Origin of the sequence: Streptomyces fumanus (assembly GCF_014655295.1) — a bacterium.
In the GTDB taxonomy this organism is placed as follows: domain Bacteria; phylum Actinomycetota; class Actinomycetes; order Streptomycetales; family Streptomycetaceae; genus Streptomyces; species Streptomyces fumanus.
On record NZ_BNBI01000021.1, the window covers coordinates 54,849 to 107,992 of the forward strand.

General features: G+C 74.3%; 44 protein-coding genes and 1 pseudogene (1 of these 45 only partly in view). 28 read left to right on the forward strand and 17 right to left on the reverse strand.

Features of this window, described 5'->3' with window-relative positions; translation table 11 throughout:
* The 4 genes in view from IE316_RS33130 to IE316_RS33145 are tightly spaced (at most 11 nt apart) and all read right to left on the reverse strand, a layout consistent with a single transcriptional unit that may run on beyond the window.
* Positions 1-192: the beginning of an ATP-binding protein gene (locus IE316_RS33130; protein WP_190208261.1), read on the reverse strand. The gene continues 345 nt to the left of window position 1, outside the view; the window shows 192 of its 537 coding nt (coding positions 1-192); the start codon lies at positions 190-192; the stop codon falls past the left edge of the window.
* Between the two features lie 5 nt (positions 193-197).
* Positions 198-689, reverse strand: coding sequence for a DUF1360 domain-containing protein (locus IE316_RS33135; protein ID WP_190208262.1), 492 nt, complete (start codon positions 687-689; stop codon positions 198-200).
* On the reverse strand, positions 676-1,095 hold the full coding sequence (locus tag IE316_RS33140) for a DUF2267 domain-containing protein (protein WP_190208263.1): 420 nt from the start codon (positions 1,093-1,095) through the stop codon (positions 676-678). The genes IE316_RS33135 and IE316_RS33140 overlap by 14 nt, the downstream gene beginning before the upstream one ends.
* Positions 1,096-1,106: 11 nt before the next feature.
* Complete coding sequence (locus IE316_RS33145) at positions 1,107-2,315, reverse strand: MGDG synthase family glycosyltransferase (protein ID WP_434094268.1); 1,209 nt, start codon at positions 2,313-2,315, stop codon at positions 1,107-1,109.
* 240 nt (positions 2,316-2,555) lie between these two features.
* Here IE316_RS33145 and IE316_RS33150 point away from each other — a divergent pair, with 240 nt between their 5' ends.
* The 3 genes from IE316_RS33150 (at position 2,556) to IE316_RS33160 (ending at position 5,308) form a co-directional block, all read left to right on the forward strand.
* Positions 2,556-3,410, forward strand: coding sequence for an SDR family NAD(P)-dependent oxidoreductase (locus IE316_RS33150; protein ID WP_190208264.1), 855 nt, complete (start codon positions 2,556-2,558; stop codon positions 3,408-3,410).
* Between the two features lie 15 nt (positions 3,411-3,425).
* Positions 3,426-4,382, forward strand: coding sequence for a DMT family transporter (locus tag IE316_RS33155; RefSeq protein ID WP_190208302.1), 957 nt, complete (start codon positions 3,426-3,428; stop codon positions 4,380-4,382).
* Positions 4,383-4,450: 68 nt separating this feature from the next.
* A complete protein-coding gene (locus IE316_RS33160; RefSeq protein WP_190208265.1) occupies positions 4,451-5,308 on the forward strand; it encodes a polysaccharide deacetylase family protein in 858 nt (285 codons plus the stop codon).
* On the opposite strand, the gene IE316_RS33165 is transcribed toward IE316_RS33160, so the two are convergent.
* The 4 genes from IE316_RS33165 to IE316_RS33180 are packed head-to-tail and all read right to left on the reverse strand — an operon-like array spanning position 5,256 to position 10,066.
* The gene (locus IE316_RS33165; protein ID WP_190208266.1) at positions 5,256-6,386 is read right to left on the reverse strand and encodes an XdhC family protein; all 1,131 of its coding nucleotides are present in this window, start codon (positions 6,384-6,386) and stop codon (positions 5,256-5,258) included. The genes IE316_RS33160 and IE316_RS33165 overlap by 53 nt on opposite strands.
* Positions 6,379-8,502 carry a xanthine dehydrogenase family protein molybdopterin-binding subunit gene (locus tag IE316_RS33170; RefSeq protein WP_190208267.1) on the reverse strand — a complete coding sequence of 708 codons (2,124 nt, stop codon included), beginning with the start codon at positions 8,500-8,502 and terminating at the stop codon, positions 6,379-6,381. Before IE316_RS33170 ends, IE316_RS33165 begins: the two co-directional genes overlap by 8 nt.
* Positions 8,499-9,491 (reverse strand): FAD binding domain-containing protein, encoded by a 993-nt coding sequence (locus IE316_RS33175; RefSeq protein ID WP_190208268.1) that lies wholly within the window; start codon positions 9,489-9,491, stop codon positions 8,499-8,501. Before IE316_RS33175 ends, IE316_RS33170 begins: the two co-directional genes overlap by 4 nt.
* Positions 9,488-10,066: a (2Fe-2S)-binding protein gene (locus IE316_RS33180; protein WP_190208269.1), complete on the reverse strand. Its 579-nt coding sequence runs from the start codon at positions 10,064-10,066 to the stop codon at positions 9,488-9,490. The genes IE316_RS33175 and IE316_RS33180 overlap by 4 nt, the downstream gene beginning before the upstream one ends.
* Before the next feature lie 226 nt (positions 10,067-10,292).
* Here IE316_RS33180 and IE316_RS33185 point away from each other — a divergent pair, with 226 nt between their 5' ends.
* The 4 genes from IE316_RS33185 (at position 10,293) to IE316_RS33200 (ending at position 17,047) form a co-directional block, all read left to right on the forward strand.
* Complete coding sequence (locus tag IE316_RS33185) at positions 10,293-10,874, forward strand: TetR/AcrR family transcriptional regulator (protein WP_190208270.1); 582 nt, start codon at positions 10,293-10,295, stop codon at positions 10,872-10,874.
* Positions 10,875-11,150: 276 nt separating this feature from the next.
* Positions 11,151-12,554, forward strand: a complete 1,404-nt coding sequence (locus tag IE316_RS33190) for a cytochrome P450 (protein ID WP_190208271.1) — start codon at positions 11,151-11,153, stop codon at positions 12,552-12,554.
* 47 nt (positions 12,555-12,601) lie between these two features.
* On the forward strand, positions 12,602-13,630 hold the full coding sequence (locus IE316_RS33195) for a (-)-alpha-amorphene synthase (protein WP_229910656.1): 1,029 nt from the start codon (positions 12,602-12,604) through the stop codon (positions 13,628-13,630).
* 510 nt (positions 13,631-14,140) lie between these two features.
* Positions 14,141-17,047 carry a helix-turn-helix transcriptional regulator gene (locus IE316_RS33200; protein WP_190208272.1) on the forward strand — a complete coding sequence of 969 codons (2,907 nt, stop codon included), beginning with the start codon at positions 14,141-14,143 and terminating at the stop codon, positions 17,045-17,047.
* Between the two features lie 85 nt (positions 17,048-17,132).
* Here IE316_RS33200 and IE316_RS33205 read toward each other — a convergent pair whose 3' ends face one another.
* Entirely contained in the window at positions 17,133-17,909 is a 777-nt protein-coding gene (locus IE316_RS33205) for a response regulator (protein ID WP_190208273.1), read from the reverse strand.
* A gap of 189 nt (positions 17,910-18,098) precedes the next feature.
* On the opposite strand from IE316_RS33205, the gene IE316_RS33210 reads away from it, so the two are divergent.
* From IE316_RS33210 to IE316_RS33235, 7 genes and pseudogenes are all read left to right on the forward strand, one after another.
* Positions 18,099-19,082 carry a Bug family tripartite tricarboxylate transporter substrate binding protein gene (locus IE316_RS33210; RefSeq protein ID WP_190208274.1) on the forward strand — a complete coding sequence of 328 codons (984 nt, stop codon included), beginning with the start codon at positions 18,099-18,101 and terminating at the stop codon, positions 19,080-19,082.
* On the forward strand, positions 19,079-19,606 hold the full coding sequence (locus tag IE316_RS33215) for a tripartite tricarboxylate transporter TctB family protein (protein WP_190208275.1): 528 nt from the start codon (positions 19,079-19,081) through the stop codon (positions 19,604-19,606). The genes IE316_RS33210 and IE316_RS33215 overlap by 4 nt, the downstream gene beginning before the upstream one ends.
* Position 19,607: 1 nt before the next feature.
* The gene (locus IE316_RS33220) at positions 19,608-21,092 is read left to right on the forward strand and encodes a tripartite tricarboxylate transporter permease (protein ID WP_190208276.1); all 1,485 of its coding nucleotides are present in this window, start codon (positions 19,608-19,610) and stop codon (positions 21,090-21,092) included.
* Between the two features lie 226 nt (positions 21,093-21,318).
* A complete protein-coding gene (locus tag IE316_RS33225; RefSeq protein WP_190208277.1) occupies positions 21,319-23,007 on the forward strand; it encodes a phosphorylase family protein in 1,689 nt (562 codons plus the stop codon).
* An 894-nt stretch (positions 23,008-23,901) separates the two neighbouring features.
* Positions 23,902-25,188, forward strand: a pseudogene (locus tag IE316_RS36335) (AAA domain-containing protein); the annotation flags it as partial.
* 250 nt (positions 25,189-25,438) lie between these two features.
* Entirely contained in the window at positions 25,439-26,026 is a 588-nt protein-coding gene (locus tag IE316_RS36340) for a C-terminal helicase domain-containing protein (RefSeq protein ID WP_351057197.1), read from the forward strand.
* Positions 26,023-27,237, forward strand: a complete 1,215-nt coding sequence (locus tag IE316_RS33235) for a hypothetical protein (protein WP_190208279.1) — start codon at positions 26,023-26,025, stop codon at positions 27,235-27,237. The genes IE316_RS36340 and IE316_RS33235 overlap by 4 nt, the downstream gene beginning before the upstream one ends.
* A 60-nt stretch (positions 27,238-27,297) precedes the next feature.
* Here the strand turns inward: IE316_RS33235 and IE316_RS33240 are convergent, their stop codons facing one another.
* Positions 27,298-27,720, reverse strand: coding sequence for a secondary thiamine-phosphate synthase enzyme YjbQ (locus IE316_RS33240; RefSeq protein WP_190208280.1), 423 nt, complete (start codon positions 27,718-27,720; stop codon positions 27,298-27,300).
* A gap of 64 nt (positions 27,721-27,784) precedes the next feature.
* Between IE316_RS33240 and IE316_RS33245 the strand changes: the two genes are divergently transcribed.
* Positions 27,785-28,864: an FAD-dependent oxidoreductase gene (locus IE316_RS33245; protein ID WP_190208281.1), complete on the forward strand. Its 1,080-nt coding sequence runs from the start codon at positions 27,785-27,787 to the stop codon at positions 28,862-28,864.
* A gap of 12 nt (positions 28,865-28,876) precedes the next feature.
* On the opposite strand, the gene mltG is transcribed toward IE316_RS33245, so the two are convergent.
* A complete protein-coding gene (gene mltG, locus IE316_RS33250) occupies positions 28,877-29,653 on the reverse strand; it encodes an endolytic transglycosylase MltG (RefSeq protein ID WP_373311385.1) in 777 nt (258 codons plus the stop codon).
* Between the two features lie 467 nt (positions 29,654-30,120).
* Positions 30,121-31,923 (reverse strand): ABC transporter ATP-binding protein, encoded by a 1,803-nt coding sequence (locus IE316_RS33255; RefSeq protein ID WP_190208282.1) that lies wholly within the window; start codon positions 31,921-31,923, stop codon positions 30,121-30,123.
* 124 nt (positions 31,924-32,047) lie between these two features.
* Here IE316_RS33255 and IE316_RS33260 point away from each other — a divergent pair, with 124 nt between their 5' ends.
* The 4 genes from IE316_RS33260 (at position 32,048) to IE316_RS33275 (ending at position 37,095) form a co-directional block, all read left to right on the forward strand.
* A complete protein-coding gene (locus IE316_RS33260; RefSeq protein WP_190208283.1) occupies positions 32,048-32,554 on the forward strand; it encodes a MarR family winged helix-turn-helix transcriptional regulator in 507 nt (168 codons plus the stop codon).
* Between the two features lie 189 nt (positions 32,555-32,743).
* Positions 32,744-34,615: an ABC transporter ATP-binding protein gene (locus IE316_RS33265; RefSeq protein WP_190208284.1), complete on the forward strand. Its 1,872-nt coding sequence runs from the start codon at positions 32,744-32,746 to the stop codon at positions 34,613-34,615.
* Positions 34,612-36,393, forward strand: coding sequence for an ABC transporter ATP-binding protein (locus IE316_RS33270; RefSeq protein ID WP_190208285.1), 1,782 nt, complete (start codon positions 34,612-34,614; stop codon positions 36,391-36,393). Before IE316_RS33265 ends, IE316_RS33270 begins: the two co-directional genes overlap by 4 nt.
* Positions 36,394-36,819: 426 nt before the next feature.
* Positions 36,820-37,095 carry a type B 50S ribosomal protein L31 gene (locus tag IE316_RS33275; protein WP_190208286.1) on the forward strand — a complete coding sequence of 92 codons (276 nt, stop codon included), beginning with the start codon at positions 36,820-36,822 and terminating at the stop codon, positions 37,093-37,095.
* Between the two features lie 35 nt (positions 37,096-37,130).
* Here IE316_RS33275 and IE316_RS33280 read toward each other — a convergent pair whose 3' ends face one another.
* The gene (locus IE316_RS33280) at positions 37,131-37,925 is read right to left on the reverse strand and encodes a metal-dependent hydrolase (RefSeq protein WP_190208287.1); all 795 of its coding nucleotides are present in this window, start codon (positions 37,923-37,925) and stop codon (positions 37,131-37,133) included.
* A gap of 145 nt (positions 37,926-38,070) precedes the next feature.
* On the opposite strand from IE316_RS33280, the gene IE316_RS33285 reads away from it, so the two are divergent.
* On the forward strand, positions 38,071-40,584 hold the full coding sequence (locus IE316_RS33285; protein WP_190208288.1) for a DEAD/DEAH box helicase: 2,514 nt from the start codon (positions 38,071-38,073) through the stop codon (positions 40,582-40,584).
* Positions 40,585-40,603: 19 nt separating this feature from the next.
* Positions 40,604-41,470: an acyl-CoA thioesterase gene (locus tag IE316_RS33290; protein ID WP_190208289.1), complete on the forward strand. Its 867-nt coding sequence runs from the start codon at positions 40,604-40,606 to the stop codon at positions 41,468-41,470.
* 35 nt (positions 41,471-41,505) lie between these two features.
* On the opposite strand, the gene IE316_RS33295 is transcribed toward IE316_RS33290, so the two are convergent.
* Positions 41,506-42,558, reverse strand: coding sequence for a DUF6397 family protein (locus IE316_RS33295; RefSeq protein WP_229910657.1), 1,053 nt, complete (start codon positions 42,556-42,558; stop codon positions 41,506-41,508).
* Positions 42,559-42,705: 147 nt separating this feature from the next.
* Positions 42,706-43,110, reverse strand: coding sequence for a roadblock/LC7 domain-containing protein (locus IE316_RS33300; protein ID WP_190208290.1), 405 nt, complete (start codon positions 43,108-43,110; stop codon positions 42,706-42,708).
* Positions 43,111-43,212: 102 nt separating this feature from the next.
* On the opposite strand from IE316_RS33300, the gene IE316_RS33305 reads away from it, so the two are divergent.
* The 5 genes from IE316_RS33305 to IE316_RS33325 all read left to right on the forward strand — a co-directional run bounded on the left by IE316_RS33305 (position 43,213) and on the right by IE316_RS33325 (position 47,620).
* Positions 43,213-43,641, forward strand: coding sequence for a PPOX class F420-dependent oxidoreductase (locus IE316_RS33305; RefSeq protein WP_190208291.1), 429 nt, complete (start codon positions 43,213-43,215; stop codon positions 43,639-43,641).
* A 129-nt stretch (positions 43,642-43,770) separates the two neighbouring features.
* A complete protein-coding gene (locus IE316_RS33310; protein ID WP_190208292.1) occupies positions 43,771-44,370 on the forward strand; it encodes a class I SAM-dependent methyltransferase in 600 nt (199 codons plus the stop codon).
* A gap of 301 nt (positions 44,371-44,671) precedes the next feature.
* Positions 44,672-44,938 (forward strand): hypothetical protein, encoded by a 267-nt coding sequence (locus IE316_RS33315; protein ID WP_229910662.1) that lies wholly within the window; start codon positions 44,672-44,674, stop codon positions 44,936-44,938.
* 134 nt (positions 44,939-45,072) lie between these two features.
* Entirely contained in the window at positions 45,073-46,011 is a 939-nt protein-coding gene (locus IE316_RS33320; protein ID WP_190208294.1) for a hypothetical protein, read from the forward strand.
* Positions 46,012-46,231: 220 nt separating this feature from the next.
* The gene (locus IE316_RS33325; RefSeq protein WP_190208295.1) at positions 46,232-47,620 is read left to right on the forward strand and encodes a tannase/feruloyl esterase family alpha/beta hydrolase; all 1,389 of its coding nucleotides are present in this window, start codon (positions 46,232-46,234) and stop codon (positions 47,618-47,620) included.
* Between the two features lie 16 nt (positions 47,621-47,636).
* Here IE316_RS33325 and IE316_RS33330 read toward each other — a convergent pair whose 3' ends face one another.
* A complete protein-coding gene (locus tag IE316_RS33330) occupies positions 47,637-47,819 on the reverse strand; it encodes a tail-anchor membrane protein (RefSeq protein WP_190208296.1) in 183 nt (60 codons plus the stop codon).
* A 269-nt stretch (positions 47,820-48,088) separates the two neighbouring features.
* Here IE316_RS33330 and IE316_RS33335 point away from each other — a divergent pair, with 269 nt between their 5' ends.
* Both IE316_RS33335 and IE316_RS33340 read left to right on the forward strand, forming a co-directional pair.
* A complete protein-coding gene (locus IE316_RS33335; RefSeq protein WP_229910663.1) occupies positions 48,089-50,953 on the forward strand; it encodes an SCO1167/SCO6262 family helicase in 2,865 nt (954 codons plus the stop codon).
* On the forward strand, positions 50,950-52,224 hold the full coding sequence (locus IE316_RS33340; protein WP_190208297.1) for an SWF or SNF family helicase: 1,275 nt from the start codon (positions 50,950-50,952) through the stop codon (positions 52,222-52,224). Before IE316_RS33335 ends, IE316_RS33340 begins: the two co-directional genes overlap by 4 nt.
* A 16-nt stretch (positions 52,225-52,240) precedes the next feature.
* Here the strand turns inward: IE316_RS33340 and IE316_RS33345 are convergent, their stop codons facing one another.
* Positions 52,241-52,534, reverse strand: a complete 294-nt coding sequence (locus IE316_RS33345) for a hypothetical protein (protein ID WP_229910658.1) — start codon at positions 52,532-52,534, stop codon at positions 52,241-52,243.
* Positions 52,535-53,144 lie beyond the last annotated feature (610 nt).

The following is a 53,144-nucleotide window of genomic DNA, read 5'->3' on the forward strand; positions in this document are numbered from 1 at the left end:
GTTGTCGACCACCACCGGGCGGCCCTCGGCGAGCGCCCGGCCGACCTCCCGCATCTGCCGGGCCTGCTTGTGCCGGGCGCTCCTCGGATAGCGGTCCTTGCTCACCCGTACCCAGCGGCCGCTGAACCGCTGCCCGGCGAAGGTGGACTTCCCGGCGGCCTGGAGTCCGACCAGGACCGCCAGTTCGGGCATGTCCGTCAGACCCCGGACTTCTTCTCGGTCAGGCTCCACGCGTACTGCAGCCAGTCCGACAGGGCGACCGCGCTCAGGCCGGCGGTCACCAGCCGGGTGGCCCGGGGCGCGCAGGCGTACGAGGCGACGAGCCCGCCGGCCACCCACGCGGAGGTGCAGAACGGGCAGGTCATCAGGTCGCCGACGGCCCGTTGCAGACCGGTGCCGCGCGAGGTGTCGTTGACCTCGGGGCCACCGGCCGCGCTCTCCCGGCGGGTGAACGGTGCCCGCAGGAAACTGGTCACCTTGGCCTTGGACAGCAGCCGGGACGCCTTGAAGGTGGCCGTGGCCAGCAGCGCCAGGTCCCACGGCGGCACCCCGTCGGGCAGCCGCACCCCGCGCCGACGCGCGACCGCGGTGAACACCCCGGCCCCCGCCGCGAAGGTCGTCGCCAGGGCGGCGTACCCGCCGAGCGGCGTGTCCTCCTCCGCCCCGTAAGGCCGTTCACCGTCGGTCATGCGTGCCTCCTTCGCGGACCGTGCGGTCCTCCGTACGGCCGAACAGGTCCGCCCAGTCGGGCGGCAGTTGATCCAGAAGATGGCCGACCTGGCCCGCGGACACCGTCTCGGCGACCGTGGACAGGACGGCACCGGTGTCCCACTCCGCGGTGCGCGGGCGGGCCCCGGTCTGCTCCGCCACCCGCCGCAGGAACTCCTCGCGGTCGAACGGCTCGGGGCGTCCCCGCTCCAGGCGGAGCGCGTCGTCCAGCGGGGCGGGCAACTGCTCCGCCAGATCGGTGGCCTCCTCGGGCACGATCCGGGACGCGAGGACCCACAGCACCGCCTCGGTGACCTGTTCGGCCTCCTCCTGGCTGTGGTACTCGCCGCGGTCGCGGACCCGGGCCAGGAATTCGTCCGCTCTCATCACGTGCCTCCTCATGTCGATCCCTGCCCGGGTGCCCTCGGGTCGCGGACGGTAACCGGCTCCCGCCGATGCCCGGCGAGGGCCAGCGCGAGGGTCACCGGGTCGTCCCGGAAGAGGGCCTGACCGGCGGCGATCCGTTCCCGGCGGAGGGGACCGCCGGCGGTGAGGCGGCGCAGCGCGGCGAGCAGGGCCGGGCCGTCGGGCGCCGCCTCCGTCAGGCCCAGCGCGGCCATGCGCCGCACGCCGTCGGCGCCGTGCCCCGGGATCGGGCGGTGCCCGACGACCGGGAGACCGGCGGCGAGGGCCTGTACGGCGGTCTGGCCGGCGGCGTTGTCGACCAGGGCGCGGGCGGCGTGCAGCAGGCCGGGCATGTCGGTCACCCAGCCCAGGGCGAGCACCCCCGGCACGCCGGACAGCTCGCGGCGCAGCCGCTCGTTCGTCCCGCACAGCACCACGGGCAGGAAACCGTGCCCGGCCAGCATCCGGACGGTGGTGTCCAGGCGCGAGGCGACGCCCCAGGCACCGGAGGACAGCAGCACCGGCGGGCGGCCGGGCGCGTGCCGCGCGAACAGCCGCCGCCAGCCCTCCGCCCCGGTGCCCTCCGTGAAGCCCGGCGCCACCACCGGACCGCACACCGCGGCGGACGCCCCGATGCCCTCCCGCACCTGGCGGGCGGCGTCCTCGGTGAGGCAGAGGTACTGGTCGTTGCCGGGGTGCAGCCACTGCCGGTGGACCAGGAAGTCGATCACCAGGACGACGCTGGGCACGGGCAGCTCGCCCCGGGCCCGGAGATGGCCGGTGATCTGCGCGCCGACATGGAAGACGGGCACCACCACATCGGCGCCGGTCCGGTCGACGAGGTCCCGCAGCCGACGGCCGGCCAGCCGGGCGAGGGCGGTGTCGCCGGGGCGGCGGCCGGGGCCAGGGCGCAGGAAGAGGCGGTACAGGGCCGCGTAAGCCCAGGGGAGGTGGCGTACCGACGTCCGGTAGAAGTGCCGCAGCCCGGCGCCGAGCCGGTACGGCAGCAGGTCCAGGACATCGGCGGTCACCGCGTCGGCGCCGCGCTCCCGGGCACGGCGGACCAGCTCGGCGGCGACCGTGTCGTGCCCGGCACCCATGCGGGCGCTGAGCACCAGCAGCGTTCCGGCGGACGGTGCGGGCGGTGCGGGCGGGGGCGCGGGGCCGGCGGGGGACGGGGACGCGGAGACCGCAGGGGTCATGGGCGGGGACGGGGGCGGGGGTGAGGAGGCAGGCGGGGGCGGGGACTGCGGGCGGGGCGGGTCGGTGGGGCGCACGGGGGTCGGGGTTGCCCGCCCACCGCGGAGCAAACCGTACAAACAGGGACGTTTCACCTGCCGCTCGCCGGGAACTCCAAGACCGCCCGTCCCGCCGGACGCCGGAGCGACGACCGCCGGTCGACCGCTCGGCCGGTGACCGGCCCGCAGCCGAGGTGGTCCGTCATGGTCCCTGCGTTCTCCCGCGCCCGGTCTCTGTCCGCGCCGCCGGCCACCGCGCCCGGCGCGGACTCCGCGAAGGCCGTCCGGCACCCGGACCCGGCGGCCACCCGGACCCGTACCGCCCTGGTGACCGGGGCGTCGTCCGGGATCGGCGCGGCCGTGGCCAGGCTGCTGGGCGACGAGGGCACCTGGGACCTGGTGCTCAGCGGACGCGACCCGGCGCGGCTGCGGGCCGTCGCCGAGGAGGCGTCGGCCACCGCCTTCGCCGCCGACCTCACCGAGCCGGGCGCCGACCGGCGGCTCGCCGACTTCACCCTGGCCGCCGTGGGCGGCCCGGTGGACCTGCTGGTGGCGGGCGCCGGGATCGGCTGGGCCGGGCAGTTCCGCGAGATGCCCCCGCACGCCATCGACGAGGTGTTCGGCACCGACGTGATCGCCACCCTGCGGCTGGTACGGCTGCTGCTGCCGGGCATGGTGGCCGCCGGCACCGGCCGGGTGGTGCTGGTCGGGTCGCTGGCGGGCGCGGTCGGGGTGCGGGACGAGGCCGTGTACTCCGCCGCCAAGGCCGCGCTGGGCACCTTCGCCGACGCCCTGCGCTACGAGCTGCGCGGCACCGGTGTCGGGGTCAGCCATGTGGTGCCCGGGGTCGTCGACACCCCGTTCTTCGAACGCCGTGGCAAGCCCTACCGGCGGTCCCGGCCGCGCCCGGTCCCGGCGGAGCGGGTCGCCGAGGCGGTCCGCGCCGCGGCCGAGCGCGGTCTCGCCGAGGTGTACGTGCCGGGCTGGCTCCGGCTGCCCTGCCGGGTCCGGGGGGCGGCGCCGGGGCTCTACCGGTTGCTGGCCGGCCGGTTCGGATGAGCGGCGGTGAGCGCGGTGAGCGCCCTCACCGTCCTCCTCGCCCTGCTCGCGGCGCTGTCCAACGCCGCCGCCTCGGTACTGCAGCGCCGGGCCGCCGCCCAGGACGCCGCGGGCGCCGAACCCGGCCGTCCGGTGCGCTGGCTGCTGCGGCTGCTGCGCGACCCGTACTGGGTGGGGGGTGCCGCCCTGCTCGCGGTGACGACGGTGCTCCAGGCGGCGGCGCTGGCGGTGGGCAGTCTGGCCGTGGTCCAGCCGCTGATGGCGACCGAACTGCTGTTCACCCTGGTGGTCGGCAGCGCGGTCTTCCACCGGCGTCCCGACCGGCGGACCTGGCTGGCGTTCGGGGCTCTTGCGGTGGGGCTGGCGCTGTTCCTGGGCGCCGCCGCGCCCTCCGCGGGCCGGGACACGGCGTCCTCCGGCCGGTGGGCGGTGGCCGGGGCGGTGCTGCTCGGTGCGGTGGCCGCGCTCGCCGCGGCCGGACGGCTGACCCGGGGTGCCCCGCGTGCGGCGCTGTTCGGCTCGGCGTCGGCGGTGGCGTTCGGCGCGACGGCGGCGCTGCTCAAGGAGTTCACCGGGCGGCTTCCCCAGGGGGTGGGCACCGCGCTGACCCAGTGGCCGCCGTACGTCACCGCGGCCGTGGGCGCGATCAGCTTCCTGCTGCTGCAGAGCGCGCTGCGCGCCGGGACGCTGGCCGCCTCCCAGCCCGCGCTCACCCTCGGCGACGCCCTGACCAGCGTGGCGCTGGGCTGGGCGCTGTTCGGCGAGCAGATCGCGCTCGGGCTGCGGATCGTGCCCGAGGTGCTCGGCGTGGCCCTCATCGGCGTCGGCAGCGTGGGCCTGGCCCGCGCACCCTCGGTGCACGGCACGTGGGACACGGCGTCGCCGGCGGCGAACGGATCGGGCTTCGCCCCACGGCACCCCGAGGAACCACCCGCCACCGGTCCCGGGCGCCGGAAGGAGGGTGACGGATGAGCGGACGGGTGTCCGACGGGCGGGCGGTGCGGATGAATGGACGGGGGTCCGGCGGACGGGCGGTGCGAATGAGCAGACAGGCACCCGGCGGGCGCCCGCTCCGCGTACTGGCGCCGTGCGCCGTGGTGCTGGCCCCGTGCGCCGTGGCGCTCGCGCACATCGGGCCGGCCGCGACCTGGCTGCCGGGGGTGCGCCGCCGCTGGTGGCCCGGCCTGGCCGGACAGGGCCACCCCGGCCATGTCGCCCTCACCTTCGACGACGGCCCCGACCCGGTGTCGACGCCGCGCTTCCTCGACGTCCTGGACGACCTCGGCGTACGGGCGACCTTCTTCGTGCTGGGCGAGAACGTGTCGCGGTACCCGGCGGTGGCCCGCGAGACGGTCTCGCGGGGCCATGAACTCGCCGTGCACGGCTGGCGGCACGACCGGCCCTGGCTGCCGGCGCCGGGCCGGGACGCCCGCGAGCTGTACCGGGCCGCCCGCGTGGTGTACGACGTGACCGGTCACCGGCCGCGCTGGTACCGCCCGCCCTACGGCATCCTCACCTCCGGTCGCTGGGCCGCCGCACGCCGCTGCGGACTGCGGCCGGTGCTGTGGACGGCGTGGGGCAGGGACTGGACGGCGGACGCCACCCCCGCGTCCGTACGGGCCACCGTCGCCGCCGATCTGCGCGGGGGCGGCACGGTGCTGCTGCACGACACCGACCACGCCTCCGCCCCCGGCAGTTGGCGGTCCGCCCTGGGCGCCCTCCCGCACATCGTCGACGCCTGCCGCACCGCGGCCCTGACGGTGGGCCCGCTCACCGGACACGGCATACGCGGCGAACCGGCCGCCCACCGGGAGGGGCCGGAACCCCCGTACCCGATGAGGCCGGTCACGCCGCCGTCTCCGACAGGTCCCGGTGGATCGGGGTGGTCGCTCCCGTGAGCGGGACCCCCGTGCCCCCGCGGCGGAGGGCGATGATCTCCGCGGCGACGGACACCGCCGTCTCCTCCGGGGTACGGGCGCCCAGGTCGAGGCCGATCGGGGAGCGCAGCCGGGCCAGCTCGCGGTCGGTGAGGCCGGCCTCGCGGAGCTTGCGGAGACGGTCGGCGTGGGTGCGGCGCGAGCCCATCGCGCCGACGAACGCGACCGGCATCCGCAGGGCCTCGGTCAGCAGCGGTATGTCGAACTTGGCGTCGTGGGTGAGCACGCACAGCACGGTCCGCGGGTCGGTGGCGGTGCCCCGCAGATAGCGGTGCGGCCAGTCGACGACGACCTCGTCGGCCTCCGGGAACCGGGCCGGCGTGGCGAAGACGGGCCGCGCGTCGCACACGGTCACGTGGTAGCCGAGGAACTTGCCGGCCCGTACCAGCGCCGAGGCGAAGTCCACCGCGCCGAAGACGATCATCCGGGGCGGCGGCACGCTGGACTCGACGAGCAGGGTGAGGCCGCCGGGGCAGTGCGAACCGTCCTCGGACAGCTCGACCGTGCCGGTGCGGCCGGTGTCGAGCAGGGCCCTGGCCTGGTCCGCCGCCGTCCGGTCCAGCCCGGGGTGGCCGCCGAGGGTGCCCTCGGCCGGACCGTCGGACCGGACGAGCAGTGCCCGCCCGAGCAGGTCGGCGGGGCCCCGGACCACCCGGGCGAGGGCGGCGGCCCCGCCCCGGGCCGCGGCCGCCAGCGCCTGCCGGAACAGCTCCCGCTCGGCCGTGTCCGCGCGGACCGGCGTGACCAGCACGTCGATGACCCCGCCGCAGGTCAGGCCGACCGCGAAGGCGTCGTCGTCGCTGTACCCGAACCGCTCGCGGACCGCCTCGCCGTCCCGCAGGGCCTGGGCGCACAGCTCGTACACCGCGCCCTCCACGCAGCCGCCGGAGACCGAGCCGATCGCGGTGCCCCCGGCGTCGACGGCGAGGGCGGCGCCGGGGCCGCGCGGGGCGCTGCCGCCGACGGAGGTGACGGTGGCGACGGCGAAGTCCCGGCCCTCCTCGATCCAGCGGTGCAGCTCACCGGCGAGATCAAGCATGGCCGCCCGCCTCCAGGACGCGGTCGGGCCGGATCGGCAGGGTCCGGTGCCGTACGCCCGTGGCGTGCCAGACGGCGTTGGTGATCGCCGCCGCCGCGCCGACGATGCCGATCTCGCCGACGCCCTTGATGCCGACCGGGTCGTCCGGGTCGGGGTCGTCGACCCAGTCGGCCTCCACGCGGAGCACGTCGGCGTTGGTGGCGACGTGGTAGCCGGCGAGGTCGGCGCCGTAGAGGCCGCCGGTGTGGTCGCGGACCGCCTCCTCGTGCAGGGCCATGGAGATGCCCCAGATCATGCCGCCGACCAACTGGTTGCGCGCGGTGAGGGGGTTGACGATCCGGCCGGCGGCGAAGATGCCGAGCATCCGGCGCACCCGTATCTCGCCGGTGGTGGTGTCCACGGCGACCTCGGCGAACTGCGCCCCGAAGGAGTGCCGTTCCTTCTGCGCGAGGGAGGCCAGCGCCTCGGTGGTGTCGGACCGTACGGTGATGCCCTCGGGCGGGATGCCGGTGCCGAGGGCGAGCCGCTCGCGCAGTTCGGCGGCGGCGGCGCCCACCGCCCAGGCCCAGGAGCGGGTGCCCATGGAGCCGCCGGCGATCCCGGCCGGCCCGAAGTCGCTGTCGCCGATGTGCACCCGGACCCGGTCCGGCGTGGTCGCCAGGGCGTCGGCGGCGACCAGGGTGATGGCGGTACGGGCGCCGGTGCCGATGTCGGCGGCGGCGATCCGCACGGTGAAGGTGCCGTCCGGCTCGGCGGTCACCAGGGCCGTGGAGGGCAGGGCGCCGGCGCCGAAGGAGGCGGCGGCGGTGCCGGTGCCGAGCAGCCAGCGGCCCTCGCGGCGCACGCCGGGGCGGGGGTCGCGGTCGGCCCAGCCGAACCGGCGGGCGCCCTCGCGGAAGCAGGCGGCCAGGTTGCGGCTGCTGAAGGGCAGTCCGGAGACGGGCCCGGTCTCCGGCTCGTTGCGCAGGCGCAGGTCGATCGGGTCCAGGCCGCACTTCTCGGCGAGTTCGTCGAGGGCGGCCTCCAGGGCGAACGACCCGGGGGCCTCGCCCGGCGCGCGCATCCAGGTCGGGGAGGGCACGTCGAGGGGGACGACGTGGTTGGCGGTGCGGTGGGCGGCGGCGTCGTACATCACGCGGGCCACCCCGGCGCTCGGCTCGACGAACTGGTAGACGGTGGACGTCTGGTTGAGCGAGCGGTGCTCCAGGGCGCGCAGCCGGCCGTCGGCGTCGGCGCCGAGCCGCACCCGCTGCACGGTGGGGCTGCGGTAGCCGGCCAGCGAGAACATCTGACGGCGGGCCAGCACCACGCGCACCGGGCGTTGCAGCATGGTGGCGGCCATGACGGCGGAGACCTGGTGGACGCGGAGGCCCTTGCTGCCGAAGCCGCCGCCGATGTGCTCGGAGCGGACCCGGACCGCGGACTCGTCCAGCGAGAACATCTTGGCCAGTTCGCCCTGGACCCAGGTGGTGCCCTGGTTGGAGTCGACGAGTTCCAGCCGGCCGCCGTCCCAGTAGGCGGTGGCCGCGTGCGGCTCCATCATGCTGTGGTGCTCTTCGGGGGTGCGGTACTCGACGTCCACCACGTGCGCGGACGCGGCGAGTTCGGCCGCCAGGTCGCCCTTCTCGGTCACCGCGGGCATATGGCCGTCGGCGGGGCGGGCGTCGGGACGGTCGCCGTCCAGGGCGGTGTCGTGCGGCTCGGTGTCGTAGTGCACGACGAGCGCCTCGGCGGCCTCCCGGGCCTGTTCGGGCGTCTCGGCGACGACCAGGGCGACCGGCCAGCCGGCGTGCGGCACCCGGTCGTGCTGGAAGACGGCGGCGGTCGGGTCGGGGGCGCCGAGCATGCCGACGTAATCGGTCTCCACGCGCGGGGCGTTGCCGTGGTGCAGCACGGTGAGCACGCCGGGCATGTCCAGGACGGGCCCGGTCTCGATGGCGCGGATCCGGCCGCGGGTGACGCTGGAGAGCACCAGCCAGCCGTGGGCGAGGTCGGCGAAGGGGATGTCGCCGGCGTAGCGGGCGGCGCCGGTGACCTTGTCGCGGCCCTCGACGCGGGTGTGCGCGGTGCCGACGGCGCCTTTCCGGGTCGTACGGCCGGTGGTGGCGGTGGTCATCGGGCGGTCTCCTCGGCGAGTTCGGTCAGGACGGCCACGGCGAGGTTGCGCATGAGGGGCACCTTGTATCCGTTGTGGGGCAGGGGCCGGGCCGCGGCCAGCTCGGCGTCGGCGGCGGCGGCGAACGCCGCGGCGTCGGCCGGTGCCCCGGTCAGCGCCCGCTCCGCCGCGCGGGCCCGCCACGGCCGGGAGGCGACCGCGCCGAAGGCGAGGCGGGCCTCGTGGACGACGCCGTCGCGGACGTCGAGGGCGGCGGCGACCGAGCCGATCGCGAAGGCGTAGGAGGCGCGCTCGCGGACCTTGCGGTAGCGGGAGCGGGCGGCGACCGGGGCGGGCGGCAGGGTGACGCCGGTGATCAGCGCGCCCGGCGGCAGGGCGGTCTCCCGGTGCGGGGTGTCGCCCACCGGCAGGTAGAAGTCGCTCAGCGGCAACTCGCCCGGCCCGTCGGCGCTTTCGTAGGTGACGACGGCGTCGAAGGCGGTGAGGGCGACGCCCATGTCGGAGGGGTGCACGGCGACGCAGTGGTCGGAGGCGCCGAGGACGGCGTGGTTGTGGTGCTCGCCCTCGATCGCGGAGCAGCCGCTGCCGGGCTCGCGCTTGTTGCAGGGCCGGGTCACGTCGGTGAAGTAGCCGCAGCGGGTGCGCTGCAGCAGGTTGCCGCCGACGGTGGCCATGTTGCGCAACTGGCCGGAGGCGCCCGCGAGGACGGCCTGGGTGAGCGCCGGGTAGCGGCGCCGGACCTCGGGGTGGGCGGCGAGGTCGCTGTTGGTGACGGTGGCGCCGATGCGCAGCCCGCCGTCCGGGGTGGTCTCGACGCGGTCCAGGGGCAGTTCCCGGACGTCGACGAGGAGGGCGGGCCGCTCGACGCCGGTCTTCATCAGGTCGACGAGGTTGGTGCCGCCGCCGAGGTACCGGGCCTCGGGTTCGGCGGCGAGCAGCGCGACCGCGCCGGAGACGTCGTCGGCGCGGCGGTAGCCGAACTCCTTCATGCGGCGGCCTCCTCGGCGCCGTCGGCGGCACCGCCGGTGCGTTCGCCGGCGGCGCGGGCGACGGCCTCGACGATGGAGACGTAGGCGGCGCAGCGGCACAGGTTGCCGCTCATCCGCTCCCGGATCTCCTCGGGGGTCAGCTCGGGCGGTCCGGCCTCGGGCCGTACGTCGTCGGTGGCGGCGCTCGGCCAGCCCGCCGCGTGTTCTTCTATGACGGCGACGGCGGAGCAGATCTGGCCGGGGGTGCAGTAGCCGCACTGGTAGCCGTCGAGGTCGAGGAACGCCTGCTGCACCGGGTGGAGCCGGTCGCCGTCGGCCAGGCCCTCCACGGTGGTGATCTCCCGCCCGTCGGCCGCCACCGCGAGCTGCAGGCAGGACACCGCGCGGCGCCCGTCGATCAGGACCGTGCAGGCGCCGCACTGCCCCTGGTCGCAGCCCTTCTTGGTACCGGTCAGGTCGAGCCGCTCGCGCAGGGCGTCGAGCAGGGTGGTGCGGTGGTCGACGGTCAGCGGGTGCTTCTCGCCGTTGACCGTGAGGGTGATGGCACTGTGCGTCGACGGGGGCGCTGAAGCCATGGGCAGCCTTCTCTGTAGCCGTAGGGAGCTGGTCGTCAGCCGAGTCAGGAGGCGGAGGCGCTGTGCGTGGGGGGATCGGGTCGGGAGCGGGCGCGGGGTGCCGGGGGCGCGGTGTCCGCGGCTATGCTGGCCGCAACCGGACAATTGTCCGCTCACTGGAAAACGTAACGGACAGTTGTCCGCTTATCAAGGACGGGATTCGGCCACGAACCCGCGAGGAGGACGAGTGGGGCAGCCGGGGAAGGACGCGCCTCTGCGCTCGGACGCGCAGCGCAACCGCGAGCGGATCCTGGAAGTGGCGTTGGCCGAATTGACGCGCTGCGCCGACGCCCCGCTGAGCGCGATCGCCAAGAAGGCGGGCGTCGGGCAGGCGACCTTCTACCGCAACTTCCCCAGCCGTGAGGCCCTCGTCCTGGAGATCTACCGGCACGAGGTGCGGCAGGTCGCCGACAGCGCGCGGGAGTTGCTGGCCGAGTTGGAGCCGGAGCGGGCGCTGCGGGTGTGGATGGACCACGTGGCCCGGTTCGCCCTGACGAAGACGGGGCTGGCGGAGGCCATCCGGCAGGCCACCACCGGGCCGGGCCGGCCGGCCAAGCCGGGGCACACCCCGGTGACGGAGGCGATCGAGCTGCTGCTGCGGGCCAATGAGGAGGCCGGCACCATCCGTCCCGGTGTCAGCGCGGACGACTTCTACCTGGCCATCGCGGGCCTGTGGCAGATCGACCCGGACACCGACTGGCAGTCGCGTGTGACCCGGCTGCTGGACCTGGTGATGGACGGCCTGCGGGCGGGCGCACCCGGCAAGTGAGTCCGGGGCGGGTGAGTCCGGGGCGCTCGGCCCTCTCTCACCTGGCGCGTACCCGGGGTCGTCCGGGGCGCTCGGGCTCGCTGCCCGGCGCGCTCCCCCGTCGCCGCACGGCATCGATGTGACGCGTGCGCCGCTGCGTGCCCCCGTACGCCCCCGTGCGGCGGGAGAACCCGCAGGGCCCGGCGAGTTGGAGTGGACAGGAGGAGAACTCAGCAGCGGACCGGAGAGCGCTCACCGGCTCCGTCCGCGCGCCGCCACGACAGATGAGGTCCCACCATGCATGAAGCCTTACCCGCACCGGACCGCGTCCGGACGCCCGGCTCCGCTCCAGGCGGGGTCCCCTTCTTCGGGCACGCTATCGCACTGCTGTCGCGCCCGCTGGACTTTCTCCCATCCCTGCCCGCGCACGGGGATGTGGTGCGGATACGACTGGGTCCGCGCCGCGCCTGGGTGGTCTGCGACCCGGGGCTGGTCCACCGGATGCTCGTGGACACCCGCACCTTCGACAAGGGCGGCCCGCTCTACGACCGGCTGCGGGAGCTGATGGGCGACGGCCTGGTGACCTGCGGCCACGCGGACCACCGGCGCCGCCGCGAGCTGGTCCGCCCGGCGTTCACCCCCGCGCGGGTGGCGGGCTGCACCGCGCTGATGGGCGAGGAGGCCCTGTCGGTGTGCCGGGACTGGCGGCCGGGCGAGCGCGTCGACGTCACCGCGGCCGCGCTGTCCCTGACCACGGGGGTCATCGCCAGACTGCTGTTCTCCGGTTCGCTGGACGCCGCGCGGGCCGCGACCCTCCGGTCCTGCCTGGCCGTGGTGGTCCGGGGCCTGCTGGTCCGTACGGTCGTGCCGGTCGACGCGCTGTTCCGCCTGCCCACGCCCGGCAACCGCCGCTATCTGCGGGCGGTGCGCCGGCTGCGTGCCCTCGTGGACGAGTTGGTCGCCGAGCGCCGGCGCGGCACCCCCCGCGACGATCTGCTGGGCACCCTGCTGGCGGCCGAGGACGGCGCGGACGGACGGGCCCTGACCGGGCGGGAGGTCCGCGACCAGCTCATCACCCTGCTGCTCGCCGGAGTGGAGAGCACCGCGATGTGCCTGGCCTCGGTGTTCGCGCTGCTGGCGGACCATCCCGAGGTGGAGCGCCGACTGCACGAGGAGGTCGACGCGGTCCTCGCCGACCGGACCGCGCCGGAGCCCGGGCACCTGGCGCGTCTGGACTACACCCGTCGCGTGGTCACCGAGACCCTGCGGCTGCGCCCGCCGGGCTGGCTGTTCACCCGGCTCACCACCCGGGACACGGAGCTGGGCGGATACCGGCTGCCCCGGGGCGCGACCGTGCTCTACAGCCCTTACCTGCTGCACCACCAGGCCACGTCGTTCCCGGACCCCGAGCGGTTCCGTCCCGAGCGGTGGGCGCCGGGGCGGACGGCGGGACGGGCGGCGGGCGGTGACGCCCTGTTGCCGTTCGCCGCGGGCAGCCGCAAGTGTGTCGCCGACACGTTCGCCATGGCGGAGGCCACCGTCGCGGTGGCGGTCGTCGCCCGGCACTGGCGGCTCCGCTCGCCGTCCGGGCCGATCGGCCGGCCGCGCCCGGCGGTCACCCTGGGACCCCGGTCACTGGTGCTGGTCCCGGAGCCACGGACCCGGGTCCCCGTCGGGGCGCGGCCCTCCCCCGCCCTGTGACGCCCCCCCCCGCAGACCGGACCAGCGAACGGCAGGTGAGCGCAGCGATGACCACATGGACGATGAAGACGGACCCGTCGGACCGGGCCGCCCCGGCCGCCCCGCCCGAGGGCGCGGCGGGCAGCAGTCTCCAGGAACTGATCGAGGCAACCCTGCACATCCCCTACCCCTTCCGGTCCCATCCGCACGAGGACCGGGCGGCGGCCGGGGTCGACGCCTGGTTGAGGCGCTGGCGCCTGACCGACGACCCCGCGGTCGCGGACATGATCGAGCGCACCCGGCCCGCGCGGCTCGCCGCGTACAACGGGCCGGCGTGGGACACCGAGGTCCTCCAGCTCATGGCCGATCAGATCGCCTACCAGTTCGTCTTCGACGACCGGGCGGAGGAACTCGGCGCGCAGGGGCCGGACCGGCTGCTGCCCATGGTCTGCGAGAGCGTCGGCATCCTCCGCGACGACCAGCCGCCGAGCACCCCGCTCGGCGCGGCCCTGGCGGACCTGTACCGGCGCGTCCAGCGGCGGTGCACACCCGCCCAGGCGGCGCGCTGGGCGTGGCACAGCCGGGAGTACGTGCACGGGCTGCTGTACGAGGCGGCCGTCCAGAGCCGGGCGGTGCCGCCGGGGATCGGGATGTGCGCCTCGATCCGGGCGCTGATCGCCGGGGTCGAGCCGTTCTACCCGCTGTGCGAGGCGGCGCAGTCCCGGGAGCTGGCCCCGGAGGAGCTGCACCACCCGGCGGTGCGGCGGCTGGCCCGGCTGTCGGCCGACGCGGCGGTGTGGATACCGGACCTCTTCTCCGCGGTGAAGGAGCACCGCGCGGGCGGCGTGATCAACATCGCCCTCGCCTACCAGCGGGCCCACGGCTGCTCCCTGGCCCGCGCGGTCACGCTGGCCGCGCAGCGGATCAACGCCACCGTCGACGAGTTCGAGCGGCTGTACCGCTCGGTCGAACCGGAGCTGAGCCCGGCCGCCGTCGGCTACGTGGACGGCATGGCGGGCTGGATACGCGGTTGCTACTACTGGTCCCGGACCGTCCCCCGGTACGCGGACACCGGGGTGACGCCCGGACACCCGTGACGAGCGCCTGCCCCCCGTGACGGGCGCCCGCCCCCCCCCGTGACGTGCGCGCGCCCCCCATGACGGGCGCGCGCGACTCACGCGACGGCTGCACGAGGGCACGTCGCACCAGGGCACGTCGCACCAGGGCACGTCGCACCAGAACGGCCGGATCACAAGGGCGGCCAGGTCGCACCGGGACAGCCGGGCCGCACAAGGACAGCCGGGTCGCACAGGAACGGCAGGGTCGCACAGGGACGGCCGGATCGTGCAAGCACGGCCGGGTCGTGCGCGGCTCGTGCGACGGGTGAGCCGGGGCACGTCGCGCAGGGGCGGCCGGGGCACGCGCGCGGCACGCGCGGCGGACGGCTGAACCGAGCCACGTTACCCAGCAGAAGGGGACCGCACCCCAGAACGCCGGTGATTCACCCGTACTCGTCGTCCGCGTCTCAGGATCCGGGCTGGCGGGTGCGGGCGGGCGTACGCTCGGCGCTGTCCTAGGGCGACCGTCGACAGGAAGCAGCGCGGCAGATGGCGACTGGACTGCGGCAACCCCACACCGAGAGCCGGCCGTTGCTCGAACGCGGCGACGAACTGCGGGCGATCGACGCCGCGTTGGACCGACTGTGCGCGCCGGACGACGGAGTGCCGCGGGGCCGGCGGGGCGGAGTGCTCGCCTTCACCGGGTCCGGCGGGCTGGGCAAAACGACACTGCTGGCCCGGGCCCGCGTCCGCGCCGCCGCCCGGGGCTGCGCGGTGCTGTCCGGCCGGGGCGGGGAGAACGAGCAGGAGCTGCCGTTCCGTGTGGTCCGCCAGTTGCTGCAGCCCTCCCTCGCCGCGCTGGACGGACCCGCGCGCCGCTCCTTCCTGGGCAGTTGGTACGACATCCTCGCCACCGCCCTCGGCCTGGAGGCGTCCGGCACCACCCCGGCCCCGGACCCGGCCGGTGTGCGGGACGGCCTGGACTGGGTCATGACCCAGTTGGTCATGCGCCGGGCCCCGGTCGTCGTCCTGCTGGACGACCTGCACTGGGCCGACGCCGAGTCGCTGGGCTGGCTCGCCTCCTTCGCGCCCCGCACCGAGACCCTGCCGCTGCTGATCGTCGCCGCCTACCGGCCCGAGGCACAGGCGTCGGGCGCGGAGGCGTTCCACGCGCTCGTCGACGGCCAGGCGGAGCGCCCGCACGAGCTGGCCCCGCTCACCGAGGCCGCCGTCGCCCGGATCGTACGGGACCAGGTGGGCGAGGACGCCGAGGACCGGTTCTGCGCCGAGTGCTGGGCGGTCACCGGCGGCAGCCCGTTCGAGACGGTGGAGCTGGCCCTGCGGCTCGGCCAGGCCGGGCTGCGCGGCACCGGCGAGGAGCTGGCGGCGATGCGGGACATCGCCTCCGCGGTGAAGGGACCGGGACTGCTCCGGCGGCTGCGCCGGCTCGGCAGCACCACGGTCCGTTTCGCGTGGGCCGCCGCCGTGCTGGGCACGCCCGCCCCGCCGGAGCTGGCCGCGGCCGTCGCCGTGATCGGCAGCGAGGACGCCGCCGCGGCCACCGAGCGGCTGCGCGCGGCCCGGATCCTCGCGGCCGACCACGGCGGACGGGGCCTGGAGTTCGTCCACCCGCTGATCACCACGGCGGTCTACCGGGACATCCCGGCCGGACTGCGCACCGGCCTGCACAACGCGGCGGCCGAGATCGTCGGCGCCGCCGGGCTCGGCGCGACCGCCGCCGCCCGGCATCTGCTGGAGGTGCCCCGCGAGGGCCGGGCCGGCGCGGTGGCCTGTCTGCGCGAGGCCGGCCGGGAGTATCTGCGGGCCGGGGCGCCCGAGGCGGCCCGGCGCGTCCTGGTCCGGGCGCTCCAGGAGCCGCCCCCGCCGCGGGAGCGGGCCGCGATCCTGCACGAGCTGGCCATGTCCACCTTCCTCATCGACCCCGCCGCGACCGTCCAGCATCTGCGGGAGGCGCTGGCCGAACCGGACGTCGACCCGGACCTGCGCGCCTCGATCGTCTTCCGGCTGGCCCAGGCGCTGGCCCACACCGACCAGGTGGCGGAGGCCGCGGCGGTCGCCGAGGAGGGGGTGCGGCGGGCCGCCAACCCCCGGGTGCGGCTGCGGATGCAGGCCGACCACTTCGTGTGGAGCGCCTTCCGCACCGACGAGCCCGACCCGCGCGCCCGCTCCCGCAGACTGGCGAAACTGGCCGCCAAGCTGCCCGGCCGCGGCCTGGAGGAGCGGTACATCCTGGGCTTGCGCGCCTGGGACGCCATGGTGCGCGGCGAACCCCGGGACACCGCCTTCGGCCTCGCCGAGGAGGCGCTGCGCGGCGGGCTGAGCTGGACCGACGAGAACCGGGGCTTCGAGGTGCCGGTCTCGGTCGCCATGCTGTTCATGTACGCGGACCAGCCGGGGCGGTCGGAGGAACTGTTCTCCCAGGGCATCGCCGAGTGCGAGCGCAAGGGCTGGCGCGGTTCCCATCTGGCGCTGGGGCGGGCCCTGTTCGGTTACATCCGCTACCGGCGGGGCTGTCTGACCGATGCGGAGCACATGGTCCGCGAGGGGCTGCGGATCGCGGACCGGGTGGACGGGGCGCTGCCCGCGCAGTGGTTCGCCGTCGGCATCCTCGCCCAGACCCTGCTGGCCCGGGGCCGGACCGCCGATGCCCGCCGGCTGGTCGACCAGTACCACTACAGCGAGGTCGTGCCGAACGCCATCATCTACCCCGATCCGCGCACGGTCCACGCCGAACTGCTGCTGGCCGAGGGGCGGCCCGAGGCGGCGGTCCGGCCGCTGACCGAGGTCGGCGCTCTGCTGGAGGAGCGCGCCTGGCACAACCCCGCCTGGTGCCCCTGGCGGATCCGGCTGGCGTCCGCGGTGGCGCCCGCCGACCGCGACCGGGCGGTCCGGCTGGCCCGGGAGTCGGTCGCGCTGGCCCGGGACTTCGGCGCGATCTCCGTGGTCGGGCAGGCGCTGCGCGTCGAGGCGGAGGTGACCGGCGGTCCGGCCGCCCTCGACCTGTACGCGGAGGCCGTCGAGGCCCTGGAGCAGTCACCGGCGGCGTACGAACTGGCCCGGGCGCTGGTCGGGCACGGCGCCGCGCTGTCCCGCAGCGGGCGGCTCCAGGAGGCCGCCGACCGGCTCTACCAGGGGCTGGAGCACGCGGTGCACTGCGGGGCGGAGAGGCTGGCGGCGCGGGCCAGGGCCGAGCTGTCCGCGGCCGGGCTGCGCCCGCTGCCGCTGCGGTACGGGCAGTCGGACACGCTCACCGCGCGGGAGCGCACCGCCGCCGAGCTGACCGCCCAGGGCGATCCGGTGCCGGTGGTCGCGAAGGAACTCCGGCTGACCGAGCAGGGGGTACGGCAGGCGCTCTCCTCGGTCTACCGCAAGCTCGGCACCGACCGTGCGGGACTGCCCAGGGCCCTCCGCGACGCCCCACCGGAGCACGGGTGACCTGCCCATGTGCCGTACGTACGTTCCCTAGACGTACGTACGACTCCCGGCCTCCGTACCTACGGCTCCCCGCGCGAACCCCCCGTCACGCACCCGCCTCCCCGCCCGAGGTGACGCCCGCCGGGTCGGCGGCGCGGTGCCGGTAGCGGCGTTCCGGGCGGCCCGCGACGCCGTAGCGCAGGGAGACCTCGGCGGTGCCGGTGGTGTGGAAGTACTCCAGGTAGCGCCGGGCGCTGACCCGGGAGACGCCGGTCAGGGCGGCGCACTCGCTCGCGGACAGGGTGCCGTCGGCGCCGCGCAGGGCGGCCTCGATCAGCTCGGCGGTCTCCGCGCTCATGCCCTTGGGCAGCGCGGGCGGCGCGGGCACCGCCGCCCGGGCCAGCACCCGGTCCACGTCGGCCTGTCCGCGCACCACCGTGTCCCGCAGCCGGCCGCGCTGGACCGCGTACCGCTCCAGCCGGACCCGCAGGTCCGCGAAGTCGAAGGGCTTCAGCAGGTAGTCGACGACCCCGTGCCGTACGGCGCCGCGCACCGCGTCGGCCTCGCGCGCCGCGCTGATCACCATGACGTCGCAGTCGTGCCCGGCGGTGCGCAGTCGGGGGATGAGGTCCAGGCCGAACAGGTCCGGCAGGTACAGGTCGAGCAGGACCAGGTCGGGGCGGAGTTCGCCGGCGGCGGCGAGGGCCTGCCCGGCGCTGCCCGCGACGCCGACCACGCGGAACGGCGGGACCCGCTGGACGTAGGCGCGGTGGATCCGGGCCACCATGAAGTCGTCGTCGACCACGAGTACGCCGATCGTCCCGGAGGCACCGGACGTGCCGGATGGACCGGGTGTGCCGGGTGTGCCGGGTGTACCGCTCATCGTGCTGCTCCTTCCCCTGGGTCTCACCGCCGTGACGTTCGTAGACGAGCCCGGGGAGCGCCAGAGCGGTGCGCGGACCCGACCGCAATGACCACAACCTCCGTTGCCGACGCAAGGGGGACAGACCGCCGCGGCGCGGGCACCATGTGGGCCACATCACGCCCGACTCGACGACAGGTGGTGGCATCCGTGCGTCTGCGCACCCCCCTCGCCCTGCTGGGGGCCGCCGTGCTCGTGCTGGTGGGACCGCCGCTGCTGGACACCGGCGGCGGCACCGGCACCGGCACCCAGATCCCGGGCCTGCGCCTCATGGTCCCCAACACCCCCGGCGGCGGCTACGACATCACCGCCCGTACGGCGGCCAAGGACGCCGAGGACGCCGGGCTCACCCACAGCATCGAGGTGTTCAACCTGCCCGGCGCCGGCGGCACCGTCGGTCTGAGCCGGCTGGTCGGCGAGCACGGCAACGGCAGGCTGGCGATGTCGATGGGCCTCGGTGTGGTGGGCGCCGTCCGCTCCAACCACGCGCCCCGGACGCTCGCCGACACCACGCCGATCGCCCGGCTCACCGAGGAGCAGGATGTCGTGGTGGTCGCCAAGGACTCCCCGTACCGGACGATCGGGGACCTGGTCGGGGCCTGGCGGAAGGACCCGGGCGGGCTGCCGGTGGGCGGCGGGTCGTCGCCCGGCGGGCCCGACCACCTCGCGCCGATGCTGATGGCGCGGGCGGCGGGCATCGCGCCGAAGCGGGTCAACTACGTGCCGTTCGACGGCGGCGGCGAGCTGCTGGCCTCGATCCTGGGCAACAAGGTCGCCTTCGGGGTCTCCGGGGTCGGCGAGTACCTGGACCAGATCAGGGCGGGCGAGCTGCGGCTGCTCGCGGTCACCGGCCCGCAGCGGGTCGCGGGGCTGGACGCGCCGACGCTGAAGGAGTCCGGGTACGACGTGGAGTTCACCAACTGGCGCGGGATCGTCGCCCCGCCCGGCCTGTCCGACACCGAGCGGGACAAGCTGGTCCGGCTGGTGGAGGAGTTGCACGACTCGCCCGAGTGGCAGAAGTCGCTGGAGCGGAACGGCTGGGACGACGCCTTCCTCACCGGGGAGCGGTTCGGCGCGTTCCTGGACGCCCAGGACCAGCGTGTGGTGTCGGTGCTGAAGGAGCTGGGGCTGTGAGTCTCCGTACGCAAGAGCCCTCCGCCGGGCGGCGGTCGTGGCTGCGCGACCACTCCGAACTCGGCGTGTGCGGGCTGCTGCTGGCGCTCGGGGTGCTGGTCCTGACCGACGCGCTCACCATGGACGTGGATCTCACCCAGCGCGGTCCGGTCGGCCCGCGGACCGTGCCGCTCGCGGTGGGCGGCGGGCTGCTGGTGATCGCCGTACTGCTCGCCGTGGACGTGCTGCGCGGCGGCCGGGGCCGGGCCGAGGGCGGTGAGGACGTGGACCTGACCGAACCCGCCGACTGGCGGACCGTGACGCTGCTCGCCGGGATCTTCCTCGGCGCGGCCGTCCTGATCGAGCCGGCCGGTTTCCCGGTCGCGGGCGCGCTGCTGTTCTGGGGCGCCGCGTTCGCGCTGGGCAGCCGCCGCTTGGACCGCGATCCGCTGATCGCCGCGGTGCTGTCCCTGGTCACCTACGGCGTCTTCGACCAGTTGCTCGGGGTCCCGCTGCCCGGCGGCCCGCTGATGGGAGTGCTGTGACATGAACGCCCTCGACTCCCTGCTGCACGGCTTCGGTACCGCCCTGACCCCGCTGAACCTGCTGTGGGCCGCCCTCGGTGTGCTGCTCGGCACGGCGATCGGCGTGCTGCCCGGCATCGGCCCGGCGATGGCCGTCGCGCTGCTGCTGCCGGTGACGTACGGGCTGGACCCGGTGGCCGCGTTCATCATGTTCGCGGGCATCTACTACGGCGCGATGTTCGGCGGTTCGACGACCTCCATCCTGCTGAACACGCCCGGCGAGAGCGCGGCCGTGGTCGCGGCGATGGAGGGCAACCCGATGGCCAAGGCGGGCCGGGGCGCGCAGGCGCTGGCCGCCGCCGCCATCGGCCACTTCGCGGGCGGCCTGATCGGCACGATCCTGCTGGTGGCGCTCGCGCCGGCCGTCGCCGACCTGGCGGTGGACATCGGCGCGCCGGACTACTTCGCGCTGATGGTGCTGGCGTTCATCGCCGTGACCTCCGTGCTGGGCTCCTCCCGGGTCCGTGGCCTGGCCTCCCTGCTGATCGGGCTGGCCATCGGCCTGGTGGGCCTGGACCAGATGACCGGCCAGCAGCGGCTGACCTTCGGTTTCCTCCAGCTCGCCGACGGCGTCGACGTGGTGATCGTGGCCGTCGGTCTGTTCGCGATCGGCGAGGCGCTGTGGGTGGCGGCCCACCTGCGGCGCGGGGCGGCCGAGCCGATCCCGGTGGGCCGCCCCTGGCTCGGCCGCGAGGACGTCCGCCGCACCTGGAAGGCGTGGCTGCGCGGCCCGTTCATCGGCTTCCCGTTCGGCGCGATCCCGGCGGGCGGCGCGGAGATCCCGACCTTCCTGTCGTACGTCATGGAGAAGCGGCTGTCGAAGCATCCGCGGGAGTGGGGCAAGGGCGCCATCGAGGGCGTCGCCGGGCCGGAGTCGGCGGCGTCCGCGTCGGCGGCGGGGACACTGGTGTCGATGCTGACCCTGGGGCTGCCGACGACGGCGGTCGCGGCGGTCATGCTGGCCGCGTTCCAGCAGTACGGCATCCAGCCCGGCCCGCTGCTGTTCGAGAGGGAACCGGACCTGGTGTGGGGCCTGATCGCCTCCCTCTTCGTCGGCATGGTGCTGCTGCTGGCGCTGAACCTGCCGCTGGCCCCGCTGTGGGCGAGGCTGCTGCGCATCCCCCGCCCGTACCTGTACGCGGGCATCCTGTTCTTCGCGGCGGTCGGCGCGTACGCCGTCGGCGGCGAGGTGGTCGACCTGGTGATCCTGCTGGTAATCGGCCTGGTCGGGTTCGGGATGCGGCGCTACGGGCTGCCGGTGCTGCCCGCCGTGATCGGCGTCATCCTCGGCCCCGCCGCCGAACAGCAGTTGCGCCGTGCCCTGCAGATCAGCGACGGCAGCGTCACGGGCCTGGTCGACACGCCGTTCTCGATCACGGTGTACGCGGTGATCGCCCTGCTCCTGACCTGGCCGCTGCTCGGGCGACTGGTGCGGAGGAACCGCTGAGGACGGCCTCGACGAGGCCGGTGACGCGGGCGGTGCCCCGGCGGGGCCTCCCGGACCGCCGGTGACCGCGTCCGCTCGGTGGGCGCCGGGCTAGGATGGTCCATCCTTCCGCTCCGTTCCGTGCCGTCGAGCCGGAGCCGGAGCACCGGCAGGAGTCGAGGGTCGGATCGCGCGACCCGGCTACGTGGGGGGTCCGTTGGGGCGAGCGAGAGGACGGCGGCCCACCGTGGTGGTGCTGACCGCGCTGGGGGTCGAGTACGAGGCGGTGCACCGTCATCTGACGGGGGTCGGGGAGGTCGAGCTGCCGCAGGGCACCCTGCTGGACGTCGGCCGGATACCCGGCCTCGGCTGGGAAGTGGCCCTGGCCGAGACGGGCCCCACCAACACCCGGGCGGCGCTGGTCGCACAGTCCGCGATCGAGCACTTCGACGCCGATGCCGTGTTCTTCGTCGGTGTCGCCGGCGCGCTCAAGGACGGCATCGGTCTCGGTGACGTCGTCGTCGCCAGCAAGGTGTACGGCTATCACGGGGGCCGCGAGAGCACCGACGGGTTCCAGGCCCGGCCCGATGTCTGGGAACCGCCGCACGCCCTGGGGCAGCTCGTGCTCTCCGCCCGCCGCAAGGACCCGTGGGCGTTCCTCGGCCCGGAGGCCCGCCCCGCCGCACTCCCGCGGGTGCACTTCGAACCGATCGCCTCGGGCGACGTGCTGGTCGGCGCCCGGAACTCCGGCACGGTCCGCCGCATCCGCAGCCACTACAACGACGCCGCGGCCGTCGACATGGAGAGCCACGGCGTCGCTCACGCGGCGAGGATGCGCCCCGGGGTGCGGATACTATCGATCCGCGGCATCAGCGACCACGCCGGCCCCGGCAAGGCCGCGTCCGACGCCGCGGGTTCGCAGGAAAGGGCGGCGCGGCACGCCGCGGCCTTCGCGCTGCGGGTACTGCGCGACCTGCGCCCTTCCGAGCGGCCGGCGCGCCCGCGGACCAGCGGCCCCGCGGTCGTCCTGGTGTCCGGACCCGGCCGCGACCCGGCGGCCGAAACCTGGGAGACCCGGCCCGTCGTGCGGGTCGCAGAGCGGGAGTACCTGCTGTACCAGGGTCCCGGAGACCTCCTCCAGGAGTGGCGGGACGGTGACGTGGTCCGGCGGCAGGCGGTGGCCCGTGCGGCCGACCACGGCTCCCGGGGCGCGTACGTCTGGCTGCGCCAGGTCGAGTGGTTACGGCCCGCCGCCGGACCGAGCCGCCCCGGCCCGCTCGCCGCCCTCGACCAGGAGGCCAGGCTGTGCCGGACGCTCCGCGGCCCCGGCGTCGTACAGCTCGTCCGTGACGGGAACACCGCCACGCTCGCCCTGGCCTGGCCCGCCGACCGCCGGCTCGGCTCCCCCGCGAAGACCCTGCACGAGCTGCTGCCGGAGCCGCCCGCGCCGGCGGACCCCCTGCGGCTTTGGTCGGTCGTGAAGGGGATCGCCCAAGTGGCCGCGTTCCTCGAACGGTTGGCCGAGGAGAACCTCTCGCACCGGGCGCTGCGGCCGACCGCCCTCGTCATGGACCAGCCGCGGACGGTGCTGCGCGACCTCGGACTCGCCGCCGTACCGCCGCGGCCCGGTGAGTACGCCGGTCCCTGCCAGGCGCCCGAGCAACGGTACGGTTCCGCCGACCGTCCCGGTCCCGCCACCGACGTCTACCAACTGGGCGCGTTGCTGCACCACGCGCTGACCGGCCGGGAACCCGCTCCCGGCGCCTTCGGACTGCCGCCCTCCGCCTTCCCGGCCTCCGCACCGGCCGGCCTGGTCCGCCTGGTCACCGGTGCCCTGCGGCAGCGACCGGGCGAGCGCCCGCGGATGCGTACCCTCCGCCTCGCCCTGCTGTCCGCCGCCCGCGAGCTGGCCGCCGTCCCGCCGTCCCCGCGCTGAGGAGCGCCGATGTCCGCCGCCACCGTCGTTCTGCGTGCTCCGCTGGTGCTCGTCCCGGGACTGAAACTGGACGAACAGCTCCGTTCCAAGTCCCGGTCCAGCGCCGGGCTCCCGACCGAGGTCCCGGGAATCGTCGACGACCTGAATCAGCTCCCGGACGGCGTCGCCGCCAGCCTCGACCTGGGCCACAGCCGGCACAGACCGTCCCTGCTGGTGCACACGCGCGCGTACCGGCTGCGGCTGGAGGCGACGAACCGGGGCACCGGCTACTTCATCAAGCACATCGACCCGCTGCGTCTCGCCGACCACGCGCGTCTCGCCCGATCCTGTCTGCTGGTGCGCCCGCCCTCCTGGCGGATGGTGTTCGAACTGCGGGCGGTGCCCGACGGCTCGGACGCCCAGTGGGAGACCCTCGCGGAGGCATGGCAGCGCCTCGGCCGGACCCGGGCGCCGCAACCGGACGCCGCCGCCGTCAGCGACGCCCAGGCGCAGTGGCTCGGCACGGTGGACCGGCTGATCGACATGACCGAGGAGCACTCCGTCCGGGAGGAGCGCGAGACCGCCCCCTTTCCCTACCAGCGGGTGCGGAGCACCGGTGGCAGGCGCAACAGCACCACCCCGCAGTCGATGTACGAGTTCCGGCTGCTCGGCCCGGCCCTGCCGCCGGCCGGCGCCTTCGTGCGGGTCCAGGGGGACCTGGAGACCCGGGGCCGGGTGCACCGCGCCGCGGAAGGCTCCGTCACCGTCCGCTTCGACCAGCCCGTGTCCTGGGACCGGCTGCCGGAGCGCGGAGCGCTGGAACTCGTCCCGAGCACCGTGGTGTTCAGCAAGCAGCGGCAGGCCGTGGCGAGCCTGCGGACCGGAGACACCGAGAACCCGCACCTGCTGCGGGCCATGGTCGACCACCGGGTACGCGGCATTCCGCCGACCGGCGCGCGGCCCCGTGAGCGTCTCGACCCGGAGCAGACGGACGCCTTCCGCAAGGCGTTGACCACCGAGGACCTGCTGGTGGTGCTCGGCCCGCCCGGCACGGGCAAGACCCGGACCATCACCGAGATCGCCCACACCGCCGCGACCACCACCGGTACCGGCGGCGGCAGGGTGCTCGTGACCTCCCACACCAACCGGGCGGTGGACAATGTGCTCGCCCGGCTGCCGAGGGACCTCGTGGTGATCCGCGTCGGGGACGACAGCAAGGTCCACGCCGATGTGAAACCGCTGCTGCTGGAGGAGCAGTCGGAGAACCTGTCGGAGGGCATCCGGCACACCATGGCCCACCGGCTACGGGCTTACCGCGAGGCGGAGGCCGCCGCGCTCTGGACGGCGGAGCTCTCCTCGCGGCTCGACCAGGTCGACGGCTCCGCCCGGGACGTACGGGACACGGCCGCGCGCCTGCACCACGCGGTCCAGGCCGCCACCGCACCGGCCCGCGCACGACGGGAAGCGCTCCGGCACCAGGACGACGAGCGCGAATCGGCCCGAAGCGCGCTGGCCGACCGGGCCGCACGGCTGCAGGAGAAGGTGCGGTCCCTGCGGCAGCGCTCCGACCGACCGCTGACCGGCTGGCTGCACCGCGCCCGGGCCCGCCGCGCCGACGAAGAGCTCACCGGCCTGCGGCCCGAGATCCAGCGGCTGGAGGTGCTCGGCCGGGAACTGCGCCGGCAGATCGAGGCGGAGACGGCCGAGGCCGACCGCGCGGCACGCGAGGACCCCGCCGTCGCCTCGGCCCGGGCCGCCCATCAGGCCGCGGAGCACCTGCTGGGCAAGAACCTCCAGTCCGCCTACGAGGCCGCCGGTGTGGCCGTCCAGGCGCTGAGCACGGTCGTACCGGACGTCTCCGCGCCCGCCCCGCCACGCGATCCGGCCGAGGCGGCCGCCGCACTGCACACCCTGCGTGCCCAGTTGGAGGCGTGGCTGCCCATCGTCTCGGCGCGTCACGCACTCACCCAGGAGTGGCGGACCGCCGTGGGCGAGGACCCGGGCCAACTGGTGCCCGAACTCGTCCGGTACGCCCACGTCGTCGGCGCCACCTGCATCGGAGCCGCGTCCCGCCCGGAGCTGTCGGGCGTCCCGTTCGACCTGGGGATCATCGACGAGGCCGGTCAGATCGGCGTCGCGGACGCGCTGGTGCCCCTGACCCGGGTCCGCCGGGGCGTCCTGGTCGGCGACGACCGGCAACTGCCGCCCTTCCTGGACACCGCGGTCGCCGACCGGGCCCGGGAGACCGGCGACCCCGGCCTGCTGAGACTGACCTCGCAGAGCGCCCTGGAGCAGTTGCGTGCCGGACTGCCCGCCTCGCACGTCGTCCAACTGACCCGGCAGCGCCGTATGCCGGCGGAGATCGCCGACTTCGTCTCGGTCAGCTTCTACCGGGGGGGAACTGCTCACCGAGAAGGACCACCGGCACACCGACCCCTTGTTCACCAGCCCGATGGCCTTCGTCGACACCTCGGTCCTGCCCGCCCGCACCCGTCGCGAGTCGCGGGGACGGGACACCGAGGGCCGGGGCCGCAAGGGGCCCTTCAACACCTGCGAGGCACGTCTGCTCGCCCGGCTCGCCGCCTTCTACCACCAGCGGGGTTCCGAGTGGGTGGTGATCGTCCCCTATCTCGCGCAGCGCACGGAGGTCGTCCGCCACCTCACCGCGCTGATCGGCGACTCCGAACTCGCGAACGCCTCCGTCGGCAGCGTCGACTCCTACCAGGGCGGGGAGCGCGATGTCGTCCTCTACGGCTTCACCCGCAGCAACCCCGAAGGACGCGTCGGATTCCTCAGGGAACTGCGCCGCGTCAATGTCGCCGTCACCCGCGCCAAGACCCAGTTGGTGCTGGTGGGCGACCTGAGCACCCTGCTCAACGCGGACGACCCCGGCTTCCGCACCCTCGCCGAGGAGCTGCACCGGCACCTGCTCGACCGCGGTGATCTGCGGGACGTCCACGCCATCACGCGTGCGCTCGACCACACCGCCCCGGACCCGGACCACGTGGTCCCCCGAACCCCGCGGAGCGGCCGGCCATGAAGACCGACACCCGTCTCATGCCCTTCCCCCCGGAACGCGTCCTGGAGGACGCCGCCTTCGGTCAGGGCATGGTGCCCACCCGGCTGCACGCCCTGCTGCTCCCGGTGTGGCAGGTGGAGATCCGCGCCGACATCACCGAAGGCGAGGACTTCTCCCTCATCGACCGGTTCCTGGAGCGCGGCCTGCGCCACGGCGCCCTGCACACCGTCGACGAACTCGCGGCGTTCTTCGCCCTGGACCGTGCCCTGGTCGCGCAGGCCGTCCGCTTCCTGACCGCGATCGGCCATGTGCGGGAGTCCGGGGGCCGGCTCTCCCTGACGCCGCTGGGGCAGCGCTCGGTGGACGACGACATCCGCTATGTGATCACCCACCAGGACCGCCGCAAGCTGTACTTCGAGGCCCTGAGCAGCACCCCGCTCCACCGGGACCACTACGACGAAGAGGTCGTGACCCTGCTCTCCGCCGACGCCCTGGACCGCGTACTGCGCGGCGGCGGCTATCCGCGCTTCACACCGATCCTCTCGGCCTCCGGCTTCGACCGCTCGGCCCTGGACCGGCTCACGCGGCGCAAGGACCGCGCCAGGTTCAACGTGCCCGTCGCGCTGGACGCGCTGGAGAGCCTCGGTGAGGAACGGGTCTTCCTGCCGGTCTACCTGGTACGCGGCCGGGACCGGGTGCTGGTCTACGGCCAGGCCAGAGCGGGGACCGCCCACGATCCGGAGCTGAGCGAGGTCTGCGCCCGGGCTCCGGAACTGATCAACGCCCTGGACAACGAGGAGACCGGCGAGGACGGCGACGAACGCGTCCTGCGGGCCGCCCGGAAGTGGCTCCGCGACCGGGACCTGCACACCGTCGCCCCGGAGCGGGACGACGACGGCACCTGGTCGGTCTCGCTGCCTCCCGCCGCCTTCGGCGAGAACGGGCTCCGCGAGTCCCGCATCGGCACCTACCAGGTGACGGGCACCCGCTTCTTCCGTGTGTGGTGCCGGGCGGAGACGCCCCGCAAGCACGCCCTGCTGGACCGCCTCAACCAGCGCCTGGGCGCCCGGCGCCAGGTCACCCGCCGGGAAGCGGAAGAACTCGTCGCCCGGCTGGCCCGCCAACTGCGCCTGGAGCCCCCCGGACTCTCCCGCCTGCGCGTCGGCGCCGGGAAGGCCGGTCTCACCGGCCTGGAAGCCCAGCTCTCCCAACTGGAGAACGAACCGGAGTGAGGCACACCCGGATCGCCCGTCCCGGTGCCGACGCACTCACGAGCGGCCCCGGACCCGGCGCTATCCGAGGAACGACAGCCGCACCTTGCGTTCGTGGTTCGAGACGTTCGTGTCGACCAGGCACACCGACTGCCAGGTGCCCAGTTCGAGGCGGCCGCCCACGACCGGCAGGGTGGCGTGCGGGGGGACGAGGGCGGGGAGGACGTGGTCGCGGCCGTGGCCGGGGCTGCCGTGGCGGTGCTGCCAGCGGTCGTCGGCGGGCAGCAGGGTGTGCAGCGCGGACAGCAGGTCGTCGTCGCTGCCCGCGCCGGTCTCGATGACGGCGATCCCGGCCGTGGCGTGCGGGACGAAGACGTTGAGGAGACCGTCGCGGCCGGCCGCCGCCTCCCGCAGGAAGGACGCGCAGTCGTCGGTGATGTCCACGACCCGCTCCGAGGAGCCGGTGGTGAGGTCGAGGACCCGGGTGGTGAAGGCATCTGACATACCTCCATCCTGACGCACCCGGGCGGCCGGGAAGATCCCCGCCGCCCCGGCTGTTGGTGCGAACGTGAACGACACGGGTGAGGTCGAGGTCGTCGTCATCGGCGCGGGCCAGGCGGGACTGTCCGCCGCGTACCACCTGCGGCGCACCGGGTTCCAGCCGGGGCGTGACGTCGTGGTGCTGGACCGCTCCCCCGGTCCGGGCGGGGCCTGGCAGTTCCGCTGGCCGTCGCTGACGTACGGCAAGGTGCACGGGATGCACTCGCTGCCCGGCATGGAACTGACCGGCGCCGACCCCGCCCGGCCGTCCTCCGAGGTGGTCTCCGAGTACTTCGCCGCGTACGAGCGCGCCTTCGACCTGCGGGTACGGCGGCCCGTCGGGGTCCGTGCGGTGCGCGAGGGCCCGGCGGAGAGGCTGCTCGTCGAGACCACGGCCGGGACCTGGTCCACGCGGGCGCTGATCAACGCGACCGGCACCTGGGACCGGCCGTTCTGGCCGCGCTACCCGGGGCAGGAGACGTTCCGCGGCCGCCAGGTGCACACGGCGGGGTACGCCGGGCCCGAGGAGTTCGCCGGGCAGCGGGTGGTCGTGGTCGGCGGCGGTGCCTCGGGCACCCAGCACCTGCTGGAGATCGCCCCGTACGCGGCCGCCACCACCTGGGTGACCCGGCGTCCGCCGGTCTTCCGGGAGGGGCCGTTCGACGAGGACGCGGGCCGGGCGGCCGTCGCGCTGGTCGAGGAACGGGTGCGGCGGGGCCTGCCGCCGAGAAGTGTGGTGTCGGTGACCGGGCTGCCGCTGAACGACGCGATCCGGGAGGGCCTGGCGACCGGGGTGCTCGACCGGCAGCCCATGTTCGACCGGATCACGCCCAACGGGGTGGCCTGGGCGGACGGGCGGCGGGTGGCCGCCGACGTCATCCTGTGGGCGACCGGTTTCCGGCCCGCCCTCGACCATCTGGCACCGCTGAAGCTGCGCGGGCCGGGCGGCGGCATCCGGCTGGAGGGCACCCGGGTGGCCGCCGATCCGCGGATCCACCTCGTCGGATACGGGCCCTCCGCCAGCACCGTCGGCGCCAACCGGGCCGGCCGCGCCGCCGTACGCGACATCAGGCGGCTGCTCGCCGGGCCGCGGCGACTCGCCGCGTGACCTCCCCGCGGGTCATCCGGCCGCGGCCGGAGCATCGCGCCGGTGCTCCTCGAACTCGGCCACATTGCGCTGGTGCTCCCGGTAGTCGGCGGTGAAGCGGGTGTCGCCCGGCCGGACCGTGACGAAGTACAGCCAGTCGCCCGGCGTCGGGTCGATCGCGGCACGCATCGCGGCCTCACCGGGGTTGGCGATGGGCGTGGGCGGCAGCCCCATCCGCTGGTACGAGTTGTAAGGGCTGTCGATCTTGGTGTCCTCCCGGGTGGTGGCCAGGGTGGAGCGGTTCAGGGCGTAGTTGAGGGTGGAGTCCAACTGGAGCGGCATGCCGCGCTCCAGCCGGTTGAAGATCACTCGGGCCACCTTGCCCATGTCGGCCTCGGTGGCGGCCTCGGACTGCACGAGGCTCGCGATGGTCACCGCCTGGTAGACGTTCATCGCGTTACGCTCGGCACCGGCCGCGACCGGGGCCCCGTTGAACCGGCGGTTCGCCGTGTCGACCATGGCCGTCAGCAGCTTCTCGGGGGTGGCCCCGTCGTCCAGCGGATAGGTGGCGGGGAAGAGATAGCCCTCGGGGTTCCCCTCCGCGTCCTCCGGCAGCTTCAGGTCGGCCTTGGCCAGGGACTTGCGGGTGGTGCCGGGCGGCAGGGCGAGCGCCTTGTCGACGGCCCGGTACACCTGGGCGGCGCGCCGGCCCTCGGGGATCACCAGGGTCTTCGGGCGGCCGTCCGTCTTCTCGCCCGTCGTGAGCAGCGGCACCGCCACGGCGGTCCCGGCGACGACGGCTCCGGCCACGATCAGCGCGATCCGGCCCCGGCGTGTCAGCCGGACCGTGGTCCTCCTGCCGGTCGATGTCCTCCTGCCGGTCGCGGACCTCGTGGCCGTGGATGCCTTCCTGCCGGTCGCGGACCTCGTGCCCGTCGATGCCCACAGGCCCGTCGATGCCCTCGTGCCCGCCGTGGAGCGGGTGCCCGCCGTGAAGCGGGTGCCCGCCGTGAAGCGGGTGCGCGCCTTGGAGCCGGGGCCCGCCGTGGATCTCGTGTCCGCCGTGGATCTCGTGTCCGTCGATGTCCCCGCATCCGTCGTCCTCGGGTCCGTCGTGCCTCTCGGGCCCCGGGTGCTGCGATGGCTTCCGGCACTTCGGGCGCTCCGATCTCTCCCGGTGGTCCGGTCTTCCCGGGCTCTGCGTGGCGGAGTGTTCATCTGCATGGGGGCACGGTAACCGCCACATCACCATAAACCCGACATCACCGGGCATATTTTCATCTTGTCGGCGTCAGCCGGGCATCCCTGCGGACCAGCGCCGCGTAGCGTCCGTCCCGCTCCAGCAGTTCCTCGTGCGTGCCCTGCTCGGCCAGCTTCCCGGAGTCCAGGACGACGATCTGGTCGGCGCCGCGGACCGTGGACAGCCGGTGCGCGATGGTGATCGTGGTGCGGTCGGCCATCAGCGCGTCCACGGCCTGCTGGACCGCGGCCTCGGTCCGGGTGTCCAGCGCGCTGGTGGCCTCGTCCAGGATGAGGACGGGCGGGTCGCGCAGGATCGTCCGGGCGATGGCCAGGCGCTGCTTCTCGCCGCCGGAGAACCGGTGGCCGCGTTCGCCGACGACCGTGTCGTAGCCGTCCGGCAAGGCCGCGATGTGGTCGTGGATCTGCGCCGCCTTCGCCGCCGCGACGAGCTCCGCGTCGGTGGCGTCCGGCTTGGCGAACCGCAGGTTGTCGGCGACGGAGGCGTGGAAGAGGTACGTCTCCTGCGAGACGACGCCGACCGCGCGGGCCAGGGTGTCGAAGTCGAGGTCGCGTACGTCCACCCCGTCGAGGGTGACCCGGCCGCCGGTCACGTCGTACAGCCGGGGCACCAGATAGCCGAGGGTGGACTTGCCGGCGCCGGTCGGGCCGACGACGGCGAGGCTGCCGCCCGCCGGGACGGTGATGTCGATGCCGTCCAGGACCGGCCCGCCCTTGCCGTCGTAGCGGAACTCCACGCCCTCGAAGCGGACCTCGCCCTTGATGCGGTCGAGCCGCACCGGGTTTTCGCGTTCGGTGATGTCGACGGGCAGGTCGAGGTACTCGAAGATGCGCTGGAACAGGGCGAGCGAGGTCTGGATCTGCACACCGGTCGACAGCAGGCTGACGGCCGGCCGGAACAGCCCCTGCTGGAGCGAGACGAAGGCGACGATCGTGCCGATGGAGACACCGGGGCCGCCGAGCTGGAGGGTCAGGCCCGCGCTCCAGTAGATGACGGCGGGCAGCGCGGCCATGACGATGGTGATGACGGCCATCCGCCAGCGGCCCGCCATGTTGGACCGCACCTCCAGGTCGACCAGGCGCTCGGACTCGTCGGCGAAGGAGCGGGTGAGCGAGCCGGAGCGGCCCATGGTGCGGCCCAGCAGGATGCCGCTGACCGAGAGCGACTCGGTGACCGTGGCGGCCATCGCGGCCATCTGCTTCTGCCGCTCGGTGGTGATCTTCTTGCGTTCATTGCCGACCCGGCGGCTGATCCAGACGAAGACCGGCAGCAGCAGGAGCGAGACGACGGTGAGCCGCCAGTCGAGGGCGAGCATCGCGACGATGGTGGCGATCACGCTGGTGGCGTTGGAGACCAGCGAGGTCGCGGTGGAGGTGACGGTGGCCTGCATACCGCCGATGTCATTGGCGATCCGGGACTGCACCTCGCCGGTGCGGGTGCGGGTGAAGAAGGCCAGCGACATGCGCTGCAGGCGCCCGTAGACGGCGGTGCGCAGATCGTGCATGACGCGCTGGCCGACGGTCGTGGAGATCAGGGTCTGCAGGACGCCGAAGACGCTGGTGAGCACCGCGCCGAGGATCATGCCCAGGGCGAGCAGGCTGAGCAGCCCGGTGCGGCCCTCGGGGATGGCGACGTCGAGGATCTCCTTCAGCAGGAAGGGCGTGGCGACCGAGACCAGTGACGCGGCGCCGACGAGCAGACCGACGACGGTGAGCCGGCCGCGGTAGGGACGGAACAGACGCAGGATGCGCCGCACCTGCCGGGGTTGCTCAGCGGCGTCGGCGGGCGGGGTCCAGGACGATTCGTGGTCGGGTTTCATGGGCTCCTACGGGAGTCGAGGCGGCGGGGACGGCCGTCGGTGCGGCGCCGCCCACCGGGGTGTGGGGATCGTAGGTCATTGTTACCTATACTCACAATGAACGTGGTCCTGATATTGTTCCCGCATGACCGCCACCGACGCCGACGGCCTCCTCGCCGATCAGTTGCTGCGGCTCACCCGCCGGGTGCACCGCATCCAGAAGCGGCACCTGGAGCGGCGCGGGCTCGGCATCACCCCGGCCCAGTCCCGGCTGCTGCGCACCCTGGCGCACTACGGGTCCCCGCCGCGCATGGCCGACCTGGCCGAGCGCCTGGAGGTGGTGCCCCGGGCGGTGACGACGCTCGTGGACGGCCTGGAGGCGGCCGGGAAGGTGCGCCGGGTGCCCGATCCGGCCAACCGCCGGGTGATCCGGATCGAGCTGACCGACGACGGCCACACCGCCCTGCGCGAACTGCGCCGCGTCCGCCGGTCGGCCGCCGAGGAGATCCTGGCCCCGCTGACGGCCGGGCAGCGCGCGGTGCTCGGCGGACTGCTGGACGCGCTGGTCGACGGCACGGCCGAGGGGCACGACGGCACCGCCGAAGGACACCACGGCACCGTCGCGGGGCAGCACGGCGACCTCACCCCCTGATCCGGGCAGCCACCTCCCGCCCCGCCCGGCGCGCCGTGTCCCGCCGGTCCCTGGGCGCACAGCGCCGGAACCGTGCGTCCACCCGTAAAACCGCTTGATTTCGAGCACACAGCGACGCGAACCTGTCACGGTTTGCTGCCTCTCGATGCCGCGTTCCGCGGCACACCTGACACGAGCCACTGGGACGTCATGCAGATCCAAGACCTTCCGTATCCCGACCCGGGCGTGCCGGACGCGCGCTCGGGCCCACGATTCCTCTGGTGGCTCTTCCGGAACCAGGCGGGCGGCCAGCTCAAGTCGCTGGCCTGGGGGCTGCTGCACTTCGTCTCCGTCTCCTCGTTGCCCTTCTGTGTCGGTCTGGCCGTGCAGGCCGTCGTCGACCGGTCCGGCACCCGGCTCGCCCTGGCGGGCGGCCTGATGGCGCTGGCCTGCGTCGGCAACGCCCTCGGCGACACCTTCCTGCACCGCACCGCCATCACCAACTGGATCACCGCCGCGGCCCGGGTCCAGCAGTTGCTGGCCCGCAAGGCGGCCCTGCTGGGCTCCGCGCTGACCCGGCGGGTCGCGGCCGGCGAAGTGGTGGCCGTGTCCACCGGTGACGTGGAGAAGATCGGCTGGTTCGTGGAGGCGGTCTCCCGCTTCACCGCCGCCGCGCTGACCATCGTGCTGGTCTGCGTCGGCCTGGTCGTCTACGAACCGGCTCTCGGGGTCGTCGTCGTCATCGGCCTGCCCGTGCTGGCGCTGGCCGTGCTGCCGCTGCTGCCCCGGGCCACCCGGCGCGCCGACGTCCAGCGCGAGAAGGCCGGCCGGGCCACCGAACTCGCCTCCGACACCGTCGCCGGACTGCGGGTGCTGCGCGGCATCGGCGGTGAGGAACTCTTCCTCGACCGCTACCGCCACGCCTCCCAGGAGGTCCGCCACGCCGCCGTCCGCAGTGCCCGCATGTGGTCCCTGATCTCCGCGATCCAGGTGCTGCTGCCGGGTCTGCTGCTGATCGCGGTGGTCTGGTACGGCGTCCACCTGGCCCGCGACGGCCGGATCGGCGTCGGCGAACTCGTCACCGTCTACAGCTCGGTCATGATCCTCACCTATCCGCTCCGGCACTTCGAGGAGATCGCCATGGCGTACTCCTTCTCCCGGCCGTCGGCCAAGCGGGCCGCCCGGGTGCTGTCGCTGGAGCGGGCCACCGACACGGGCGGGTCCCGCGCGGCCGGCCTGCCCACCGGGGACCTGTACGACCCGGCCACCGGTCTGCTCGCCCCCGCCGGCCGGCTCACCGCCGTGGTGTGCGGCGACCCCGACGCGGCCGGCCGGCTCGCCGAACGGCTCGGCGGCCACCCCTCCGAGGAGGGCCCGTCCGTCCTGCTGGGCGGGGTACCGCTGGACGAGCTGCCGCTGGACTGCGCGCGGACGGTCGTCCTGGTCCAGGACAAGGACCCGGTGCTGCTCTCCGGCACCCTGCGCGAGCTGCTCGCCGTGCCCGCCTCCGGCGCCGTCGGCACCGCGGAGGCCCTCGCCGCGGCCCGGTGCGAGGACGTACTGGCCGCGCTGGTCCAGGGCTCGGTCGGCACCGAGGACCCGATGGACGCCCGGATCACCGAACGGGGCCGCTCGCTCTCGGGCGGCCAGCGCCAGCGGCTCGCCCTGGCCCGTTCCCTGGTCACCGACCCGGAGGTGCTCGTCCTGGACGAACCCACCTCCGCCGTGGACTCGCACACCGAGGCCCGCGTCGCGGAGGGCGTGCGCGCGCTGCGGACCGGGCGCACGACCGTGGTGTTCACCTCCTCGCCGCTGCTGCTCGACCGTGCCGACCGGGTCGTGTTCCTGCACGACGGTGCGGCCGCGGCCGTCGGAACCCACCGCGAGCTGCTGCACTCCGAGGCCCGGTACCGAGCGGTGGTCACCCGTGAGACCGACGAGGAGACCGCCGCCCGCGAGGCGGTCACGCCCCTGGTGAAGGCCCGTGCCGAGGACAGCGGGCCGGAGTCCGCCCTGGCCGGCGGGGTCCGAGCCGACGACGACGTACTGCACCGACTGGAAGAGATCGAGGAGACGGCATGATCGGCGTCGCGCCACCGTCGTACGACCCGGCGGCCCCGACGACGGCGAGCACTCTGCCCGTCGGCGCCCCCGCGACCGTCCGCGCCTACGTGACGGAACTGCTGCGCCGGCACCGCCGCGCGTTCCTGCTCCTGATCACCGTCAACACCGTCTCCGTGATCGCCTCCATGGCCGGGCCGTACCTGCTCGGCGGGCTCGTGGAACGGGTGTCGGACCACGCTCGCGAACTCCATCTGGGTCTGACCGCCACCCTCTTCCTGGCCGCGCTCCTCCTCCAGGCCGCGTTCGTCCGCGAGGTCCGGCTGCGCGGCGCGGTTCTCGGCGAACGGATGCTGGCCGATCTGCGCGAGGACTTCCTGGTCCGCTCGGTCGGCCTGCCGCCCGGCGTCCTGGAACGGGCCGGCACCGGTGACCTCCTGTCCCGCATCACCACGGACATCGACCGGCTCGCCAACGCCATGCGCGAGGCCGTGCCCCAGTTGGCGATCGGCTTCGTCTGGGTGGTGCTGCTGCTGGGCGGTCTCGTCGTCACGGCGCCGCCACTGGCCCCGGCCGTGCTCCTCGCCGTGCCGCTGCTGGTGATCGGCTGCCGCTGGTACTTCCGCCGGGCACCGGCCGCCTACCGCTCGGAGGCCGCCGGTTACGCCGCCGTGGCCGCCGCGCTCGCCGAGACCGTGGACGCCGGCCGCACCGTGGAGGCCCACCGTCTGGGCACCCGGCGCGTCGAGCTGTCCGACCGCCGGATCAAGGAGTGGACGGCCTGGGAACGCTACACACTCTGGCTGCGCTCGGTGCTCTTCCCCGTCATCAACGTCACCCATGTGACGGTGCTGGCCGCGGTCCTGATGATCGGCGGTGTGTTCGTCCTCCAGGGCTGGATCGGGGTGGGTCAGCTCACGACGGCGGCCCTGATCTCCCAGATGCTGGTCGACCCGGTCGGCCTCATCCTGCGCTGGTACGACGAACTGCAGGTGGCGCAGGTGTCGCTGGCCCGGCTGGTCGGTGTCCGGGACATCGAACCGGACGCCGGTGACGCCGCGCTCGCGCCGGACGGACGCCAGGTGCACGCCGACCGGGTGCACTTCGGCTACCTCGAGGGCGTGGACGTCCTGCGCAAGGTCTCCCTGGAGGTCGCCCCCGGCACCCGGCTGGCGCTGGTCGGCCCCTCGGGCGCCGGCAAGTCCACCCTGGGCAGGCTGCTCGCGGGCATCTACGCTCCCCGGGCCGGCCACGTCACCCTCGGCGGCGCGGAACTCTCCCGGATGCCCGCCGAACGGGTCCGCTCCCACGTCGCCCTCGTCAACCAGGAGCACCACGTCTTCGTGGGCTCCCTGCGCGACAACCTCCGGCTCGCCCGGGGTGCCGCCACCGACGCCGAGCTGTGGGCCGCGCTGGGCGCGGTCGACGCGGACGGCTGGGCCCGGGGCCTCGACGAGGGCCTGGACACCGAGGTCGGCTCGGGCGGCGTGGCGCTCACCCCGGCCCAGGCCCAGCAGATCGCGCTGGCCCGGCTGGTGCTGGCCGACCCGCACACCCTGGTCTTGGACGAGGCGACCTCGCTCCTCGACCCGCGGGCGGCCCGGCACCTGGAACGGTCCCTGGCCCGGGTCCTGGACGGCCGCACCGTGATCGCCATCGCCCACCGGCTGCACACCGCCCACGACGCCGATGTCATCGCCGTCGTGGAGGACGGCCGGATCAGCGAGCTGGGCAGCCACGACGAGCTGGTCGCGGCGGACGGCGCCTACGCGGCGCTGTGGCGGTCGTGGCACGACTGACCCGCCCACGCACCGGAGGGTGACGCGGCACGGGACCCATGGGCACACGCCGGGGTCCCGGTGCCGCCCGGTGCCGTGGGACGGTCCCGGACGGGGAGGGAACGCCGGGAGTAGGCACTGGCTCCCGGGGCACCCGTGCAGCGGCCGGTCCGGTGCCGCGCGGCGCTCACCAGGCCGCGCGCACAGGCTCCGGTCCCGGTCCGTGCGGCGATGGCCCGGTGGAGGCCGTCGTGACGAGGGGCCCTGCCCCGCTTCCTGGAGGTGCCCGTGAACCGTGCCGACGGCATCGGGGGTGCCTCCGTCGCCGAGACCGCTGGGCACATCGTCGGCGAGGACTCCTCGCCCCGCTGGATTCCGGGTGACCGTCTCGGGGGCGGCCGGCCCGTCCGGACCCGTCGCTGACCCCGCGCCGCAGAAGGAGCAGCCATGCAGCAGGACAAGCACCCCGACTACCACCCGGTGGTCTTCCGCGACCGCGCCGCCGGTTACGCCTTCCTCACCCGGTCCACCGCGACCAGCGACCAGACCATCGACTGGGACGACGGCGAGACGTACCCGGTGGTGGACGTCGAGATCTCCTCCGAGAGCCACCCCTTCTACACGGGCAAGGCCCGGACGGTGGACACCGAGGGCCGCATCGCCCGCTTCGAACGCCGCTACGGCGGCGGGGACGGTCCGGGCTCCGCCGCCGGGACCGGCTGAATCCGGGGGTGCGGCCTGGCGCCCGGGGCGGGGCGTCAGATGACGTTGAGCGCCGCCGCGCAGCCCACCCCGCCGAGCACCATGAACGCCGGCATGAGCACCTTCAGCTCCACCCAACTGCCCGCCCGGAACCGCAGGAACTTGGGCGGACCCACCGGGTACCAGCGCTTGCGGCCCACCGGGACGGGCCAGAGTATCGGGCAGCCGGACACGGTCAGCGCGTCCCCGATGTCGTGCACCAGCGCCCCCAGCACGACGGGCAGCCCCAGCCACAGGTACTCCTGGCCCGGCGCGGTGAACAGCCAGTCCGCTCCGCCGGGCGTCGTGTCCAGCGTCCCGGCGAGGATCCAGGCGCTGGTCGCGGCCAGCAGCCAGACCAGGACGTCGCTGCTGGAGCCGCGGGCCGCCCGCCACAGCAGCCCCTCGATGGCCAGCACCATGTGGACGAAGAGGATCGCCAGCACCCCCCAGCGGTCCCCCACGACCGCCACTACCGAGGAGCCCGCGCCGATCAGGACCGCCCACAGCCAGGTGTGCGTCAGCGTCCGGTGTCCGCCGGAGCGGCGCGGGTCGCCCTGCTTCTTGGTGGCCTTGTAGACGGCGTACGACAGCTTGTCGACGATCTCGCACAGCCACCGCGAGACGGGTCCGAAGGCCCGCGAGATGGTGGCGGCCTTGTGGTCCAGGTCCGGGGCGAGCGCGGCGCCGGCGCAGATCAGCGCGCCGACCAGCAGGACGGGCCAGGGCATCGGGTGTCCGGCCGCGGCGGTCGCCGCGCCGACGCCGAGCCAGGCGGCGGCGCCCGACAGTGAGTGTGCTGGTCCCATCATCGGCGCTGCCCGCCCCATCCCTCGTGTGCCGCTGTCCGGTCGACCGGGCACGCTGACGCTCCGTCGGCGACCCAGCGTAGCGTTCGCGATCTTCGTCTCCGCAGCCGATTCCCGCATCGGGGCCCGGGCCAGGCAAGATGGGGGCGTGACCCTCATCGATCAGTTGCCGCCGACCGCCGACCCCGACGCCCTCTACGAAGCCTTCGAGGCGTGGTCCCAGGAACGCGGTCTCACCCTCTATCCCCACCAGGAGGAGGCGCTGATCGAGGTGGTCTCCGGCGCGAACGTGATCGTGTCCACGCCCACCGGCTCCGGCAAGAGCATGATCGCGGCGGGTGCGCACTTCGCCGCCCTGGCCCGCGACGAGGTCACCTTCTACACCGCGCCGATCAAGGCGCTGGTGTCGGAGAAGTTCTTCGAGCTGTGCAAGCTGTTCGGCACCGAGAACGTCGGCATGCTGACCGGCGACGCCTCCGTCAACGCCGACGCCCCGGTCATCTGCTGCACCGCCGAGGTGCTGGCGTCGATCGCCCTGCGGGACGGCAAGGACGCGGACGTCGGCCAGGTCGTGATGGACGAGTTCCACTTCTACGCGGAACCGGACCGCGGCTGGGCCTGGCAGATCCCCCTGCTGGAACTTCCGCAGGCCCAGTTCGTGCTGATGTCCGCCACCCTCGGTGACGTGTCCTTCTTCGAGAAGGACCTCACCCGCCGCACCGGCCGCCCCACGGCGGTGGTCCGCTCGGCGACCCGCCCGGTGCCCCTGTCGTACGAGTACCGCTACACCCCGCTCACCGAGACGCTCACCGACCTGCTCCAGGCCCGGCAGGCGCCGGTCTACATCGTGCACTTCACGCAGGCGCAGGCGGTGGAGCGGGCGCAGGCGCTGATGAGCATCAACATGTGCAGCCGCGAGGAGAAGGACCGGATCGCCGAACTGATCGGCAATTTCCGCTTCACCACCAAGTTCGGCCGCAACCTCTCCCGGTACGTGCGGCACGGCATCGGCGTGCACCACGCCGGCATGCTGCCGAAGTACCGGCGTCTGGTGGAGAAGCTCGCCCAGGCGGGTCTGCTGAAGGTCATCTGCGGCACGGACACCCTCGGCGTGGGCGTCAACGTGCCCATCCGGACCGTGCTGTTCACCGCCCTGACCAAGTACGACGGCAGCCGGGTGCGCACCCTGCGGGCCCGTGAGTTCCACCAGATCGCCGGGCGGGCCGGACGCGCGGGCTTCGACACCGAGGGGTTCGTCGTCGCCCAGGCTCCCGAGCACGTCATCGAGAACGAGAAGGCCCTCGCCAAGGCGGGCGACGATCCCAAGAAGCGCCGCAAGGTGGTCCGCAAGAAGGCACCCGAAGGCTTCGTGGCCTGGTCGGAGCAGACCTTCGAGAAGCTCATCGAGTCCCAGCCGGAGCCGCTGACCTCCCGTTTCCGGGTGACGCACACCATGCTGCTGTCGGTGATCGCCCGGCCCGGCAACGCCTTCGAGGCGATGCGGCACCTGCTGGAGGACAATCACGAGCCGCGCAAGCAGCAGTTGCGGCACATCCGGCGGGCCATCGCCATCTACCGGTCGCTGCTGGACGGCGGCATCGTCGAGAAGCTCGACGCACCGGACGCGGAGGGCCGGATCGTCCGCCTGACGGTGGACCTCCAGCAGGACTTCGCGCTGAACCAGCCGCTGTCCACCTTCGCCCTGGCCGCCTTCGAACTGCTGGACCCGGAGTCGCCGTCGTACGCGCTGGACATGGTGTCCGTGGTGGAGTCCACGCTGGACGACCCGCGGCAGATCCTGGCCGCCCAGCAGAACAAGGCGCGCGGCGAGGCGGTGGCCGCGATGAAGGCGGACGGTGTCGAGTACGAGGAGCGCATGGAGCGGCTCCAGGAGATCACCTACCCCAAGCCCTTGGAGGAGTTGCTCTTCCACGCGTACGACACGTACCGCAGGAGCCACCCCTGGGTCGGCGACCATCCGCTGTCGCCGAAGTCGGTGATCCGGGACATGTACGAGCGGGCGATGTCCTTCACCGAGCTGGTCTCGTACTACGAGCTGGCCCGCACCGAGGGCATCGTGCTGCGCTACCTCGCCAGCGCCTACAAGGCCCTGGACCACACCGTCCCCGACGACCTGAAGTCGGACGACCTCCAGGACCTGATCGAGTGGCTCGGTGAGATGGTGCGCCAGGTCGACTCCAGTCTGCTGGACGAGTGGGAGCAGTTGGCCAACCCGGAGGTGATGACCGCCGAGGAGGCCCAGGAGAAGGCCGACCAGGTGCGTCCGGTCACCGCCAACGCGCGGGCCTTCCGGGTCCTCGTCCGCAACGCCATGTTCCGCCGCGTGGAACTGGCCGCCCTCGACCAGGTCGACGAACTCGGCGAGATGGACGCCGACGCCGGATGGGACGCGGACGCCTGGGGCGAGGCCATGGACAAGTACTGGGAGGAGTACGACGACCTCGGCACCGGTCCGGACGCACGCGGCCCCAAGCTGCTGGTGATCGAGGAGCAGCCGCAGAACCGCCTGTGGCGCGTGCGGCAGATCTTCGACGATCCGAACGGCGACCACGACTGGGGCATCAGCGCGGAGGTCGATCTGGTGGCCTCCGACGCCGAGGGCCGGGCGGTCATCCGCGTCACCGACGTCGGCCAGTTGTGAACACAGGAGAACAGCACCCATGACGAACCCGGCCGAAAAGCTGGTCGACCTGCTCGACCTGGAACAGATCGAGGTCAACATCTTCCGTGGCCGCAGCCCGGAGGAGTCCCTGCAGCGGGTCTTCGGCGGCCAGGTGGCCGGCCAGGCACTGGTCGCCGCGGGCCGCACCACGGAGGGCGACCGCCCGGTGCACTCGCTGCACGCGTACTTCCTGCGCCCGGGCCGGCCCGGCGTGCCGATCGTGTACCAGGTCGAGCGGGTGCGCGACGGCCGCTCGTTCACGACGCGCCGGGTCACCGCGGTGCAGCAGGGCCGTACGATCTTCAATCTCACCGCCTCCTTTCACCAGCCTGAGCAGGGAAGTTTCGAGCACCAACTGCCACCGGCCCGCAAGGTGCCGGACCCGGAGTCGCTGCCGACGGTCGCCGACGAGGTCCGGGAGCATCTGGGCGCGCTGCCGGAGCAGTTCGAGCGGATGGCGCGTCGGCAGCCCTTCGACATCCGCTATGTCGACCGGCTGCGCTGGACCCCCGAGGAGATCGCCGGCGCCGAGCCGCGCAGCGCCGTGTGGATGCGCGCGGTGGGTCCGCTCGGCGACGACCCGCTCGTGCACACCTGCGCCCTGACCTACGCCAGCGACATGACACTGCTGGACGCCGTACGTATCCCGGTGGAGCCGCTGTGGGGGCCGCGCGGGTTCGACATGGCGTCGCTGGACCATGCCATGTGGTTCCACCGTCCGTTCCGCGCGGACGAGTGGTTCCTGTACGACCAGGAGTCGCCGATCGCGACCGGCGGGCGGGGACTGGCCCGGGGCCGGATCTACGACGTCGAGGGACGCCTGCTGGTGTCGGTCGTCCAGGAAGGGCTGTTCAGGGCGCTGTAGCGCGGACAGCGCGGGCTGACCCGACGGTGGTGCCGTCAGCTTCCGCGGCGGAGCCAGCCGAGCAGGCCGCGGGATCGGGCGGTGTCCGGGGCGGGTTTCCGGGGCGGCTGCCGCACGGGGGCGGGGCGGTGGGCGGCGGCCCCGGTGGCGGAGTGAGGTGTGCGCTGGCGCCGGGCCGCGGCGGGAGACGATGTGTGCCGGTGGCCGGCTGTGGTGAAGGTCGGTGTGTGTCGACGGCCGTGGTGTCCAGCGGGGTCGGGTGCGAGGTGGGTGGCCGGGGCGGGGACCGGCCGGGGTGCCGGGTGCTGGGCGCGTGCTGTGTGCACCGCTCGTGCCAGGTCCGTGCGGAGCCAGGCGATCTCGTCCGCGTCGGCCGCCGTCATGATCTCCTCGGCGATCCGGGCGGCGGGCGAGCCCGGTGAGCCGTGCACCGGCCGGACCGGCCGGAGCCGGTGGAGCTGCGAGCGCTCGTAGGGGTCCCTGATCACGTCCGCGACCTCCGCCGGGTCGAGCAGCGAGGCCACGGCCGCGGCCCTGTCCCAGGGGCCGTCGGCCTGTCGGAGCAGGAACCCGAGGCGCCGGCCCCGCCAGTTGCGCGGACGCAGGTCCAGGCCGTCCCGTACCTGGTCGCGCAGGCCCTCGGGCGTGCGGCCCGTCAGGACCGCGGCGTTGCGCTCGTCGGCCGCGAACCGCCGTAGCTCATCGGCCAGGTAGAGCCAGACCACGGCTCGATAGCGGTTCAGGTAGAAATTCACCGGCACCAGCAGGCCCAGGCGGGCCAGGCGGGTGAAACGGGGCCTGGTCACCTTCATGAGGTCCGCACCCTCCGTGGTGCCCACCGTCCGCACCTCGTCCCGCAGGCCGTCCCGGGTACGCAGGCGGTCCATCTCGGCGGAGGTGACGCGCCGGCCCCCTCCCCCGTCGTCGGGGACGGTGCGGATCCGTCCGAGGCCGACCGCGATGTCGAACTCACTGCGCTTCAGGCCGAGTTCCCGGGCCGCACGGCCCGGTGTGACCGAGGTGGCGCGGGCGGGCGGGCCCGGGTCGGTGATGGGCGTGCTCTCAGGCGTGCCGGTGTGGCCGGACATGGTGGTCTCCCCCGTGGAGTCTGTGCGCCGGGCGCCGTGTGCACCCGCCGGACAAAAACCGTAGCCGCTTCCGCGGAAGTCCCGCCGAGCCTGTGGATAACTCCACCGACACCGCCGAAGGAGACCGGAAACCGCCAGGTCAGGGCGTTACGGCAGGGTTCGTTCAGGCTGTCGGGCGTCGACGTCGAGGTGTTCGCCGACCCGGTTCACCAGCAGGGTCATCTCGTACGCGATCTGCCCCAAGTCGGCGTCCGCGGCGCTGAGCACGCACAGGCAACTGCCGGAGCCGGCCGCGGTGACGAACAGCACCGCGTCGTCGAACTCGATCATCGTCTGCCGTACCCGCCCGGCGCCGAAGTGGCGTCCCGATCCCTTGGCCAGGCTGTGCAGCCCGGAGGAGACGGCGGCGAGGTGCTCGGCGTCCTCGCGGCGCAGGCCCGTGCTCGCCCCCGTCACCAGTCCGTCGTTGGACAGCACCAACGCGTGCCGCACATGGTCTATGCGCTCGGTCAGGTCGTCCAGCAGCCAGCCGAGTTTCTGGTTCTGCGCCATCGTCCGCTCCCCGTGTGTTCCCCGTCCGAAGTCCCCCTTCCCCGGAGGGACCTGTCAGCCAGCCTTCACCACGGCCCGGCTCCGGGCAAGGAGGATGGGGCCATGGCACAGAAGATGACCGATGACGAGTGGCGGGCGTTCATCTCGAACGGCACCCGCACCGGAAAACTCTGCACCGTCCGCGCGGACGGCAGCCCGCACGTGGCGCCGATCTGGTTCCTGCTCGACGGGGACGAGATCGTGTTCAACACCGGCAAGGACACCGTCAAGGGCCGCAATCTGATCCGGGACGGCCGGATCGCCCTCTGCGTGGACGACGACCGGCCGCCGTTCCACTACGTCGTGATCCAGGGCCGCGCCCGTGTCTCGGAGGACCCCGGCGAACTCCGGCACTGGGCCGCCCGGATCGGCGCCCGGTACATGGGCGAGGACCGCGCGGAGGAGTTCGGCGCCCGCAACGGCGTCCCGGGAGAACTGCTGGTCCGGGTCACCGTGGACAAGGTCCTCGCGCAGAAGTCCGTGGCGGACTGAGCGCGCTCCGCGCGGCCGGCCGGTCTCACCGTGGCGGGCAACAGGACGGTGTATGTCCGCCCGGCTGCCCGCCGAGCCGGATCAGCGTGCGTCCGGCGTCCGCCGTCGGGGTGCGGGATCATGCTGGGCATGAGTGACGACCACACGCGCGTGCAGGAGTTCTTCACCGCCCGTGCCGCCGACTGGGACAGGAAGTTCCCGGACGACGGCCCCGCCCACGCGGCGGCGGTCGCCGAGCTGGGTCTGCGCCCCGGCGACCGCGTTCTGGACGCCGGCTGCGGCACGGGGCGGGCGCTGACGCCGCTGCGGGCCGCGGTGGGCGCCTCGGGGGTGGTGCTCGGGGCCGATCTGACGCCGGCCATGCTCCAGGAGGCCGTACGGGCCGGCCGGGAACGTGACGGGTGGTTGCTGCTGGCCGATGTCGCGGCGCTGCCGCTGCGCACGGGGTCGCTCGACGCCGTGTTCGCGGCGGGGCTCATCGCGCATCTGCCCGATCCGGCGGGGAACCTGCGGGAGTTGGCACGCGTGGTGCGCCCCGGCGGCTCGCTGGCCCTGTTCCACCCGCTGGGCAGGGCGGCGCTCGCGGCCCGGCAGGGGCGCCGGATCACGCCGGACGATCTCCGCGCCGAACCCAATCTGCGCCCGCTGCTGGCGGGTTCGGGGTGGCGTCTGACGTCGTACGTGGACGAGGACGCCCGTTTCCTGGCCCTCGCCGTCCGCGAGGACTGAGCCCTCACCGTCCGCGAGGACCGATCGTCATGGCCGGCCGGTGAGCGCCTCGGCGAAGGTGTCCTGGTCGTCGGGCATGACGTCGTACCCATGCCTGGCGCCGGACGGGGTCACCACGCGGACGAGCTGTCCCGGTCCCTGAGGACCATCCGCTCCCCCCCCATGGCTGACGACGCCCCCTTCTGCCGACGAGGCCGTTTCTCTACGTTGAGGAAGGGGAGGCAGCAACGGCGGCGAGGACAGCCGCACAGGCGGGAAGGTGATCAGCTTGCTCGGCGGAGTGCGCAACGCGTGGAGGAGATTGGTCGGCACGGTCGGCGTCCCGGAGAGCGGCGGGCAGGTCAGCCACGCGCACAACCTCTTCGAGGCTGCCGCCGCCTATGTCTCGGCGTATGCGGAGGACGATCAGGAACGGCTGGACGAGGCGGCGGGCTGGGTGTCGCCGGAGGCGCTGTCGTTCGGCGTGAACGAGCTGGCGAGCCGGGCCGTGGTGGCGCTCGCGCGGGAGCGGCACAAGCCCCCGCAGGACGTGGCCCGTGCGCTGCTGGGTCTGCCGGCCGCCTCCTGACGGGCTCGCGCCGAGTGGTCGTTTCGCCCCGTCCGGTCGGAAAACCGCAGCTAGCGCGCGTCGGGAGGTCGTGACAAGCGGTCTCGGGCGGCACTAGGGTGCGCGCCGATGGTCGAACCGATGGGGAGGCTGGCATGCCCGGGACGGACGAGGACGCCGTCACCGCCGAGGACGAGGCACTCTATGTGCTCACGGCGGTGCTGCTGACGCCGGCGAAGTTCCCGAGCGTGCTCGGCGACGACTATCCGGAGGCGTGCGCGGCACTCGGCCTTCCGCCGCTCGCGGACGGCTACGGCCTGGTGCTGGGGCAGGACGGTGCCGGGGCCCGGTGGACCGTCGTGATCGACGATGTGTCGCTGGTCGCCGTGGCCATCGCGTCCTGGGACTGCGGCATGGAGTACGAACTGTCGCCGGACGAGCGGACGGTCGTCGCCGCGCTGCCCGGCTGGCCCCTCGCGGTCGCCGTGGCGGCACCGGGCGTGCCGGCACCGCACGATCCCGTCCCGGAGGCCGACGGCCGGCCTCCGCTGCAGCCGCCGGACACCGCTTCCTGGGGGCCCGCGCAGCGACGTCTGGGGGCCGACGAGATCGCGCTGCAGTGGACGCAGTGGCGGGAACAGGTCGGCGACGCTCCGGATCCGGCCGCCGGGACCGGCTCGGTGGCCCCGGCGGCCGGAAGTCCCGGCGAGGAGGCGGACGGCGACGCCGAGGACAGCGCGGACAACGCGGACAGTGGGAGCGGCGCGGGCAGCGGGGGCAGCCCGGGCAGCGGGAGCGGCGCGGGCAGCGGGAGCACGGGGCAGGAGGGCAGCGTGGTGCGCCGGGTGCTCGCGCAGGCCCGTGCGTATACCGAGAGTCCGCCGCCCCTGGGCCGGGTCCGGTCGTCGTTCGCACCGGGCGGGGCGCGCACCCTGCGTGCCGACGGTCCCGGCTGGTCGCTGGTGGCCAGGACCGACGACATCGCGTTCATCCTGCTCGACGAGGAACCCGGCGAGGTCCTCCCGGTCCAGCGGGGACCGGAACTGCCGGGGCTCCTGGAGGCCCTGGACAAGATCGCCGTACGTCCCCTGTGAACCGGTCGGCGCCCCGGCACCCTTGCCGCGTCCCGAGGCGAGCCGTACGCCCTCTTCGAACCAGCCGACCTCCCGGCCCCTCCCGTCCCCAACCTCCTGTTCCCCCCACCCATGCCTCGCTCTCGTGCCATGTGTTCCCCACCCATGGTTGGGGCGGGGCGGGGCCCGCACGATGGGGCGGATTTCCGCTCCGCTTCCCCAACGTGCCCTGGAGGTCCCGATGTTGCTGTCCCGTGCCGTGCCGCCGTTCTTGGCCGCAGGGCTGGCGGCCGCGGTGCTCACCGCGCCGATGCCCGCCGCCGCGACGACGGGGGACCACTGCGCGCGTCAGGACCGTGTGCGCGTGCCGGGCGCCGCCGTGCAGCGCGACGCCTGTCTGCCCGACCTCACCACCGCCGGGCTGGCGGGCACCCCGTACACCGACCCGGCCGACCAGGCGGGCCTGACGGCGAGCGCCACACGCACACCGGCCGGCGTGCCGGGCATACAGATCGACGGCTACTTCCCGGACTCCTCCCGCTTCAACACCACGCACGGCTGGCGGCACGACGCGCAGTTCGTGATCCGGCTGCCGGACCGCTGGAACGGCGGCCTGGTCGTCACGGGCGCGCCGGGCACCCGGAAGCAGTACGCCACCGACAAGGCCATCTCCGACCAGGTGCTGGCCCAGGGGTACGCGTACGCGGCGACGGACAAGGGCAACAGCGGGGCGGACTTCTACCGGGACGGAGCCCGGCCCGGCGACGCGGTCGCCGAATGGAACGCCCGGACCACCCAGCTCACCCGGGCGGCCAAGCGCGTCCTGGCCCAGCGCTACGGACACGCGCCGCGCCGCACGTACATCACCGGCATCTCCAACGGCGGCTACCTCACCCGCTGGCAGTTGGAGAACCACCCCGAGCTGTACGACGGCGGCGTCGACTGGGAGGGCGCCCTGTGGACCGCGGACGGCCCCAACCTGCTCACCTCCCTGCCGGCCGCCGTGGCCCGGACGCTCGGCACCGCCCGGGACGAGGACCTGTACGCCGTGGGTTTCGCAGCCGGGTCCGAGTTCCTGTGGCCGTACCACGAGAAGGTCTACTGGGGTCTGACGCAGAAGGTGTACCGCGCCGAGTTCGATCCGGCCTACGACCCGGAGTGCCCCGGGGCGTCGGCCGGTACCTCGCCGGAGGAGATCCTGGCGCCGTGTCCGTCCGACGCGGCGTACGACTACGCCTCGCGGCCGGCAGCCGTGCACCGTGCCGTGGCGCGGGTGTCCCTGACCGGCCGGATCGGCCGACCGCTGATCACCCTCCACGGCGATCTCGACGCGCTGCTGCCCAAGGCGGCCGACTCCGATGTGTACGCGCGCATGGTCGACGCGAAGGGCCGGGGCGGCCTGCACCGCTACTACACGATCGAGGGCGGCACCCACGCGGACGGGCTCTACGACACCTACCCGCAGCGGCTGCGGCCGATCCTGCCCTGCTACCGGTCCGCCTTCGACGCGCTGACCGCCTGGGTGGAGCGGCACACCGCGCCGCCCGCGGACCGGGTGATCGGCAGGCCCGCGAACGGCGATGTGGTCGGCTCCTGTGCCCTGACCGGTACGGCCACGGCCCGGCCCTAGCCTCCGCTGCGGTGGCTCAGCGGCCCAGTTCCCTGCGCGTGTTCCGCCGCAGCCTGCGCCGCTGCGAGGGGTCCAGCGTGAGGTACGCGGCGGTCGGGACCCCCAGGACTATCAGGAGGGTGGCCCACCAGGGCAGCCAGAAGAGCAGGACGAGTCCGACTGCCACACCCCCTGCGGCGATCTTGGCGTTCTTCGACATGACGTCGCCTCCTTCGCGGCCATTGCCGCTCTCTGTTCTGAAAAACGGCTCCGCGCCCGCCGCGGTTCCGAGTTGCGACCCTGAGAGGGCCCTAAGTCCTGACCCCTACTCGCCCCCGAGAACGCGTGCGCCGGCTCTGCGCGGACGTGCCGGGCTCAGGGCGTCTCTCCCCGCATGGTGGCCCAGGAGCCCGCCGACCGCACCTGAGACGCCGTCCCCGTGCTGTACACTCGGCGACCCATCAGCTAGTCAAATTTGAGGAATACGTCATCGCCGAGCAGACGCCTCCTCCGGCAACCCTGTCGGAGATCTCCGAACTGGCCCGCTGTCACGCCGTGTTCGTGCCCGGTGACCCCGCCCGTGCCGGCCGGGTCGCCTTCTGGCGGTCCGACGGCGCGGCGCCTCCCGCCGTCGCCGCGGCTGACCCGGTGGGCCTGACGGTCGTCGTGGCCGCCGACGGCGGTGTCGAGGCGGTCGAGGTGCCCGCCGTACTGCTGTCCGTGCGGGCGGCGTTGCCGGTGCTCACGCGCGCGCGTGCCGACTCGGGCGGGGACCGGGCGGCCGTGTTCTGGGGCGCGGCGGCCGTGCACGCCCTGCACCTGGTGGCGCGCGGGCTGCTGCTGCCCGGCCTGTCCGCGGCCGACCACGACGCCTGGCGTATCGGTCCACTGCGGGCCGAGGACACGGAACGGCTCCGGTTGCTCGCCGCCGCGATGCCGCCCGAGGCGCACGCCGTGCCGGTGGACGGCACCGGTGCGCTGCGGCTGCCCGAGCCCGAACGCCTGGTGCGCGCCTTCCTGGACGCCGTCGCCGACACGCTCCCCCGCTCCCCCGCCGCCCCGTGGGTGACGGGCGGGCCCGCCTACGCCGCGCGGGAGCCGCTGCACCGCCCCGGGTTCCGCGCGTGGGCGGACGATGTCGCCGCCGGGCACGACGCGGGTGTCCGGCTGTCGCTGCGGGTCGAGGTGAGCGCGCCGGACGCCGAGGATCCGGACGCCGCCCCGGTGTTCCGGATCGTGCCGCAGGTGCACAGCGTGCGCGACCCGGCGCTGGTCGCGGACGCCGCCGAGGTCTGGGCCGGCGTCGCGGGGGACGCCCTGGGCCCGCGCGCGCGGATGGACGCCCTGCTGGCGCTGCGCCGGGCCGCCCGTGCCTGGCCCCCGCTGACGCCGCTGCTGTCGGCGGCGGTGCCCGAGGCCCTGGAGCCCGCCGACGAGGAGATCTCCGAACTCCTCGGAGCCGGCGCCCGGGCCCTCGCGGGTGCCGGCGTCGACGTGCACTGGCCACGCGACCTGGCCCGTGGGCTGACCGCCCGCGCGGAGATCGGGCCGGCCGGCGGCGGGCCGGGACCGGGCGCGTTCTCCTCGGGCGGCGGGCCCGGGTTCCTGTCCGCCGACGCGCTGCTCGCCTTCTCCTGGCGGTTCGCCCTCGGCGGTGAGCGGCTCACGCGCGAGGAGCTGGACCGGCTCGCCGAGGCGGACCGGCCGGTGGTGCGGCTCCGCGACCGGTGGGTGCTCGTCGACCCCGAGGAGGCGCGGCGTGCCCGCGCCCGCCAGGACCGCAAGCTCACGCCGGTCGACGCGCTCGCCGCGGCCCTGACGGGCTCGGCGGAGGTCGACGGGGACCGGGTCGAGGTACGGCCCACGGGATGGCTGGCGGAGCTGCGGGAGCGGCTGGCGGACCCCGAGCTCCAGGAACCGGTCGGGCAGCCGGCCGCCCTCGCCGCGACGCTCCGCGACTACCAGCGGCGGGGGCTGAACTGGCTGGCCCGGATGACCTCCGCGGGCCTGGGCTGCTGTCTGGCCGACGACATGGGACTCGGCAAGACGATCACACTGATCGCCCTGCACTTGCACCGGCAGACCGATCCATCGGCCGCCGGGCCCACCCTGGTGGTCTGTCCGACCTCGCTGATGGGCAACTGGCAGCGGGAGATCGAACGGTTCGCGCCCGGCACGCGCGTGCGTCGCTTCCACGGCGCGCGACGCGACCTGGACGGCCTGGCCGACGGCGAGTTCGTGCTCACCACCTACGGCACGATGCGCCTGGACACACGGCAACTGGCCGGCGTGCCCTGGGGCATGGTCGTCGCGGACGAGGCCCAGCACGTGAAGAACCCGTACTCGGCGACCGCGCGGCAGCTCCGCGCCATCGGGGCACGCGCGCGCGTGGCGCTCACCGGCACCCCGGTGGAGAACAACCTCTCGGAGCTGTGGGCGATCCTGGACTGGACCACCCCGGGACTGCTGGGGCAGCTGGGCACGTTCCGCAGGCGGTACGCCCGGGCCGTCGAGGGCGGGCAGGACCCGGCCGCCGCGGAGCGACTGGCCCGGCTGGTGCGGCCGTTCCTGCTGCGCCGCCGCAAGTCGGACCCGGGGATCGCGCCCGAGCTGCCGCCGAAGACCGAGACGGACCACGTCGTGTCGCTGACGGCCGAACAGACGGGCCTGTACGAGGCGGTCGTACGCGAGGCGCTCCAGGAGATCTCCGGTGCCGGCAGCATGGCGCGGCGCGGGATGATCGTGAAGCTGCTCACGGGCCTGAAGCAGATCTGCAACCACCCCGCGCAGTACCTGAAGGAGGACCGTCCCCGGACCGCGGGCCGCTCGGGGAAGCTGGAGCTGCTGGACGAACTGCTCGACACGGTCCTCGCCGAGGAGGCGGGCGTCCTGGTGTTCACCCAGTACGTGCGGATGGCCGAGCTGCTCGAACAGCATCTGGCGGACCGGGGCGTGGCCTCGCTGTTCCTGCACGGCGGGACACCGGTCGCCGCGCGCGAGGCCATGGTGCGGCGTTTCCAGGACGGTGAGGTCCCTGTCTTCCTGCTGTCGCTGAAGGCGGCGGGCACCGGGCTCAACCTCACCCGCGCGGAGCACGTCGTGCACTACGACCGCTGGTGGAACCCGGCCGTCGAGGCGCAGGCCACCGACCGCGCCTATCGCATCGGCCAGACCCGGCCCGTGCAGGTGCACCGGCTGATCGCGGAGGGGACCGTGGAGGACCGGATCGCCGCCCTGCTGAGCCGCAAGCGGCAACTGGCCGACGCCGTACTCGGATCCGGTGAGGCGGCGCTCACGGAGTTGACGGACGCCGAGCTGGCCGACCTGGTGGAACTGCGCGGAGGGGATCGATGACCGGGAACACCGGGTACGACGAGGAGGAGCGGACGTTCGCCGCGCTGCCGCCCGCGCGGGGGCAGGGCTTCGCGCGGACCTGGTGGGGCCGGGCGTGGCTGAAGGCGCTGGAGGACACCGCCCTGGACGGCGAGCAGGTGCGGACGGGCCGCCGGCTCGCCCGCGCGGGAGCGGTCGGCGCGGTGTCGGTACGGCCCGGGCGCGTCACCGCGATCGTCCAGGACCGGGACGGCACGGGGCACCGCGCCGATGTCCTGCTGGCGCGACTGGACGACGCCCAGTGGGACCGTTTCCTCGGCATGACGGCCGAGCGGGGCGGCCATGTCGCGGCCCTGCTGGACCGCGAGATGCCCCCGCACCTGGTCGAGGACGCGGAAAGCGCCGGCATCGACCTACTGCCCGGGATGGGCGACCTGGAGCCGGAGTGCGACTGCGACGCCTGGGACCACTGCGGCCACACCGCGGCGCTCTGCTACCAGGTGGCCCGGCTGCTGGACCAGGACCCGTTCGTCCTGTTGCTGCTGCGCGGACGCGGCGAACAGGCCGTCCTGAAGGCCCTCCAGGCGTACGGCGACGGGTCCGCCGGGGAGGGCACCGCGCGGGCCGACGGGGTGGACGCCGCCGAAGCGTACGCGGCGGGCCACATACTGCCACCGCTGCCCGTGCCGCCGGCGCTCGGGGAGGAGCCGCCGGTGCCGCCGTCCCTGGACACCGACACCGCGCCGCCGCCCGGTGTCGACCCGGACGCGCTGACGTTCCTGGTGTCCCGGACGGCCGCGGAGGCCCGCCGCCTGCTCGCGGACGCGCTGCGCCCAGGGCACGGACACGAGGCGCCGACGGGTGAGTCGCCGGTCGCCCAGGACGCGGTGCGGCTGGCCGCGGGCGGGCCGGGACCGGCCGTGACGGCACGGCTCGCCGACGGGTCGGGGCGTGACCCGGAGGGCCTGGCCCTCGCGGTACGCGCGTGGCGGCTCGGCGGCCCGGCCGCCCTCGCCGTACTGGAGGAGGAGTGGACGCCGGAGGGGGAGACGCTCGCACGCGCGCGTGCCGCCCTGGAAACGGCCTGGGACCCGGACGAACGGCCTGCCCTGCGGGCCCGCGCCAACCACTGGACCGTCACCGGCTCACCGCACCAGCTACGGCTGGGCCGGGACGGCCGATGGTGGCCCTACCGCCAGGAGAACGGCCGTTGGACGCCCGTGGGCGACGCCGCCCAGGACCCGGCGACCGCGCTGGCCTCGGCGACGCTCACGTCCGGGGACGAGCCCTGACGGTCCCACCCGGCCGTCAGACACTCCGGGGGACGAGGGACGGGCCCAGCGAATCCAGGCCGCTCGGCAGCCCGCTGGGGAACTCCGACGGCAAGGACGGCAGCTCGCTCGGCAGCTCACTGGGGAGGCGGCTCGGAAGGTCGCTCGGGAGACCGCTGGGTAGCTCGGAGGGGAGGCCGAGCGACGGTGGCGCGCTTTTGCTGCTCTGCGCGGGCGGGGTGTCGTCGGGCGAGTCGTCGCTTCCCGAGGACAGGACCACGACGACGATGAGGGCGCCAGCCGCCACCAGCGCCGCGAGCAGCAGGATCACGGCGTTCCGGTGCTTGCCCGGGCCCCCTCCCCCGCCGGGGTCCGGCTCCGGACCCGTGCCGTATCCGGGGCCCGGGCCGGGACCGTCGGGCGGGGGTCCGTAGCCGCCCGGTGGGGGCCCGGAACCGCCCCCTGGAGGTGGTACGTCACCCGGCGGCCCCGGGGGCCGCGGCGGTGGTGTGGGTGGCATGGCCATACCGACCAGAGTCGCCCGGGTCAGCCCAGGACGCGACCCCCGCGCGGAAGTTGATGCGGATGCGCGAGGGGACACCGAGGTGACCCACACCCGGCCCGCCCGGCAACGCGCGCCGCGCACGACGCTGAGCACGGCGCGCGGTCCATGACGCGCCCCGGAGCTCGCGCGCTCCTGGCGCATGGTCCGAGGACTGCGCCCCCGGGCCGAACAACTCCCGAGGCGCGCGACAACACCGGGCCACTTCCACCCGCGCGTACGGACATCGCCACCCGCGCGTGCGGTCGCCGTCACGCGCGGGTGGCGATGTCCGTACGCCATCACGCGCGCGTGGGGCGTGATCACCGCCCCACGCGCGCGTGCCGTCAGTCCCGGACACAGCCCGGCACTTCCGTCAGGTGCCGCGTGCCGTCAGCCC

Bases quoted from the DNA above. Each gene is read 5' to 3' on its own strand.
- IE316_RS33135 (WP_190208262.1), bottom strand. From the start codon at position 689: ATGACCGACGGTGAACGGCCTTACGGGGCGGAGGAGGACACGCCGCTC.
- IE316_RS33275 (WP_190208286.1), top strand. From the start codon at position 36,820: ATGCAGCAGGACAAGCACCCCGACTACCACCCGGTGGTCTTCCGCGAC.
- IE316_RS33330 (WP_190208296.1), bottom strand. From the start codon at position 47,819: ATGTCGAAGAACGCCAAGATCGCCGCAGGGGGTGTGGCAGTCGGACTC.
- IE316_RS33300 (WP_190208290.1), bottom strand. From the start codon at position 43,110: ATGGCGCAGAACCAGAAACTCGGCTGGCTGCTGGACGACCTGACCGAG.
- IE316_RS33235 (WP_190208279.1), top strand. From the start codon at position 26,023: ATGAAGACCGACACCCGTCTCATGCCCTTCCCCCCGGAACGCGTCCTG.
- IE316_RS33280 (WP_190208287.1), bottom strand. From the start codon at position 37,925: ATGATGGGACCAGCACACTCACTGTCGGGCGCCGCCGCCTGGCTCGGC.
- IE316_RS33295 (WP_229910657.1), bottom strand. From the start codon at position 42,558: ATGTCCGGCCACACCGGCACGCCTGAGAGCACGCCCATCACCGACCCG.
- IE316_RS33140 (WP_190208263.1), bottom strand. From the start codon at position 1,095: ATGAGAGCGGACGAATTCCTGGCCCGGGTCCGCGACCGCGGCGAGTAC.
- IE316_RS33290 (WP_190208289.1), top strand. From the start codon at position 40,604: ATGACGAACCCGGCCGAAAAGCTGGTCGACCTGCTCGACCTGGAACAG.
- IE316_RS33175 (WP_190208268.1), bottom strand. From the start codon at position 9,491: ATGAAGGAGTTCGGCTACCGCCGCGCCGACGACGTCTCCGGCGCGGTC.
- IE316_RS33165 (WP_190208266.1), bottom strand. From the start codon at position 6,386: ATGCTTGATCTCGCCGGTGAGCTGCACCGCTGGATCGAGGAGGGCCGG.
- IE316_RS33340 (WP_190208297.1), top strand. From the start codon at position 50,950: ATGACCGGGAACACCGGGTACGACGAGGAGGAGCGGACGTTCGCCGCG.
- IE316_RS33200 (WP_190208272.1), top strand. From the start codon at position 14,141: ATGGCGACTGGACTGCGGCAACCCCACACCGAGAGCCGGCCGTTGCTC.
- IE316_RS33220 (WP_190208276.1), top strand. From the start codon at position 19,608: ATGAACGCCCTCGACTCCCTGCTGCACGGCTTCGGTACCGCCCTGACC.
- IE316_RS33310 (WP_190208292.1), top strand. From the start codon at position 43,771: ATGAGTGACGACCACACGCGCGTGCAGGAGTTCTTCACCGCCCGTGCC.
- IE316_RS33255 (WP_190208282.1), bottom strand. From the start codon at position 31,923: ATGAAACCCGACCACGAATCGTCCTGGACCCCGCCCGCCGACGCCGCT.
- IE316_RS33190 (WP_190208271.1), top strand. From the start codon at position 11,151: ATGCATGAAGCCTTACCCGCACCGGACCGCGTCCGGACGCCCGGCTCC.
- IE316_RS33320 (WP_190208294.1), top strand. From the start codon at position 45,073: ATGCCCGGGACGGACGAGGACGCCGTCACCGCCGAGGACGAGGCACTC.
- IE316_RS33265 (WP_190208284.1), top strand. From the start codon at position 32,744: ATGCAGATCCAAGACCTTCCGTATCCCGACCCGGGCGTGCCGGACGCG.
- IE316_RS33170 (WP_190208267.1), bottom strand. From the start codon at position 8,502: ATGACCACCGCCACCACCGGCCGTACGACCCGGAAAGGCGCCGTCGGC.
- IE316_RS33240 (WP_190208280.1), bottom strand. From the start codon at position 27,720: ATGTCAGATGCCTTCACCACCCGGGTCCTCGACCTCACCACCGGCTCC.
- IE316_RS33205 (WP_190208273.1), bottom strand. From the start codon at position 17,909: ATGAGCGGTACACCCGGCACACCCGGCACACCCGGTCCATCCGGCACG.
- IE316_RS33325 (WP_190208295.1), top strand. From the start codon at position 46,232: ATGTTGCTGTCCCGTGCCGTGCCGCCGTTCTTGGCCGCAGGGCTGGCG.
- IE316_RS33160 (WP_190208265.1), top strand. From the start codon at position 4,451: ATGAGCAGACAGGCACCCGGCGGGCGCCCGCTCCGCGTACTGGCGCCG.
- IE316_RS33180 (WP_190208269.1), bottom strand. From the start codon at position 10,066: ATGGCTTCAGCGCCCCCGTCGACGCACAGTGCCATCACCCTCACGGTC.
- IE316_RS33260 (WP_190208283.1), top strand. From the start codon at position 32,048: ATGACCGCCACCGACGCCGACGGCCTCCTCGCCGATCAGTTGCTGCGG.
- IE316_RS33145 (WP_434094268.1), bottom strand. From the start codon at position 2,315: ATGACCCCTGCGGTCTCCGCGTCCCCGTCCCCCGCCGGCCCCGCGCCC.
- IE316_RS36340 (WP_351057197.1), top strand. From the start codon at position 25,439: ATGGCCTTCGTCGACACCTCGGTCCTGCCCGCCCGCACCCGTCGCGAG.
- IE316_RS33305 (WP_190208291.1), top strand. From the start codon at position 43,213: ATGGCACAGAAGATGACCGATGACGAGTGGCGGGCGTTCATCTCGAAC.
- IE316_RS33195 (WP_229910656.1), top strand. From the start codon at position 12,602: ATGACCACATGGACGATGAAGACGGACCCGTCGGACCGGGCCGCCCCG.
- IE316_RS33150 (WP_190208264.1), top strand. From the start codon at position 2,556: ATGGTCCCTGCGTTCTCCCGCGCCCGGTCTCTGTCCGCGCCGCCGGCC.
- IE316_RS33270 (WP_190208285.1), top strand. From the start codon at position 34,612: ATGATCGGCGTCGCGCCACCGTCGTACGACCCGGCGGCCCCGACGACG.